Source organism: Pseudarthrobacter sp. 902506025 (assembly GCF_040702325.1).
Lineage (GTDB): Bacteria > Actinomycetota > Actinomycetes > Actinomycetales > Micrococcaceae > Arthrobacter.
On record NZ_JBFBKW010000001.1, the window covers coordinates 114,250 to 171,920 of the forward strand.

Below are 57,671 nucleotides of genomic sequence, written 5' to 3' on the forward strand. Positions count from 1 at the left end.
GCGTCTTGTTTTCTGATGAAGAGGCATTCACTGGCGGCTTGTCTCCGCAGGCAGAATTGGCGCGGCGTTTGAACCTTTTACTTGACGTTGTGGTTGCCGAGCGAGGTCAGCCCGTCACGTTCCGTGAGGTTCAGCAGAAGCTGCAGAGCAGGGGAATTAAGCTTTCCAGAGCCCGCTGGTTCTACATGAAGGACGGCACGGGGAGACTGGTCAGTGACCCGGCGTTGCTTGGAGCTCTGTGTGAAATCTTCAATGTCGACCCTGGATATCTGCAGGGTGGCGAGGTTGCTGACCTGCCCGAGCGCATTGATTCACAGCTTGAGTTTGTGAAGTCCCTGCGCGCCGCCCGTGTGAAGACCTTTGCGGCCAGAGCTCTTGGTGACGTGTCCCCGGAGACGCTTCGTGCGATCACAGAGTATTTGAACAGGGACATAAGCCGGTGGCCGGAAGGTGAGCAAGCGGCGGCGGGGTCGCCGTCAGACGCGGGTGAAGCGGCGGAGTAGGCCGAATAGGCGCTACCGCAGTCAAAACGTTGCCGCTACTTCTCGAGTAGGTAGCTTAGGTGCGCGTCGAGCAGTTCCCTTATTCGGACTGCGTTGGCAGAGTACCGGGGCGACCGTCCGTGTCGGCGCCCAGGTTCGACGTCGACAACTACCACGCCCGCCTCCTCCAAGGCCGCGAGGTGCTTTGCCACACTGGGTTCCCCGGCGCTGACTGCGGCGACAATGTCGCCCCGTGTCGCCGGTCCGTTGGCCGTTAGGAATCGGAGAATTTCGTTCCTGGACCGGTTACCGAATGTCGCGACGGCAGCCTCAACGTCGGCCGACCAGGCGGCGTCGTGTGGCTGAGTAATCCGCGGCATAGCCACATTCTTCCCGAAGGTTGCTGAAAAAGTAAGAACCGCACCCTTGACGATACTTTAAGTATCTTCGACAATAACTTCTATAGCTTTACTGATCGTTGTTGGATCTTCGAATCCACGTCCGCGAGTGGCTCTATCCGCGACTCTGCTAATTACTCGATCTGAACAAAGTGGTGAAGTCGTGGAAATCGGCGCCAAACCAGATAGACCAGTCAGGACCATCACTGTCGACGTCTCTTTGGTAAACCCTCCTCCGGCAGGGGAGTGCAATATCCCGATCGACCGCATCATGAGCGCGGTCAACAGTGTTCAGGGTTACGTCGTTTCCCGTCTGACGCGGATTGGGCGAACGTGCGATCTGGACGACCTCATGCAGGACATTCGGGTCGCTGTATGGGACGGGGTGACGAAAGGGCGCTACCGGGAGTTGCCGGGAATTCCATTCGAAGCCTGGGTCCAAGGCGTCTGCAACAAGATCTGCGCGGCACACGTTCGGCGCGAACTCAGTCATCAGACTTTGCCACTGCTCATGGATTTCACGACGTCGGATGCTTCACCTGAAGTGCTTGCTGTCGTCAGTGCTGGGTTGGGTTGGGACAGCACAGAGAAGTATGTCGATCACGCATGGGCGCAGGCCATGCTCGGCCTGGTGGAGAGAAACGTCAAGGAGGAGACGTGGCAACTCGCTGTCTCTAGTCTGGTGGGGCCCCGGCACTATGGACCGCCATCGCCAAGGGACAGGCGGCGCTGGCATGCCGTTACTGTCGTGCGGCAGACCGCTATGACGATCAATGCTGCGCTGAACTGCCACCCCGAGCCGGGGCTAAACATGGAGGGTCTTTGCCGGTGCGCTGCCGATTGCCTTCCCACCGCTGTACTGAGACGGGTCGCGGAGACCATAGTCCGCCCAGGGCTGCGCGGCCTACCCAGGTCTGTGCAGATGGCCGCCCTTGCGACCGAGCTTGGTGTCACTGAGCGGTATATTGCCGTGAATATCGGTTTCGCGCGGCAGTTGTATCGGACGGCTTGGCGGGTGCTCCAGCACGAAGCCAACAGGAAGCCTGCCTAAGTCGTGGCTCGTTGGGGGAGTGGCAGCCTTGGAGTGCCCATATTCCGCAGGGTGGTCCATCAACGCCTAATCCTTGCCGGACTCATCCTTGTGTTCCTGATTAGCGGCCTCGCTTTCCTGCTCTGGCCGGGTGATAGGCCGGGCGCGGCATCGGTGCCAAGCCCGGTACCGAGCTCGCCTCCAGCATCGGCACCTTCCAAGACGCCCTCAGCAACGGGCGTGCCCTCTGCTGTCCCTGGCGAAACCGACATGGCGGCACCCGCGTCACCTGTTGCTCTTTCTCCAACGCGCGACTTCCGCGCGCTCGCCGTAGAGGCAGCAAGGGGGATCTACACGTGGGACAGCCGTTCGTCGTCGTACTCGGATGTGTATGCACGGGTGCGTTCGTGGTGGGAGTTGCTTCCCGATGGATCCAACCCCTTGTCGGTCTTGGTCAAAGAGTTCGAGGCCACTGGCGTGACAGCCAGCTCCTTCACGAGCCTTGGACAACAGTCGGCACGCCAGAGCGCCACAGGGCAATCTGTTCGCTGCGACCTTGAGTTAGCCAAAGTTCAAGAATTCCCGCCTCCCTGGACCGGCCTTCATGTGTGCACTGTGATCGTGCAAGTGGTCAATCAGACCACCAGCGATCGAAACACCTTTTCCGCCCCCATAACGCTCATGCTGAACTGCCCGCCGGCAGTTACAGCTCCGGCTGACCGTTGCGCCATGGTTGCCTTCTATGCCACCGCAGACCGGATCGTCTACTAATGATCGGTCTTATGGCCGTGATGGGTCTGGTGAGGCGACGAGCACTTCTGAAGGTAATCACTGCAGCCGTGACCACCGGTGTGCTTTTGTCGCTGATGGCCTTCGTCGCGAGCGTGGCTCTAGTCGCGAGTATGAGAGGCGACTCAGCTGTGGCTTGTGTTCCAGCTGTTGCTGCATCTGTCAGCACCGGTACGGGTACTAGCCATGGCATGGAGGTGCGCGACGGCGCTCAGGTGCTGTACGCGCTGACGTCGCGACAGGAAAGCGTGGCCCGAGCTTATATTGCCGTCGGCAAAGAGCTCGGCGTACCTCGTTCGGGACAGATCATCGCCGTCATGATGGCAATGCAGGAGTCGAGTTTGCGTGTGCTGGCTAATCCCAGCGTGCCCGCTTCGTTGGATTTTCCGAATGACGGCGTTGGCAGCGATTATGACTCGATAGGATCGGCCCAACAGCGTCCTGCAGCTGGGTGGGGAAGTGTTGAGCAGCTTATGGACGCTTTCTACAACGCGCGCGCCTTCTATGGCGGCCCTCTAGGACCTAACCGAGGAAGTCCTCGAGGGCTGCTCGACATACCGGGGTGGCAGACAATGGATAAAGGCCTGGCTGCTCAGGCGGTCCAGCTATCTGCTTTTCCTGAGCTCTATGCGCGTTGGGAGCGGGCAGCGACAGCAGTCGTTGCTGCGCTAGAGACAGACACAAAGCCGGACTCTTGTTTATCTTCGGCGCCCGCCGCAAGATCTGCGGCGTCTTGGCAAAGTCTGCCTCAGCTCCGCCGGGACATTCTGCGGTTTACTCAGGAAGGCCTGGGCGGACGGTACGTGTGGGGCGGCACCGAATTCAAAGCGTGGGACTGCTCCGGTTACGTGCAATGGATCTACCGCCAGGCTGGTATCGAACTGCCCCGGGTAGAGCAGTGGCGTGTTGGGGTTCGGGTCGATGACCCTAAGCCTGGGGACTTGGTAGTCCAGAATCCGGAAGGACCGGACAACTGGGGGCACGTCGGCATTTACGCCGGCAACGGCATGATGTGGAGTGCTCTGAACCCTGCCGTCGGCACATTGCTACATCCCATTAGCTGGAACTCGGGTACCGCCTACTTTGACCTGCTTCCGCGCTGAGGGCTCACGTCGTTACCGGCGGGCGTCCGCGCCAGAGGCGGGGCAGCCGAGGAGGTCCTTGTGGGAGACCAACCTCCCAGCGGTGAGTGGGGTCATTTCACAACTGGTCGCATACCGTCCAAAAGGCGTGTTCGATGTTCCGGTCATGTCGCTGGCTTCCGCTCCATCCATGAATGTCTGAGCTCATCTGCTCACTCCTTGGAATAGGACGGACGGAGCACCCATGTTTCTCGCAGCTGTGGACCCGGGGATCACGCCAAACGCGAGTTTTCCCTTCCTTGAATCACTCAAACAGATAGGCGGCGGCATCCTCGTCGGTGCCTTCATCATCATCGCCATCGTGGCAATCATCGGCGCGGCGCTGCTGCTGGCCGGCAAGCTGAGTCAATCCTCGCGCCTGGCCTCCAGCGGCGGCGTGATTCTGCTCTGGACGGGACCCGTGGCCGCTATCCTCGGCGGCATCAATGGCTACATCCTCTGGTCGCAGACCGCGTTTCATCTCGGGTTCTAGGTCATGCCCGTTGAGTGCGATCTCAATGGATGGTGGCCACCCGGATGCGGCCTGGTGTCACAGGCCAACGACAACGCCCTCGGCGCGGTCACGTCACTGTTCGCAAACATCCTGCAGAACATGGCGTCGTGGCTGTGGGCCTTCATCACGGGTGCTTTCACTGTGTCGAACGTCGACGACTCGCAATGGCTGTCCATCGAAGGGCTGACGAGCTGGTGGGTGGTTGTGATGCTGACTCCGCTCGCCGTCGTGATGATTCTGCAACTGCTCTCCGGGCTGATTAGCCAGCAACCGAGACGCATTGGAAGGGCGATGGTAGGCGGCGCCCTCGCCATCCCACTGGTTGGGGCCGCCGTCTACCTCGTTCGTCAGCTGACCCGGGTGACAGACCAGGCATCCGCCGCCCTGCTCCAATCCATTGGTTCCGATCCCTACCTCGTCTTCATGCGGCTTTTCGGCTTTGAACGAGCGCCACAGGGAAGCGGCCGGGAATGGAACCTGGTCTCGCTGGCTCCCGGTAACACCGGCGGTCCAGCGGGCGCGGCCGTGGTGACCATGATGGCCGTCGTGGTCGTCTGGATACTCGCCTTCATCCTGATGTGCTCGATGATATTCCGATCGTTTGCCCTCGTTGTCCTCGCCGCCGTGGCTCCCGTGGCACTCATGCTGCTGCCCTGGGATAAGACAAAATCATGGGCTCGTCGCTGGTGTGAGGTCGTTGTCGCATTGGTAGTGGCGAAACCCTTGGCTGCAACCGTCTTGGCCGTCGCCGTAAAGCTCTTCGCCGACTCCAAGTCGTTCGCGGGCTTGGCAGCCGGAACCGTAGGCATGGCCCTCGCGTGTGGGGCACCCATGATGGCTTTGCGCCTCGTGAGCTTCGCTGGAGGGGAACTGGCTGCAGCTGCCCAAACGGCGGGCGGTGGCCACGTCCTGTCGCGAAGCACCAGTGTTGCGGCCCGACAAATTAGCCGGCAGGCAGGCGGCCGCCTGACCCTAGCGAACATGGTGACTCGTTCCGCTATGACTCGGCCCGTCAGTTCAAGCCGTAACGTCTTTCCGACACAGGTGTCAGCTCCTCCTGTGGCCGCCGGGTTGACCGCACCGGGCCGCGATGGAGAACAGAGGGCCTTGAAAACAGGATCCTCAGCCGGATCACCGGAAGCATCACAGTCCGCGGAACCGACCGGGTTCGTGAGCGCTGGTCTACGAGGACAGGGCAGCAACGCTCCAGCACCAGTCTGGCAGAGCGCACCTGCAGAACCGGGACCGCGAGCGCGGCCTTCCGCTAACACCCCCGGGCCGTCGAGCCCGCAACCTCCGAAACCCCAGCCACCAAGAATTGATCCTCCGAAGGGAGGCACCCCTCATGTCTGAAGACGGGCGCGCGTTGGAAGCCGTCAAATTCCCAAGGTACGAACGCCGGGGCTTCTTCCTCGGGCTCAAGTGGTACCAGTTGCTCATCGTCGCCGGGGGAGTTGCCGTCGCTATCGTTGCCTCGGCGAGCCACGGTCCGGTCGGATTATTCACTACTGGGCCTATGTGGCTCGCGCTGATACTGCTCGGAATCCTCCAGTACTCCCGCGTCCCATATCCAGTCTGGGCACAACAGATCGCGACGTTCTTCTACCGCGCAGCTGCGGGCCAGACGAGGTTCCTAGCAAAGCCTGAAGCACCACGCCTTGCCGGCCGACTTGCCCTTCCGGGTGGGTTGGGCAGTCTGGAGATTCGAACGACCCCCCGTGGGGAATGCTTCTTGGTCGATGGCCACGGCAAGGAGGCAATCGCGGTGCTGCGGTGCAGTACGCGGTCGTTCGCTCTCTTGGATGCTGACGATAAGGCGTGGGCAGTCCAGGCTTGGTCTCGCGTTCAGGCCGGCATGGCCCAACGGCAAAGCGTTGCCCGCATCGCCATCCAGGACTACACCGTGCCTTACCCGTCATCGTCCCTCTGGGACTTCTACAGGGAGAATGCCCTGCGAGACCGCAAGGAAGACGCTGGATGGGGCCAACGTGCATACGAGGACTTACTGGGGGCCGCCGGCTCAGCTATGAGCCATGAGCTGGTCGTCGCCGTTGTCGTGGACACGAGCAAGGCGCGACGGCGGATCAGGGAGTCGGGCGGGGGCATCACCGGCCTTGAACACGTCGTGGCGCTCGAAGTCGAGGCGATACGAACGTCACTGGGCACCCACAACGTCAAAGTCGAGGAATGGCTCGGCGAGCCGGGGCTGCTTGCCATCATCCGCGGTGCCTTCGATCCTGCCCTGTTGCCCCCTGGCAAATCGCAGGCCGCGGCAGTGCCGCCGTCGAACGCAGCAGCAGAGTCTACCGATTACCTCACGAGGCACGGACCCATGGGCGTCGAGGAGCACTGGACGTACTTGCGGACGGATTCCGGCTTCCATCAGACCTTCTGGATCGCTGAATGGCCGCGGCAAAAAGTCTTTCCGGGCTTCCTTCACCCTCTGATCTATGTGGGCGAATTCCGCCACACCTTTACCGAGGTTATTAGGGCGGTACCTACTTCTGAAGCACTTCGTGACATCCGCTCAGCCCAGGAAGCCCACGAGACCCGTCGCCGCATCAATGCACGCTTCGACAGGCCGCTCACTCGTGAGCAAAGGGCCGAGGAGGAAGAAGTGACACAACGGGAGGAAGAGATTGTCGCCGGCCACGGTGACGTCCGCCCGGCCGCATATATGACGGTCACAGCGACTTCATTGGAGGACTTGGCACGGCACCGCCAGGAGCTTGAGTCCGCAGCGGCGGGCGCTTTTGTTGAGCTGCGGCTTCTCTACGGACAGCAATGGGCGGCCTTTGTTGCCAGCGGCCTGCCACTGGGAAGGGGACTGCGATGAAGATGACCAAGGCCTCTTTGGAATATCTTCCGTCGGGCCAGAACCGGGATGAGTGGAAAGCACGACGCCAACCGGCACCCCAGGAGTCCGGGTGGGCGAGTGCTCCGCCGGAGCATGAACAGCCGGGACTTCAGAAATTTCGCGGGACGGGCTATTGGGGGAGTAAAGAACCGAACTCGCTCCGGGGCCCGCACCGGTTACGTCCAGCGCCGCACCGCGCCTCAACCATGACCTTCGCGGCCGCTTACCCGTTTCTTACGGAATCGGGGCTGGGGCACGAAGGCACGTACATCGGAACCGATGTCTTCGGGTCGGGAGCCTTCTCCTACGATCCCTGGATCCTTTACGACAAAGGGATCATCAGCGGCCCATCCATCGTCGTTATCGGAACCGTCGGCACAGGCAAATCGATGTGCGGCAAGTCGCTCGTGGCGCGGTCCATTACGTTGGGCAGGAAAGCAGCAGTCGCCTCTGATCCCAAGGGTGAGTGGGTCCCCGTCGCCAAAGCTGTCGGTGGCAAAGTCATCTCCGTCGGACCTGGCCGTCCGGCACGCGTAAATCCGCTAGACGCCGGGCCACGGTCGAGCGCTCTAACCGAGGCGCAGTGGCAGGCGGTCGTTCGGCAGCGGCGCCGCTATCTCCTGGTGGCACTGGTCTCGCTCATGCGTCAAGGCATGCCGCTCCGCCCTGTCGAGCACACGGCCTTGGATATCGCCCTCATGGAAACCATGGCGGAAAACTCCAACCCCACGCTGCCCATGGTGCTGGACCATCTGCTGAGACCGTCCAAGGAGATGGTGGCCCTCGTCGGGGTCGAGGGCGGAACCGCCGTCAGCCATTCCCTCCGGCGCACGGTGTCCGGCGATCTCGAGGGCATGTTCGATGCTCCGTCCACCGTAGCCTTCGACGCGGACGCCCCAATGATGGTGATGGATACCTCCGCCCTGATCGGAGCGTCAGAGCAGGCCCTTTCGCTAGCCGCCGCTTGCGGCGCCACCTGGCTCGAGGCGGCAATCACCAATCCCGACGGCGGCAAGCGCCTTGTGGTGTACGACGAAGGTTGGCGGATGCTCGCCGATCCCTACATGTTGGCGAAGATGAGCGAGCAGTGGCGCCTTGCCAGAACATACGGAATTGCCAACCTGCTGATCATGCATAAGGTCGCTGACCTCAATGAGATCGGTGACAGCACCAGCGGACATCGGCAGAAGGCCTTGGGTCTCCTCACGGAAGCAGATACCAGGATCATTTACCGCCAGAAGCACGATGCCATGCGACTTACAAAGGAAGCCTTGGGCCTCACGGAAGCTGAGTGCGAGCACGTAGAGAACCTTCCGAAGGGCGTCGGTCTCTGGAAAGTCGGGAACCGCTCCTTCATCGTTGCCAACCGTGTGACAACCGACGAGTTGGACGTTTTCGGGACAGACGAAAGGATGCTGTGAGACGGCCACCGAGTTCCCGGGCTGCCAGCGACAATCCGCTCGTCACCGCTGCTCTCGTTGGAGCGGCAGCTTACGTATGTCTCTGCGCGCTGGTGCAGGCCGCGGCGCAGCTCGCGACCTCTTTGCACTGCGGCGCCTTGCCGCCGTCGCCCTTCAACCCGGGTGCCGTCGTCGGACTTTTGGCCAACAGGATGGAGTGGATAGTCATCCGCCGCGGGGACTGCGCAATCGGCACGGACAGCATTTGGTGGATCCTGGCTCCGGCCCTGCTGCTGGCCGGAGCGCTCGCCGTGGCTGCGATGATTGCGTGGAGGCGGTGGAAGCAATCGGGGGCCTGGCTTCGGCAGGACATCCTGAACCGCGACGGAGTTGCCCGTCGCGCCGAAATCGTCCATGACTTTGGGGCGAGGGCGGTGCAGAAGCGGGGGAAGTTCACGCGCCCGGGACTGGTGAAGCCTTCGGTCCAGGACCTGTCTTGGACCCTGGGCCGTTCCCGCGGCGTCACGGTTCACGTCTCCACTGAAGAATCGATGGTGATCCAAGGTGCTCCACGGTCCGGCAAGGGCCTGTATGTAGTCATCAATGCCATCCTCGATGCGCCGGGCGCCGTCGTGACGACGTCCACTCGGGCAGACAACCTTGTCGTGACCATGAAGGCGAGGGCTTCCCACAACCGACCAGTGACGGTTTTCGATCCGCAGGGCATGTCAGGTTTGCCGTCGTCCCTCCGCTGGTCACCGGTCCGGGGATGCGAGGACCCGGACGTTGCCACCCGGCGAGCGCTGGTCATTACCGCGGACACGGAGATGAAGGGCGAAAACGCTGCGTGGCAGAAGCGCTCGCTGATCGTCCTCCAATGCCTGCTCCATGCTGCTGCGCTGTCCGGCGAGGGAGTGTCTGCATTCCGACGCTGGTCCTCCAGTCCCGTGTTGGCCCGGGAAGCACTGGAGGTGTTGGGCAGGCCTGGCGCGGCGCTTGGCTGGCAGTCAGACCTGATGGGAATCCTGGAAGACGACCCACGGAATACCTCGAACTCCTGGATCGGTGTCTCGGCAGCGGTTGCCCCGCTGTCTTCACCGAAGGTTTTGGCGGCACTGAACCCGCAGGACGATTCCGAGGAGTTTGATCCGAAGGCCTTCATTCGAGAACGGGGCACGCTCTATTTGATCGGCACGCGCGCGGGCGCGGCTGCTGCCGGTCCATATCTTTCCGCGCTGATCGACGACATCGACAGCGCGGCACGTGAAATGGCATTCGTTTCGCCAGGCGGCAGGCTTGAGCCGCCGCTGTCCCTGATACTCGATGAGATCGCCAACCTGGCCCCCTGGCCGGGCCTGCCCGTGGCGCTGGCTGATGGCGGCGGCATCGGCATCTCCACCTTGGTCGTCCTCCAATCCCTCTCCCAGGCACGTTCGGGCTGGTCCATCGATGAAGCGTCAACAATATGGGACTCCGCCATCATCAAGGTGATTTTCGGAGGTGGATCTGACGAACACGATCTCCGATCGCTTGCCGGTCTGCTCGGCGAGCGCAGCCTGACGCTCACCACGCGTTCCTGGTCGTCGCAGGGCCGGCAGGACGGTGAACAGCTTCGTGACCGTCCGGTGATCGCCTTGGACGAGATTCGACGCCTCCCTGCTGGCACCGCACTCATGCTGGGTCGGCGCACGCGGCCCATTTTGTTGGATCTCCTGGAATGGCACAAGCGCAAGGACGCGGGGGAACTGCGCCGCCTGAAGGCTGAGATGGAGCGCCTGTTGGCCGACGGGCACAAGCAACGTCAACAGAAGACCGAAGAGACTCCTGATGCACAGCCGTGACAACGTCGATGAGTTTGATGTTCCCTCCTCAGGTTCCTTTGGGGACGACGAGATCACTGCACAGCTTTTCAGGTCGGCATTTTCCGGGTCGGCTGGCCCCAAATCCGTAACCCGCCGCTGGCGGGAGATGACCACAGAGCAATCACAGGAGGCATGGCGATCGCTATTTGCCTGGGTGCGATGGCTCGTGGCCACCTACCAACTGACGACGTCGGTCGTCCCGGACTGCTGGTGGCGTCACCCTGAGATCGTGGCCGAGTTGTACGCGCTGCACCGCGCGGAGCTGGCCTCCTACACGACGGACGATCCCGGCTTCGGGCCGCTCGCCTTTCACGAAAGGCTTCCGCATGCCGTCGAACGCCTGAGGACGCACACCAGAGCGGCCGGATGCGTCGGGTTGCAGGCACACAAGGAGCCCGCACCGCGCATGCTTGCGAACGACGACCCCGCCTTCCTCGACTGGTGCAAGGCGGCCCATCAACTGGTTCCCGAATTCTGAGTCATGTCGCTCCAATGACCCGGTAACCATGAACCGGTGTCTGCGCAGTTTAGCTGCGGCCCATGAAGCAGAAGGGTGGCTGTCGTGGCCGCTGCACCCGAAGTTCCGTCAAACCCAACCGCCGGCCTGAACTCCGCGCTGGAGACCCGGCGAATGGCGCCGGAGGAGCGCGTTGCTGCATTGATGGACGGACTCCACTCGATTCTTGAAAAGGCTGTCGAATCGCCCTCACATTGGCAGGTTCTCCTTGACGCTTCCGCCAGCCTGTGGCGCTACTCCGGGGGGAACGTTGCCCTGCTGATGATGCAGATGGCACAGCGCGGTACCGACGAGCCCACGCTCGTGGCCGGCTACAAGGAATGGGAGCGGCACGGGCGGACTGTTCTTCGCGGTGAGCACGCTTTGTGGGTGATTGCGCCGAGGACGACCCGCGTTCAACAGGTGCTCTTGCCTGACGGCACGCATCACCGCATCCCTGTTGGCGACAAGGCTCCCAAGGGTGCCGTTGACGAGGGGAAGAAGACGCTCATCACTGGCTGGCGGGGCCAAGCAGTCTTCGACGTCTCCCAAACCGAGGGTACCCCGCTGCTGATTCCTCGATCAGTTGGACTCACTTCAGTCGAAGTGCCGCGGCTGTGGGAGTCGTTGGCCGGCGTTGCCCGCGCTCATGGCTTCTCAGTGCACGTCACAGACTCGCAGTTCGGGCTCACAAGCGGCTTCACAGACTTTGCCGAGCACCGCGTTCAGGTTGGAGGCTGGTTGAACTCAGAGGAACGCGCAGCGGTGCTCGCGCATGAGCTGGGGCACGTTCTGCTTCACGGGCCAAACGACAACGTGGGGAAGCTGTACGGGAGCAGCGTGGATCACCGTGGGCTGGCCGAAGTCGAGGCGGAGTCAGTGGCCTACACGGTGCTTAAGGCGCATGGAATCGATAGGGGGCCCCAATCAGCAAGCTATCTGTCCGGCTGGGCTGATGCAGTTATCGAAGCCGAGCAGTCAGCCGCTGGAGCTACGTCCCGAAAGCAGTCGGCCTCACGCGTGGATATTGCCAAATCAGTTCTTGGCCGGGTGACGGCCGCAAGTAAGGAAATTCTCGAAGTGACCGATCCGCCAGGACTGGGCGGGAAAGTTCCGGCTGCAGAAGCCTCCGCGCGCGTTGAAGGCCAGGAAACATATGCGGGGCCGACGCCGACAGAGGGACCGTCGCGTGGTCTCGAAATTTCTGGGCCGTGAGGCCAGCCGTAAAGCGTGGGATGGGAAACTCCCGTCCGCGAAGGAAGGATGCACGATATGAGCACCAAAATACCGATCAACATCGCCGGCAACCTCGTGGCAGATCCGGATCTGACGTACGGTGAGTCGGGGGTGGCCCACGCCAAACTGCGCGTTGCGGTGAACCAGCGCGTTCAGGCTCCAGATGGATCCTGGCGTGATGGTGAGCCTGTTTTTCACAATGTCTCCGCGTTCCGGGCGCTCGCCGAGAATGCCTCCAATTCGCTGAAGAAGGGCGACCCCGTCACCGTTTCGGGCGAACTCGAATTCCGTTCCTTCGAAAAGGATGGGGAGCGCCGTGAGGCTCGTCGGATAGTCGCAGAGACTATTGGTCCGGACCTTCGCTTCGGTACCGCTGCATACCAGCGTTCTGCGCGTGCCGCTGGGCCGGGCGCTTCAGCAGAGGCTGGCCTGCAGGCGGCGCCGGAGCCTTCCTACAACATCTCAACCAAGGGTCCGGTGTCGGTATCCCCTTTCGGCGAGCCGGCGCGGAATGAGGTAAGTCTCTGACCTTGCGCCCTAGGGTGGGCCTACTGAGCCTGCCCGCTAGCGAGACAGGGCACTGGCCTGGTCCTTCCGTTGAGGACCAGGCCAGTGTCTTGCTGTCTCGCTAATGGACCGCTGTGCCTGCTACAGCCGCGAACTGCCCTTCCATTCGTCCGGTTCCACCCGCTTGATGCTGGAGGAGTGAGCCCAACCCATGTGGTATTTGTCGGCGGAATCCAGCCACTCAATGAGACCGTACTTGTGGGTCCAGCCAACGGCCTTGCCGTAGATTCCGCCGACATACACTAACGGCCGGCCGTACTTCGGGAAGTCCCGAATAGGCGCCGGATCATCGATCGGACGGCTCGACTCAGCGTCCATCCGGGCCATCATGCGCTCGAGGTCTTCAGGAGAGCCGGACTTGATCACGCAATAACTATAGAACATATGTTCGAATGGGGACTGCCCGGGGACCGGTCAGCGCGAGGAGCTTCAGGTATTAGGTGCATTCACTGTGTATGGCGCTCCGGCACTCGTCGGGCGGCCCTGGGCAGGTGCCCAGGCCAAGCAATCGACCGCCTGAATGAAGTACGTGTCAGGCCATGGCGCGCCAGGCATCACTTGGGCAGGGTCCGGGGAGATGAGCAGGACTGATCCGGGCCAGATCGCTTCCGGCAGCGACTCCAGCCAGGCCCGCTGAGTGTGGTTAAAGCGGTTCCACCGGATTGTGACCCAAGAGCCTGCGGGTTGTACTGCGTCAACGCTGACCAGCGTTACCTCCGCTGTTGTGCGGGCGAGCGTTTTGGCATTGCTGAAGAATCTCCACTGTTCCGTCGCCTCTTCCAGCCACGCGCGCCGTTGCATGGTCCGTCGCCACCATTGCCATCCGGTAAGCAGTGCAACCGCGAACAGGGTGGCCTCGACCATTAATTTTGCAAAGAAGGGGACACCGGTGGATGGCAGGAGAACCAGAGAAAGGGCAGCCACTGATAGAACAGCCGCGGTGGCCAGTACCAACCCGGCTGTCGCAACTCTCGGTTTCACCGCTGGGTTCACGACCAATGTTTTGCCTCTACATCAGCTTAGATCTGCCAGCCGGAACTCGTAAGGACGACCTGCTGGGATCGATGCATATCAGATGGACGCATCTCTTCGTGAGGGACAGCTTGGCAGCTATCGGGCCTCTCAATTTCTTCCTGAATTCTTTCCCGTTGGCCTAGCTGTTCCCACTCGTAGTCCGCCGGGCGAGCTCCCAATGGCAGGTGAGAATCGTAGATTCCCCATCTGTCCCTGAACAGGGCAACTTCGCGAATTAGCCCGCCCAAGGATGCTGCCGCACCCACGGCCGCAGTCAGCTCATCCTTCCAGGGAGCGTCCTGCGTTAGGGCGGCCCAGGTGACAGATTCCATCCTTCGCCGGATGCGTTCGCGAACCTGGGCGATCATGTCTGCCAACCCGGGCCCCAGCACAGGGAACGATTCGCTCAAAGGGTCTATCGCCGTCGTCGGTGTTCCTTTTGCGTAGCGACGAAGCCGCGCGCTGAGGAGGGCTATCGGGTCATGCACTGAACGACTGTCCTGCATAGTTTGCTCCATGACATACTCAGCGCCGTGACGGCTGAGTGCTGATGCCTTACGCCAGACCGCAGCTGCGGCCCCCCACGATGGTGACGCGGTTAGTTCCTGCACTGTGCGCGGGGCGCGCTTTCCCAGACAGCGTCGGAGGTCCTCACCGGCAGCAATCTGGGCGAGGTAGTCGTACTCGGCATACAGCCGTTCAAGGCTGTCCGCCTTCGAACGCTCCGCCTCGCGTACCTCGTGTGCAGTCCGCTCAGCCCCCTCTGCAGCCAGTACCTCGCCGAGGATGCTGCGCCAAGACAGCTGCTGCGAAGGATCGACGGCCTGGTGGTCAGAGTCATTGCCTTGGCTGACGTACGCGTAGTTGCCGGACCGGCCGCGGGTCATGCTCACGTAGAGCAGCTCGCGGGTCAACCGACCCTGTGTGATCACCGTGTGCCCGGTTTCCACCGTGAGGCCTTGGGATCGGTGGGCCGTAGTCGCATAGCCCAGCTCAACGGACGTCTCAAGATAGGTCCGGGGGAGTACGACGGTTGCCCCAGTCTCCCGCCGCAGTGCGAGAACCGAGCCATCGGGCTTGTTGACGGCTCTGACGTCAAACAACGTGCCGTTCCGGACGAATTCGCCTTCGCTGTCGATGAGTCGGCGATTGTTTGCGCGGGCGATGATAGTGTCCCCGGAACCCGCCCGCAAGCCATCGGTGAGTTGAGCGGCAAGCTCTGCATCCACAACTCCCTGGGCCACCAGGTCTGCTCGGGCGCGCTCGTTGAGCATGTTGACGGTCTCGTTGTCTGCGGCGATCAGGATGGACGACTTACCAGCGCGCCTGTCGGCCTGCCACGCAAGATAGGCCTGGTCCAGCATGCTTAAGTAGGAACCGTGCCGGATCCGGCGATGCTGCTCGTAGTCCTCGATTGCCGAGTAGTCTCCCGCTCGCAGCTTGAGGGACGAGGCGCGCTCCCATTCGTCGTGGAATCGCCAAATAGTGCTGAGGCGGGTGGTCATTCCTTGGCGGTCCAGCCAGCCCAGGACGCCGCCGGCGTCGATAGCGTCCAACTGGCCTGGGTCTCCCACCAGGAGGATTTTCGCACCGGCTTCTTTTGCTTGTCGCACAAGTGCTGCAAGCTGAAAGGTAGACACCATGGACGCTTCGTCAATGATGACGAGATGATTCGGGTGAAAGCACCAGCGCTGTTGGGTTGCGGCGAGCCGGGCAGCTTCCTGAGCAAATGCAAGGCTCCGGCGTTCGCTGAACCTGGACGAACCCAGGAGTTCCTGAATGTGGAAGAAGCGATCAGCCCGTGTGGCCGCACCGTGTCCCGTCGACTCGTGCAGCCACTTGGTAACGTTCTCGGTGGCCATGCGAAGTTCCTGGCCCAGCACCTCTGCGCTCGCCGCAGCCGGGGCCAGCCCGATGACACTGCCTGCCCCGTACTCGGCCTCCCAAACTGCCTTCACCGCGCCCAGAGCGGTGGTTTTTCCCGTTCCCGCCGGTCCGACAAGGGCGTCCAGTCGATTTCCGCTAAGGACGACCTCGGCAACGGCCGCGCGCTGATCGGCCTGTAGCCTTGGCACTTGCAGCTGGCGGGCGCCGTCCAGCGAGTCCATGATGACTGCTGGGCGCACAGTTGGTCCGCCGTCGTCTTTTCTTGCTGTCATGATGGCGTCCTCGCAAGCGAGTGTTGAGGTGTCTGTGTAGAGGAGTGACCCCTGGAAGTCGAAAACGCTCCGATGGTTGAGTTGCAGGTCCGAGCCAGCGTTCGATGGAAGGCAATAGCGGTAGCCGTTGAGCGGCACTGATTGTTGTTCGGCAGCGGTGGCGACGGCATCGATTAGTGCGGCACGGTCAGATGAAGTGCTGCAGCGGATTTGGGCGCAGACTCTTTCCGCTTCTGCAATGAGGTTCCAGCGGTTCCAGGTTGAGCGTTTTCCGGCAACCCGTTCCCTGAGGATGGTCGCGACGGCGGAGGTCCAGTCAGGGGTAAAGTCCACAAAGGTAAAAGGAACGACGCGGGAGCGGTTGATTGTGTGGGCGAGGACGTCACCTGGCTGAAAACCTTTGGCAATTGCTCGAGCCTGCCACTCTTCAGAGAGTTGGTGAAGTGGTGAGGGCGTCTCGGCCTTCGGTAGGCGTGTTGTGAGAGTTGCCTGCTGGCGGAGCTTGATGGTTGTCGTGGCGGTAGGGGGATGGCCGTGTTCTGCAGTCCATGACGCCACGAGTCGATCAGTTTCCAAATCAATAAGCCGGGAGCGATTAGAAAATTCGCGGATGAGTTCTTCATCGATTCCGCTGAGCTGTTGGCTAGGGTTGCGCGTTGTGATGAGGGGAGTGCGGATCTCGGTGTCGCACCCGAGATTCCGTTGGAGGGCATCGAACAAGAGTCCGTTGTAGTGTTCGCTCGCCGCGACGGCTGCTTTGTAAAGAGCACGGGAGTCGAGAGTGACCCAGGATCCGTCGGTGACCCGTTGTGTGCGGTTGGCGATAACCAAATGCGTGTGGAGCTGCGGATCGCCAGAGCGTGATTCCCAGTGGTCGAAGGCGGCGGCAAGGGCTCCCCGTGTGCCGATGTGGGCGACACCGTTACGGCCGGCCCTCGTGTGAATTACATTCGTTTCCAGCCACGCAAGGGTCGCCTGGACCGCTTCGTGGTGCGTTCTCAGGATCTGCTGCTGCTTGCTGCGGGAACTCAAAGCCCAAAGTACTGATACCGACTTTGGCACGCTGAACGTGAGGTCGAAGCCGACGACCGCGTTCCGTTGCGCTGATTGTCCGGCCTTGTCCTCGACAGCGGCACGATGGGCGTGTGGCCGGCCCAGGGGAGTGCCGGTTCGCGGATGTATCGCCAAGTCGAAAACCGCCCTTGCTTCGGTTTCCGTGACGACTTCACCTGGCGTTTTGCTGATCCCATTTAGTCCGCCGCCTATCCATCGGCCCTGGGGTGTGGCCGCCTTCAAGTAGTACGTGGTGGAGTCCGGGGGAGAAATGGAAACGTCATCCATCATGGTCGTCTTGAACAGGTAGCGCAGACCCGACTGGGCAGACAGACGCGCGATAGACATGGTCACAGTCTCGGCGCCCCTGCCTGCTGTTTGCCTGGATCCCATCCCCGCCGTCGGAGGATGTCCAAGGTTCTGACGTCAAGAGCTACTCCCTTGGCGCGGGAGATCGAGACAAGCAAAGCCGCCGTGTGGGCCAGGTCCTGCACATTAGTCCGTTGAGCTCGTTTAAGGCGTGCGACCTCAGACTGGAGGAGGTTGATGCTTAGTCGCTGTTCCGAACTCTCGGCTTCGAGTCGGTCGATCTCTGCGGCTTGAGAGCGGAGCTTGGACTGAATCACTTGGCGTTGGCGCTCGCGGAATATCCTCTCGGACTCCAGACGACGCTTCGTGGCCTGCAACTGCGCTTTGAGGTGCGGCGAGCTCAGAGTTGTTGCCGGCACTGTGGAAGATCGGATGGTGTTCCGGTGGCGACGACTCCGGTGCCTGTTTGCGCAACGGATGGAGCAGAACCGCTGGCTCCTTCTCGTGGGTTCGAAAGCGGCATGGCACTCTTCGCACGTCTTCTGGTTCACGTTGATTCATCGGTGAGTCTCAGAGGGGCGACATGACTGGCCGTGATGGCACCTAACGCTGACGCCTTGGATGCCAGAGGTGTGAAGGCTGGATCCTATCGAGGTAGGTGCGTTGCCGAGCGGCTTTCGAGTAAGAGCTCGGCGCGTTCGACTACCCAAAGATGGTGTGCGTTGAGTCGCTCGCGGGCTTGAGGGCTGGCCATTTCGCAGTCTCGAATTTCAACGAGGCGCCTGTGAAGCTGGGTTTCAGCATGTCGACTGAAGAGTGCAGGCAATGCGGTGCGGCGGTCCTGCAGGACCAGTTCACGCTGACAGTTCGTCACATCGTTCCAGACTGGACTGATCTTCATGAGAAGCAGCCTTGCATGCAGAGCGAAGATCCCCTGTCTAAGGCGTCCCGCCAGACGGGGGAGAAGTAGGCCGAGACTGACCAGGAGCACAGCAGCCGTCTCTCCAATCCAGTAGAAGCTTGTCAGGGCGGCAGCTGTTTGACTGTGGGCGCCTTCGGCTGCAATCACAGCGCCGTAGATCAGCCGGTCCAGGAGGACAAGCGCGAACAGGAGGCATCCCCCTGCGATAAGAGTGAACGCCGACCGGAAGGCCGGTGCATGCATGAGCGGGACGTTGCTGCGGCAGACTCGGGCAATATCGAGGCAGACCCACATGATGAAAGCGGAGCCTGTCCAGAGGAAGATTGCCATCCCGGGCTGGTCGGCGTACGTCAAGGGCAAATTGGGATCAGTGTGATCGACGCGGCTGGCGAGAAACCCGGCGGTCACTGTGCTGCACACGGCGGCAGCAGCGAACCTGCCCAAGGCGAGTTGCCGCCGTCGTGCTTCTGTATCTGTAACCGCTGCCTGAAGAATCGCCGTGCGAAACTGCCAGAATCCCAGGAGCAAGGACAGGAGGGTAACCAGCCCGACGCGGTTATGTCCGCCCAGCAATGGATCGACGGTGTAGTAGATCGCCGGAACATAAAGGGTGCAGGCGATTGCGGCGAGGATAGTGGCGCGGAAGACGCTTCCCCGGTGTTTGTCGAGCGCTGTTGGAAGCCTGAGGATGGTCAGGACCCAGAGTGCGGCGGCAGGGACTGCCTCCATCAGCCGAATACTTGGCGAAATGCCAAGGGCTCGGGCATGGCATCGACGTCGCCGTTGATGATCCGAGTTGCAAGCTGGTCCGCCAAGGCTTCAGCCATAAGTTCTGCGCCATCCGTGTAGCTGCTGCGTCCGAGCACTCGGAGTACGTCCTCGTTTAGGTCAGGCAGGAAGGTCGCGGCGAGGTCCGCATTACTGTCCTGGAGATCATGACAGAGAATCATGTGGCTGAACTCGTGAAGGACGATCTGCTGCCGGTGCCAGGCCGACTTCACGGGGGCATGCAAGACGATGTCGCGGTCTGCGCAGATGAGCCAGAGGCCGCACAGTCCCGATCCCGATAAGCCGGGCAACTCGTCGACAATTATGGGCCGATTTCTTTGCCGTTCCAGCTCGTCCTGGATGAGCTGGAGCGTTGGGGCCTTGGGCAAGCCGAAGCCCTGCTCCGCCTTGCGGGCTACTTTTCGAGCTTCACGATAGTTCATTGCTTCGGAAGGTTGACGGGTCAGGAACCTTGACGGGGCCGATTTGATCCAGAGAGTAGCCGCCCGGGTACAAAGACGAGCCCGCCTTTCCAGGCGTGAAATGGGGCTTTCGGTCCAGAGGTCGCCGCCGGTGGAAGCTGTTGCGGACTGCCAACATGCTCCTTAGGGCAGCCCGAGAGATTTGGCCGGTGCGGGGGAGCCCGAGCGCGGCCACGAGCCGGTCATCAGCGAGCATCGCGCTGATCATCCTTGCAGCGAAGGGTCGTAAAGGAAGCGGCAGACGGCTCTGGAAGACTTGAACGGTCGCGTCCATCAGCTTTTGGCCTTCAGCCGATGGACCGACATGCGTTGCCTCGTATTGGTCAAAGAAGCGCTCCGCTTCGGCGTAGGTCCCGGGCATGCCGTGTATGTTCATTCGCGACCCCAGCTCAGCGAAGAAGCGGGATGCAGCGGCCAGCTCTGCTCGTGTGGGCTGGCGCCACGCATGGTGCTGGGCCCAGCGGATCGGGACGACCAGCAGGGTCAGGAGAACATATAGGTACTCGTCTCGGCTGCCGGGGACGTTGCGGTGAGCGCGATTGAGTAGAGCGATCATGTGCTGTCCCCGGTCGCTATCGAGGCCGCTTGCGATGAGCTCGTAAATGACAATGGCGGTGTCATAAGAGCGCTTCATGGGACGCTCCTGGATTTCGCCGTTCCCGTGGAGAGTGGCCGCGATGCTTGGAATAGCAAAATTCCTGTAGTAGGAGAGGAAGAAGCCAAGCTCCATGTCTGCCGCCAGGTCGTAAAGGACCATGGTGCGGAAGGTGGCTTCCCAGTCGTTCGGAGAAAAGCTTTCTTGGCGGCGGAGACTGTCAGCGAGGGTGGGATGAAGCTTCATCGTGGCCCCCGGTTCCTAGTGGCTGCTATTGCACGCTCGAACTGTGGGCTGCGAAGGCTCCCCAGCTCGGCTAACTTGCTTACATCGTAGAACTGTTGCTGCGGCATGACTAGGCAAATGTAGACGGGTCTACGCAGGTTTTCTTATCCTCTTGTTGGCCAGTGCTTGCTCTAAGCCCTTTTCCCCCTGCCGCATCATGAGGGCATGTGCCGCCTTGAAAGCCGGAGCGGCAACCGGTGTCAGCACATCCATCCAGCGCTGGGTAGGCCGCACACGCCACTCTATGTCCATGCGGGTCGTCTTGCCCTGTTCTTGGGGCACAAGGGTTACTCTGCCCATGCCCTGCAAGTCGCCACCGGCATCGAACTCTATTTCCTGAGGGGAGGTCACCTTTGTCGGGTGGATTGTGATGGTGAGCGTGTAACCCAGGAAGGCTTTGAAGTTCAGGTGGGCTGTGGTGGCCTTCAGAGTCTCCTCTGGAGCCTTGCTCGTCGTTTCGGTTCGCTCAAGCGGCGCAGCAAAGGTGCAGTGCGGCCACCACTGAGGCCAGCTCATATCGGTGTCTGCGATTACGGCCCACACCTCTTCGGGCGAGGCGGGGAGCTGCCAGGTAGAGCTGAAGTCGAAGAGGCGGGCCTTCATACAGTTATCTTGGCATCATCGCCGGCAAGGTCTGCTCTGCCCGCTCAATTAAGAAGGGTGAGGAACGAATATTTGACGTCTCCACTCTTGCTGGACTTGTCAATGCTGCGGGCGCTCATCCTCGCCTCCGGTCCCAGGCGATTGTCACGCACCCTTAGTTCCCACAGGCTTCGCCGTGCTGCAGCAACCAAGAAGTACAGGCCGAAGCTGGTAGAAGAGCAGGGGTAGTGTCAGGTTTGAATCTAGGACTGCCAGGTGGACATGTGTAGGAACTATATTTATGGGCCTGATCTGACAGTTTTGATACCCCCCTTCTGACGTTAGGTTGGGGTGTGGCCTAACTGGACAGAAGGTGCGGCGAGTCTGCTGTCAAAGCGATGTGGCGGTTTGTATCACTCATAAGGCCCTGCAACTCGTTGCCTTGTTCGAACGAGATTCAATTCTAAGGATGTTAGGAGTCGAACAGCTGCGGGGACGCCGTGATTTGAATCTGCACCCAAGGCGTCATTTAGTCGCCGCTCCAGAACGCTCTAAGGCGCGGCAAGTTTTTTCGGCGCACCGCCACAAGAACCGGACGAACCTCATACGCTGACCTCTTCTTCAAGTCAGCCTGCAGACAGTGAAAGCACTGGAAGCGCTTAAACTGCAGCGCGTCCAGCCACCGTACACGTCCCATCCGTTCAAGACAGGCGGCTTTTCACATATGCGAGGCAGCGGCGGGGCAGTGTCGTTGCGATTTTCGACGGCCCGGGTGGCCGCCATGCTGCCCCGCCGCAGTCAGGAGGCGGCCTGGTAAGTTCCGAGCGAAATTGCTGTACCGCTGGTCGAGGTCCTGTAGAGGAACCCAGGCCGGTCCTCGGAGGTCCAGGCTTCGTAGCGCGAGGCTTTGTCGTAGAGCCGTCTGTCGCCGGTGTGCTGCTGGACCCAAAGGATGTCCCCGTTCGGGGTGACAGCCTCAACAAGGCCCTGGCAGACGCTGTGTCCGTCTTGGCGGATCTCGACCGTTATTCCGGGCAAAGCACTCCAGTCCAGTACGCGGCGCATTAGGTCACTCCTACGAGGCGGCGGCGAGGTGCCGGGTGTGGAGTCCTGCAAGGAAGCCCGCGGCGAGGCCTTTGGTTTCCGCACCAGTTGCTGTCCCGTACACATGGAAATCAGGTCGGATCAGGACCGCGTCGACAGGGGCGGTCGGGGTGCCGAGGGAGTCAAGCCATTGGTGGTAGGTTCCGTCGATGTCATCGATGACCTCAACGTCGCTGTTGACGTCGCTGTCCTTCTTAAGGGTGGCCAGGCGGATTCCAATGAGTCCCAGGCGCTGCTGGTCTTCCGAGGAGATGTCCGCGAGCATGGAGGCGCGTTTTGCGAGAACGACGCCGGGGCCGCCCAGTAGGTCATCCAACAGCACGGTCGTCTGGCCGGGTCCGGCCACACGCCCCTGAATGGCGAGTTCTCCGCCGTGTGGGCCGGTGTGCAGGCCCTGGCCAAGCCCGGGCCGGGGCGGGGCCGGGGCTTTTCGTTTCGTTGCCCATTCAGCGATCATGCGCTTATCTCGTGTTGCTGCTTCTTCCGGCTCGGTCAGGCAAATCACTTGGCCAAGACTCACCGAGAACTTCACGAACGCGATGGCATGCTGGGAACGCTCCGGACCGTATGTGTCGAGCAGGGAGTCATCGGCGAGGCCGTCGATGATCGCGGCCAGTTTCCATGCCAGATTCATGGCATCGCGGACCCCGGCTCCGAGTCCCTGACCGGCGAACGGAGGCATCAAGTGGGCCGCATCGCCAGCAAGGAGAATCCTCCCCCGGCGCCACTCCGTGGCCCAGCAGGCCTGGAAGGTATACACGGAGTGCCGTTCGAGTTCCGCGTTTTCCGCCGTGACACCGTAAGGGGAAAGCAGCTCCCAGGCCTTCTCGGTGCGGTTCAGTTCTTCCCGGGTTTCCCCTGGCAGGCGCATGAACTCCCAGCGGCGCCGCCCAGGCCCGCCGGGGACCATTGTGGCCGGGCGGGAGGTGTCGCACAGCTGAGAGGCGACGTGGGGGAAGTCGAGGCCGGGTCCTGGTTTGACGTCAACGACGAGCCAGTCGTAGAAGAAGCCCTCGTCGTGCCATTCGAGTCCAGCTTGCTGGCGCACGGCACTGTTGGCTCCGTCGGCACCGATAAGCCACCCGGACACGGCGGTGACCTGTTCTCCATCGCTGGTCCGGTTCAGTTTGACGCTGATGCTGTCCTTGTCCTGGGATATGTCGCCGGCTTCCCAGCCGCGGAGGACCGTGACGGTAGGCAGTTCCTCGACCAGTGCATCGAGACGGTCCTCCAGCGCCGGCTGGTTGAAGAAGTAGGTGTTGTACCAGCCGGACTCCCCGCGCCCGCTCCAGTCGACCTCGACAAGCGTTTCACCTTGACCGTTCCGCCAGACATACATGTCGTCGTAAGGCTCGGTCACCTCGGGGATGCTGTCGGGGGAGAGTCCGACAGACTGCAGGATCCGCGCAAAGTCCGAGCAGTGCGTCACGGCGCGAGGAAGCGGATAGCCGGTTTCCTTGCGGTCGACGACGAGCACCCGGTGCCCGCGGCGTCCGAGCTGAAGCGCGAGGAGCTTTCCCACGGGCCCGAACCCGACGATGGTTACGTCTGCGCTGTGGAGGCTTGGTCCGCCGGTGGTCTTCATTGACATGCCTTTCGATTTCACGCCCCCACTTCGAGGCGTCACTGCATCAACCGTAGAGAACTGGACGTGATTCGCCTCACACGCCGTCCCAATTTCCGGGACAGCAATTATCGCGAAGGAGCAGTGTCCCGGGTTCCGGGACAGTTGTGTTGTTTAGATCACACCTTGTCCCCACTATTGCAATGGAGCGCCGCCCGAGGAGGTGTGGCCCAATTAGAGGAGCACGAATGTTGTCACCATCTGCTGCCGCTGCCGACACTCCAAAGACGGGGAAGTCGAGTGCGGCAATTATCGCGCTGTGCATGATCATTACCGTGATCGAGGGCTATAACCTGATCGTGTTCGGTCAGGTTGTCCCGCTCATCCTGAGGGATCAGTCGATGGGGATCACGGACCAGGCAATCGGCCTGATCGGGGGCGTTGTCTACATTGGAGCGATCGTGGGTGCGCTGATCGCCCCGCTGCTGGGGGAGCGGTTCGGCCGTAAGGCCGTTCTGGCAGGAGCGATCACCGTGTTCGCTGCGGCTGCGGCGCTGACCGGGCTTTCCCCGGACGGCCTCATCATGGGCCTGGCCCGCTTCCTGGCCGGCCTCGGCGTCGGTGCAGCACTGACAACGGCCATGACCGTGGCCCGTAACAATGCTCCGGCACGGCGCGGGTCCCTGGTCGTCACCATCACGATGGCCGGAATTCCGCTTGGCGGCGTCGTTGCGGCCCTGATCGCCGTTCCGGTACTGCCGACCTTCGGTTGGCGCCCGATGTTTTTCATCGGTACCGCCATTACCCTGGCGATTCTGGTTGCCGTCCTTCTGACAAAGTTCCCGGTCACCACCGAGTCCGAGGTGGCCGGCCGTTCCTGGACGGCACGACACAAGCTCGCGGCCGTTTTCGCAGGCCGCGGTGCGGTGGTGGCGCTGATCATTGCAGCGTGTGCCGTGGCGAACATGATCGCTTGGCAGGGCTTGAACGTCTGGGTGGTCGAAGCCATGATCGGCCTTGGCCTGAACTTGGAGGTGGCCCTGCTGTTCAGTTTCGTCCTGACCGGGGCAGCTGTGGTCGGTTCCTTCGCGACGGCTTCGATCGCAGACCGATGGGGTGCTTCCCTCGCCGCCGTTCTCACCGGAGCATGCACGCTGTTGGGGCTCGTGGGCATCCTGGCCCTGCCCTTCTCGGCGCCGGTGGCCGTAGCCTGCATCTCGCTCATGGGCATTGGGGGGCACTCCACAATGAACCTTGTGCACACCGCAACCTCCGATATCTACCCGCTTCCGGCCCGGGCAACAGCCCTGGGCTGGTCAAACGGCACCTCCTTCATCGGCGCCTTCCTCGGACCGACCCTGGGCGGGGCTGCGATCGCCGCCGGTGGATCCGCTAATGCCTTCAGCACTTTCGCGACTGCCGCGGCTGTGTGCCTGGCCGCGTTGGCGGCCCTGTACGTGGCTGACCGGAAGACTACTCACGCTTCGTTCCGTCACCCCCACGGCCGCCATGGCGAGCCGCTTGTCCCTTCGGAGGTCCCCGCATGACACTGTTACAGCACACCGCTACCGAACCGCGCACCGCCCTGGAGGATCGCTTGTTTGACTTCGACCGGCTGCTGGATCCGGCGCCGATGGCTATCGAAACCGGGTACCGCCGTCTTGACTCCGGCGTCCTGCACGTCGCGGCCAGGACCGATATGCACGGATGCACCGGCGAGATGTTCTCCTGGTGGTTCGGAAGCCGGCCCGGGCCGCGCGAGTACGGGTGGTGGCACCCCATCGATCATGGTGCCAGCTCCTGGACCGGAGGCACTGCCGGCGAGGCTGTCGGCTCGACCCACATCGTGACAGAGAAACTGACCGGACTTCCCGACCAGGACCTCCTGATCGAATTCCACGATCCGGCCGAGTTCTTTACCGCGTCCGCCTATTCGGCCGCTCGTGAAAGCGGCGCCGTTTCAACGGCGATCATCGGGCATGTGGGTTTTGGCCATGACGCCCCGCGGCGGGAAGACGGTTCGGTGCTGGGCGGCCGTCTGCTGCACATCGGGCGGGACACCGAATGGGGACTGGTGATGCGCAGCCACTTCCTGCTTGGCTACGACCTTCCTGAAGCTGGCCTGAGTCCGGACCAGGTCAATACCGAAGTCAATGAGGCGCTCGGGCCCAACCTCCTCCAGCACGCCTACGACGAGTTCACGTTCCTCTCACGGATCCTGCCGCCGCTCTACGTCGCAGAAAACCGCGGCAAACTGACAATCCCGCGTCCCTGGTAACACCCAAAACCGCCTCAAGAAGCGGGCTGGACTCAACCGAGTCCGGCCCGCTTCTTTAAGTCCAAGTATTTCAACGCATTCGGAAGGTCAATGGCTGGGTTCAGCTCCTTCAGGCCGTCCAAGGCCGCGGCGCTCTTGGCGCCGAAGCGGCTTGTCGGCATAACGACAGCAATGGCCTGCAGGGCGCCAGTGGGGCCGGTCATCGCTGTGGCGAGGGCGCAGATGCCCCGATCGTGCTCTTCAATGTCCACGGCCAGACCGATGCGCCGAATCAATTCCACCTCGGCCTGGAGCTCCACCTTGTCCGTGATGGTGGTGTCTGTGAACCGTTCGAGCTCCTGGGGGAGGAGGTCGTCGGCCCGGGCCGCGGGAAGCGCCGCCAGCAGGGCCTTGCCAATGCAGCTGGCATGCAGGGAAAAGCTTCTGCCGACTTTGGTGACACCCTTGAGCCGCTCAGGGGACGCCACCTGATCAACGATGACGACTTCACGGCCGCTGAAAATGGCCAGCTCCGCGTTCTCGTTCGTGGCCCGGGCCAGGGAGACCAGCTGTCCCCGGTTGGCGCTGAGCAGATGAAGATGGCCGGCCATGCCGAATTTCAGCACACCCGGGCCCAGGGCGTAACCGGGTCGACCTGGTGTGCGGACAACGTAAAGCTCTTCCTCCAGGTCTTGGATGGTCCGGTGCACGGAGGATCGGGGAAGGCCTGTGCGGGCAGCGAGTTCAGACAGGCTAAGACGCCCCCGGCTTTCGGCGAGGGCGTCCAGGACCAGGCTGACACGGGAAAGGGTCGTCACGGCTTCATCACCGGAACATCATTGCCTCTTAGGTTCCGGCGGTCCAGATGCGGCTGACGGTCAACTCCCGAAGGGACCAATCCCCGCTGTTCACCAGGAGCTCGTACTGGCCAAGGGTGGGCACGAACGGGGCACCGCCCGTCAGGAGCCAGCGGGTGTAATGGGCGGTGGCACGCCACTGGCCTTCCTCAGGTCCCGGGTAGACGATCAGGTTGCTGACGTCGTGCCGGTGCCCCTCGGGGCTGCTCCACAGCCGTGTGAAAAGTTGACGTGCCCCTGTCGGGTCCGTGGATGTGGCAGTGGGAAACTGCACCTGGCTGTTTCCCAGCATGTCAACCACGGCGTCGACGTCCTTGCGGTCTGCGATGGCTACGTATGTGTGCAGGAGATTTGCGATCTGGTGTCTGGCTTCGGCGGCGTGGATGCTCATTGGGCGAGCTCCGAATGTGCTGCCTGCCATTGGCGGACCCAGGACCGACCGTAGTCGTTGCCGTGCGGGGTCCGCAGGACAGTGTGGACATGGAACTGTTTGGGCATGCGATAGTCCAGGAACACGCCGCGATGATGGTCAAGTTCGGCAATGACAACGGGGGACTGGATCCGGTAGTAAAAGACATCGCCGGGCTCGTGCCCGCCGATCCAGGAGAACCAGGTTTCCTCCAGATGCTCCCGGACCTCGCGCATCCGTGCCGCACGGGGGCCTTCAGGCAAAGGAAGCACGAATTTTTCGACGATCGACAGGGCGATTTGTTGTGCGTCGGCGGGCATGTCCGCCACCCGGATCCCTTCAAAGGGGATGGCCCGGTTGTCCTGGAACGCGCCGGCAAGGTGCCTTTCGTCCCCCGGATGCACCCGCCCCTCCGGCATGGCCGGGTCGACCATCTGCTGGTAGACCGTAGCGGCGGCCTGCAGTTCGGCGGGCAGTGCGGCCATGAGGTCGGTGCCAAGCTGGATCCGGTCTCCAAACGCGGCAGTACCGGCGTGAGGGCCCTCATCAATCTCGTTGGGCTCGGCTCCAAAAAAGACCGGGCTCAGGGACATACGTCCTTCAACGACAAGGCAGTTCACTGCGCAGTGGTGCCCGTACAGCTGCCAGCCCCACGGTGCGCTCTGATGCGGCGTCCCGTACAGGGCGAAGTTGTAGCTGAACTCGTTGAGGACACTTTCAAGTCCTACGACCTCTCCCAAAAAACCGTTGATCAGCATCATGCCGTGCGCGAGCTCATAGCCTTCCAGGCTTAGAGATGCTTTCACGAGCGTGAGTGCCTTTTCGCGGACGTCCCGCGGCTGGAACTCAAGCCTGAGGCCGGTGTCGAACTGCATGAATTCGGGATTGGCCCATGTCTGCCACTCCACAGCGTCCACGGGGTAGGTGAGCTTGTTCCGGTCCTCATCGGAAACCGCAGCCAGCAGTGCCTCGGCTGCTTCGACCATGGCCGCGACCGGGGCCTCCTCACCTGGCAGCGCCGGCGCAAAAGGATAGAGGCCCTCCCGCAAAGTGCCGTCTTCGGTGACTCCTCGGAATTCGTTCAGGTAGAGAGGTGTCCAGCCCTTAACCAGTTCACCGGTGAAGGTTCCCTCTTTGCGGGCCTCCTGGCGGTAGGCGTAGGCATCAAGGCCCTTAACATCCTCGATGCGGGGATGTCCTTCCGGGAAGAGATACTGGCGGAATTCTGCAGTGCTCATGGGCGCACTCCTTCGTGCTCGGATAATCGGGTCAGTGATTGTGGTTAGTGATGGCCTGCCGGACAGCGGCGATGTCGCCACTGGCGATCGCTTCCACAAGTTCGGCATGAACCCGCAGACGGTCAGCCCTGTAGGCCGCCGCTGCCGCTGCATCCTCATCGAAGCGTGATAAAGCCGACGACGACAGATGCCCAAGCGTGCCGATATACACGGCACGGGCCATCACGTTCGGGCAGATAGCGGCGATCCTCTCGTGCAGCGCCCAGTTCGCCCGCATAAACCCGTCCCAGCCCGTCGAGGATTTCATATTGCCCACGAGAAGCCGCAGCTCCGCCAGATCCGCGTCAGTGCGGCACCGGGCAGCCCCAACGTCGATGAGCTCTTCGAGATGATCCCGCAGTTCAATGGCATCCATGACGGCCGAGGGCTGCTCCCCGACCGTTAGGAGCGTGTGGCGCAACCGGACGACAGGGCTGGATTCGGCGACGAACAGGCCCCCGGTGCGGCCGGGACGGATTTCCAGCACTCCCCGCTCCCGCAGAAGCCGTACCGCTTCGCTGACCGTCGCCCGGGCATAACCAGTCTCTTCACGCAGCGCATGCAGGGTCCCCACGAGGGCTCCCGGCTCAAGACCTTGGGCGCGGATTCGCTCCTCCAATGCCGCAGCCAGGTGTTCAGCCCGCGAACGCGGCGCAGCCAGATTCAATCCTGTAGGCGCAGCATTCGGAGGTGTCCCGGAGTCCTGAACGGGGGGCTGTACGGCTGCCGGGATCTGTGTCATGCTCCTATTGAAGCACAAAAGGTGCGAATGTTTTAGCTCTTTTCGACAATGGCTGTCGGAGCGTGAAGGGAAGACCCATGAAGATCGTTGGTATCCGCCGCAATCCTGGACCTGTGGAGGTCGCCGCACTTTCCGAGGACGGACAAAGCGTGTCCGTGTTGGCCGGCCTGGAAGAGTTCTGGGCCGCACCGGCGCAGCACCTCGGATCAGAGGCCTCGGGGGAGAAACTGCCCGTCAGCGCAGTGGAGTTCGTCCCGCCGGTTCTGCCCGCAGCCCGGGTGATCTGCATAGGCCTGAATTACCTCAAGCACGTCGCCGAGGGCTCCTTCAAGGACCAGCAACTTCCCGAATACCCGACCTTGTTTGCGCGGTGGACACAGTCCCTCACCGTGGACGGTGCGGCGGTTCCGGTTCCGTCCGGCGAGGATGGTCTGGATTGGGAAGGGGAGATCGTCGCCTGGGTCGGTGAGAGCCTCGTGGACGCTTCCCCGGAGGAAGCCCTCGACGCTGTTGTCGGCTATTCGGTCTTCAATGACCTCACGGCCCGCCGGGCCCAGAAACTCACTTCACAGTGGATCCTGGGCAAGAATGCTGACCTTTCCGGTCCGGTTGGACCCATGGTCCCTGCCGGTGAGGTCGGTGACCTGCGCGACGGCCTGCGGGTCCAGACCCGCGTGAACGGCGAGACGGTGCAGGACGGCAACACCACCGAGATGGTCTACACCGTAGGTGAAACGCTGGCGCACATCTCCAAGACCTTCACCCTTCGCCCCGGTGACCTGCTCGCCACCGGAACGCCCTCCGGCGTTGGTTACGCACGCACCCCGCAGTGGCTCCTTCAACCCGGAGACACCGTAGAAGTCGAGGTGGAGAAGATCGGCACGCTGCACAACACCATCGTTGGCAACGAAGCCCGCCACGCGACCGCCCGCAAGATTCAGGGAGCACTGCGGTGACGGTCCACCTCATCCTGTCGCCTGTGACCGTCCCTGCAGTATGCCGGCCCTATATCGGGCTCGTCGGTAAAGGCACTGCGGAATGAACAGAAGCGCTAACCCACAAGGCCCCCTGGCCGGACACCTCGTGGTCGACCTCAGCCGGGCACTGGCCGGACCGCACGCCGGCATGATGCTGGCGGACCTTGGCGCCCGCGTCATCAAGGTGGAGAGCCCCGGCACCGGGGATGACACCCGCGGCTGGGGCCCGCCGTTCGTCGGCCCCGAAGGCGACCTGCAGTCCACCTACTTCATGTCCTGCAACCGCAATAAGGAGTCCATCAGCCTGGACCTGAAGAGCGGCGACGGCCACGCGGTGCTCCGCGGCCTGCTGGAGCGGGCAGACGTGGTGATCGAGAACTTCCGGCCCGGCGTGATGGACAGGCTGGGCTTCTCCACGGCCGCCATGCACGCGCTCAACCCCCGGCTGGTGATCCTGTCCATCACCGGCTTCGGCCACGACGGACCCGAATCCCAGCGCAGCGGCTACGACCAGATCCTCCAGGGCGAAGCCGGCCTCATGTCCCTCACCGGCTCAGGGCCTGATGATCCACAGCGCGTGGGCGTCCCCATCGCCGACCTGCTCTCCGGCATGAACGGGGCGTTCGGCGTCCTGGCGGCCCTGGTCGAGCGGAACAGCACGGGCCGGGGCAAGGTGGTGCGCACCTCCCTGCTGGCATCGCTGATCGGGGTGCATGCCTTCCAGGGCACCAGGACCACGATCGCCGGCGAGGTGCCGCGCGCCCAGGGCAACCACCACCCGTCCATCGCCCCCTACGGCCTGTTCAACTGCAGGGACGGGAGCGTCCAGATCAGCGTCGGCAGCGAGAAGCTCTGGCACTCGTTCGCCTCCGCCTTCGGCCTGGACCCGGCCGCCCCGGGCTTTGCCAGCAACGCCGAAAGGGTGCGGAACCGCGCCGGCGTGGTTGCCGCCGTCGAACGCGTCTTTGCCGGCTACGGCGCGGCGGAGCTGCTGGACAAACTGAACGACGCCGGGATCCCCGCAGGCAAGGTCCGCTCCCTGGATGAGGTGTACGCCTTGGAGCAGGTGGCGTCCCAGGGCCTGGTGGTGGACGTGCAGCATCCACTCCTTGGCAAGGTGAGCCTGCCCGGGCCGCCGCTGCGGTTCTTCGCGCCGGGGGACACGGCCGAAACCACCCGCACCGAACACGACGCGCCGCCTTTGCTCGACGAGGACGGGCCGGCGATTCGGGAATGGCTGGGCCTGGCCTCTGCCGCAGCCGGGGCGAAGTAGGCATGGCGACGGCGGAAAAGGTACGGCACATGAACGCAGCCGAACTGCTGGGCGCGGTGGTGGACCCCGGCTCCTTCGTCTCCTGGGACACGGAACCGCAGCAGCCGGAGCTGTCCGCGGAGTACGCGCAGGACCTGGCCCGCGCCCGGGAGCGCAGCGGCGCCGACGAATCCGTGCTCACCGGCGCCGGCCTCATCCGCGGCCGCCGGGTGGCGCTGATCGTCAGCGAATTCTCCTTCCTGGCCGGGTCGATCGGCCACGCGGCGGCGGAAAGGATTGTTGCCGCCGTCGAACGTGCCACGGCTGAGGGGCTTCCCCTGCTGGCCGGCCCCGCCTCCGGCGGAACCCGCATGCAGGAAGGGACGCTCGCGTTCCTGTCCATGGTCAAAATCACCGGCGCTGTCCGTGCCCACCGCCAGGCCGGCCTTCCCTACCTTGTCTACCTCCGGCACCCCACCACCGGCGGCGTCATGGCGTCCTGGGGATCCCTGGGACACATTAACGTGGCCGAGCCCGGTGCCCTGCTGGGTTTCCTGGGCCCCAGGGTGTACGAGGCGCTGTACGGTGAGGCGTTCCCGGCGAACGTCCAGGTGGCGGAGAACCTCTTCCACAAGGGATTGATCGACGGGGTGGTGGAACCCGGTGAAGTTGCCGACCTGGTGGGCCGCGCGCTGGACATCCTGGCAGCGAACGGGGGCGCCGGCGGCGGAACCGTGCCGGCGGCGGTGCCCGCCCCGCCCGAAACCCTGGGCATCCGGCCGTCAACTGCTGATGCCTGGACCTCGATTGGGATTTCACGGCGGCAGCGGCGGCCGGACCTGCGCCAGCTGCTGAAGTTCGGCGCCACGGACGCGTTGCCCCTCAACGGCACGGGCCAGGGGGAGAAGGACCCCTGGGTTGCTGCTGGCACTGGCTCGTTTCGGCAGCCAGTCCTGCATCGTGCTGGGCCACGCCCGTCCGCTCCGGAGGGACGGGGCAGGGATGGGGCCCGGTTCCTTGCGCGAAGCCCGCCGCGGGATGAAGCTCGCGGAGGAACTGCGGCTTCCCCTGCTCACCGTCATCGACACTGCCGGAGCGGCGCTCTCCCAGGAAGCGGAGGAAGGCGGCCTTGCCGGGGAGATCGCCAGGTCACTGCACGAACTGATCGGGCTGCAATCGCCGTCGGTCTCGGTGCTGCTGGGCCAGGGTGCCGGGGGAGGTGCGCTGGCGCTGCTGCCGGCGGACCGGACCATCGCCGCCCAGCACAGCTGGCTTTCGCCCCTGCCGCCGGAGGGCGCCAGCGCCATCGTGCACCGGACCACGGCTTTCGCGCCGGCCATGGCACAGGCGCAGGGTGTCAACGTGGCCGCCCTGTTCGCCAACGGCCTGGTGGACCACATTGTGGATGAGCGGGACGATGCTTCGCTGGAGCCGCGCGAATTCTGCACCCGGATGGCCCGGGCGATCGAATATGAACTGGGCGCCGTGGCCTCCACTCCAGTGCCTGGGCTCGTGGCAGCACGGGCCCGCAAGTACCGGAACCTCGGCACTTAAAACCATGGCCCTCCGGCGGGCGCCGTCCTTCGCCGTGTCCGCTGTGGATGCTGCAGTCATCAGCGCTGCCGTCCCAGTGGCCGCTTGTCCCCACTTGCAGCTTGCGGGCACCGGCCGACGGAATCCAGGTATTCCGGCAAACCGCGGACGGCATCAGGTTTGCGTGTGCCCTCATAAGACGAATCCCAGGGTGGCGTCAGCTTTTTCGGATTTACAGAGTCCGGTAAGCATGAGTCCGCGTGCGGCCTCCTGCGCACTACTACCCGGTGGGGGCTGGGCCAGCCCATCATTTGTTAAGCCTTTTTCTTCTTTTCGGGCCAGGGGCCGAGCTTTTCCTTGTTGCTCACGAACTCTCCGGCGCGCGTGGAGTCGGCGAGGTCGCCTACCTTGTGCACCTTCAGGGAGTTCGTGGAGCCGGCCTTTCCGGGAGGCGAACCGGCAGCGGTGACCACCAGGTCACCGTCCTGCACCAGTCCCATTTCCTCCAGGCTGCGGTCAACCTGGGCGGTCATGGCGTCGGTGTGGTCCACCATCTGCACCAGCACGGGCTGGATGCCCCAGGTCAGCGCCATCTGGTTCCAGACCTGCTCCACCGGGGTGAAGGCGAAGACCGGCTTGATGGGGCGCAGGCGGGACAGGCGGCGGGCCGAGTCGCCGGACTGGGTGAACGCGCAGATGTACTTGACGTCCAGCTGGTCGGCGATTTCGACGGCGGCACGCGTGATGGCGCCGCCACGGGTCCTGGGCTTGGTGCCCAGCGGGGGGACGCGCTCCAGGCCGTGGACCTCGGTGGATTCGATGATCCGGGCCATGGTCTTGACGGTCTCGATCGGGTACTTGCCCACGCTGGTCTCACCGGAGAGCATGACGGCGTCGGCACCGTCGAGGACGGCGTTGGCGCAGTCGGACGCCTCTGCACGGGTGGGGCGCGGGTTGTCGATCATGGACTCGAGGACCTGGGTGGCCACGATGACCGGCTTCGCCCAGCGGCGTGCCAGTTCCACTGCACGCTTCTGCACGATCGGCACTTCCTCCAGCGGAAGCTCCACGCCAAGGTCGCCACGGGCCACCATGAGCGCGTCGAACGCGTCGATGATCTCGGGCAGCTGCTCAACGGCCTGCGGCTTTTCGATCTTGGCGATGACCGGCACGCGGCGGCCTTCCTCGTCCATGATCTCGTGCACCCGGGTGATGTCGGAGGCGTCGCGGACGAAGGACAGGGCCACCAGGTCAACGCCGCGGCGGATGGCCCAGCGGAGGTCGTCTTCATCCTTTTCGCTCAGCGCGGGGACGTTCACGGCTACGCCGGGGAGGTTGATGCCCTTGTTGTTGGACACCATGCCGCCGACGGTCACCTCGGCGACCACCTTGACGTCGTCCACCTCGATGGCCCGCAGGGCCACCTTGCCGTCGTCGATCAGCAGGGCGTCACCCACGCGGACGTCCTCGGTGAGGCTCTTCAGGGTGGTGGAGCAGATTTCCTGCGTACCGGGGACGTCCTCGGTGGTGATGGTGAAGATGTCACCCTCGGCGAGGGCGTGCGGGCCATCGACGAACCGGCCCAGGCGGATCTTCGGTCCCTGCAGGTCGGCCATGACGGCCACAGCCCTGGTCAGCTCGGCTGCTGCCTTCCGCACATTTTCGTAGGTGTTGTCATGCACGGTGTAGTCACCGTGGCTCATGTTCATGCGGGCGACGTCGACACCGGCTTCCAGCACAGCCAGGGTGCTTTCATAGCTGGCAATTGCCGGGCCAAACGTGGCCACAATTTTCGCGCGTCTCATATACCTACCCTTGTATTCTTTGCATCGGATTACGGGTGTTTCTGCTTCCCGCGCTGTGTAGAGTTCAGTTAAAGGAGGGTTGTTCCGATTTCTCTGCCGATCTGTTGTAGCAAGGTGGCGGAGAGTTCAGAGTCTTTGGAGGAGTCCAGATCGGTGTAGTCCGCCAAGGTGTAAACCCGGGTGAGGGCCATTTCAGACCATCGCTCCTTGGGAAGCAGTGAGCGTCCGGCGACAGCGATGATGGGACGGGCGCCTGACCGCCGCGCAACAGCGGCGGGCAGTTTCCCTGCCAAGGTCTGTTCGTCGATGCTCCCTTCGCCGGTGATCACCACGTCGCAGCTGTCCTTGCGGGTGTTGAAGTCCAGCAGGTCCAGGAAGTAGTCGGCACCCGAGACCTGCCGAGCCCCGAGCAGCAGGCAGGCGTAGCCGATGCCGCCGGCGCTTCCGGCGCCTTCATGTGTTGCCAGTGACTCCGCGCCGGCGAATCCGGCTTCTGCCATTTTGGTCACGAAGTGCCCCAGTCCGTCGTCGAGGAATGCGACGTCCTCCACTGTGGCACCCTTTTGCGGGGCGAAGATGGCCGGTGCGCCGTTGGGGCCGCGGAGGGGGTTGTGGACGTCGCTCGCGACGACAAGTTCGGTGTCCTGCAGTTCCGGGAGCGCGGTGCGGTGAACGGACTGGACCTGTCCCAGCGCTCCTCCGCTTCCGTAGAGCTGGCGCCCTTGGGAGTCGTGGAAGCTGTAGCCCAGGGCGGTGAGCATTCCCATTCCGCCGTCGGTGCTGGCGCTGCCGCCCAGCGCCATGACGATCCTTGCAGGGTTGAGGCTGAGCGCGTACAGGACTGCTTCGCCGAAGCCGCGGCTGGAGGAGTTCAATGCCTCCAGTTTGCCTTGGGGCAGCAGTCCGAGGCCGCAGGTGTTAGCGACCTCGACGACCGCGGTGGCGCCGTCGAACGCGATGCTGGCCTGGACAGGTTGGCCGGTGGGACCGGCAACGGTGTAGCTGTGGCGGGTGAAGCCGGAGGCTACGGCGGCGTCAACGCTGCCGTCACCTCCGTCCGCCAGGGGAAGCAGTTCGCACTGAACCGCCCCGGTTGTGCCGGGGAAGTCAGCGGCGGAGCGAAGCCCTGTTGCGAGAGCCTGCGCTACTTCGTGTGCTGTGAGGCTGCCCTTGAACTTGTCGGGGGCGATAAGGGTCCGCACGATTTTGGGGGCGGTGTTTGCACTCATGTCAGTCAGGCAGTCTCCGAGTGGATGGGGCGACGCCCCGTGGGGGCAAGCTCGGCCACCGGGCCTGCGTGCTTGGAAACAGCTTCTTTGGGCTCGTGGTGTCCGTACTCGGTGAGGGCGTCGTCGATGTCAGTGACCTCCTCGAGGTGGCTCGGATCCTCGGTGGGCATGGGCTCCACGATCTCGCCGGCGAAGACCCTGCGGGCCCGGTCTGTGTCCAGGGTGCGGTCCCACCAGGCGATGAACAGGGTGGCGACGGCGTTGCCGGTGAAGTTGACCAGGGCGCGGCATTCGGACATGAACTTGTCGATGCCGAAGATCAGCATGATCCCGGCGGCGGGGATGGTGCCGATGGTGGCCAGGGTCGCGGTCAGGGCGATGAAGCCGCCGCCGGCCACGCCTGCTGCACCCTTGGATGTCAGGAGCATGACAGCGATCAGGCCCAGCTGCTGGCCGATGCTCAGGTTCGTATTGGTGGCCTGGGCGATGTAGACGGCGGCCAAGGAAAGGTAGATTGCGGCGCCGTCGAGGTTGAAGCTGTAGCCGGTGGGGACCACCAGGCCGACGGTTTCTTTTTTGACGCCGGCGTGCTCGAGCTTGCGCATCAAGCCAGGCAGAGCGGGCTCGGCCGTGGAGGTGCCCAGGATGAGCATGTATTCCTCTTTGAGGTGCCGGATCATGGTGAAGATGTTCAGTTTCAGGAAGGCCATGACCGAGCCCAGGACCACCACCACGAACAGGATCGACGTGGCGTAAAACAGTGCGATCAGTCCGCCCATGCTGGTCAGGGAGGAGACGCCGTACTTGCCTACCGCGAAAGCCATCGCTCCGAACGCGCCCAGGGGGGCGGCCTTCATGATGAAGCCCAGGATCTTGAACATGACCCCGGTGAGCCGCTGCACGCCATCCAGGACGGGGGCGCCGACCTTGCCAATGGCGTTCAGGGCGATGCCGAAGACGACGGCGATGAAGATGATCTGCAGGATGTCCCCTGCAACAAAGGGCTGCACGACGCTGGTGGGGATGATGTGGGTGATGAATTCCCACCATTCCTGGTGCTGGCCGGCGTCGATCAGCTTCGCAGCCGCATCTGAGGTCTTGATGGCACCCGGGTCGGCGTTCACGCCTTCGCCCAGGCGGAAAACGTTGATGGCCACCAGCCCAAAGGCGAGGGCGCAGATGGTACCAATCTGGAAGTAGGTCAGCGCCTTCAGCCCGGTCATGCCGACCTTTTTCAGGTCCGCGACGCTGGCGATGCCCCCCACGATCGTGAGGAACACGATGGGGCCGATGAGCATCTTCATCGCATTCACGAAGGTAGTGCCGATGGGTTCCATGGCGATACCGGTGGCCGGGGCGAGCCAGCCGGCCAGGATGCCGATAACAATGGCTGTCAGTACCCAGAAATAGAGCTGGCGGTACCAGCGCGGTTTGGGGGCCGGTGTCGCGTGGCCGGCGGTGGGGATGTGGTCCATGATTCCTACCTCATTGTGGAATGTCGCTGGAGGATGTTCTGAAAAAAGATTGGCGCGGGGCGGGCGGTACGGCTCACCGCCCGCCCCGTGCTGCATCCGCTAACGGATGACGGCGCCGGAGAGTACTGCCTGCCTAGACGGCTGCCGGGGCGAGCGTCAGGGCCTTGATGATGGCTTCGGTGACGTCCTCGGTGGTGGCGTCGCCTCCGACGTCGCGGGTGAGGTGGCCGGAGCCGGTGGCGGTTTCGATGGCGGCCTCGACGCGGCGGGCTTCCTCGTGCAGGCCGAAGTGGTCCAGCATCAGGGCGGCGGAAGCGATGGCGCCGATGGGATTGCTGATGCCCTGGCCGGCGATGTCCGGAGCCGATCCGTGGACAGGTTCGAACATGGACGGGAAGCGGCGCTCCGGGTTCAGGTTGGCGCTGGCGGCCAGGCCCAGGCTTCCGGCGAGGGCGGAGCCGAGGTCGGAGAGGATGTCGGCGTTCAGGTTGGAGGCCACGACGACAGACAGGTCTTCGGGCTTGAGGATGAACTTGGCGCTCATGGCGTCCACCAGGACGCTTTCGGTCTGCACGTCCGGGTAGTCCTTTGCCACCCGGTTGAAGACTTCGTCCCAGAGGACCATGCCGTACTGCTGGGCGTTGGACTTGGTGACCGAGGAGACCTTCTTCACGGTCCGCGTGCGGGCCAGGTCGAACGCGAAGCGCATGATGCGTTCGCAGCCCTTGTCGGTGAACAGTGCGGTCTGCAGGGCCACCTCGTTGCCAGGGCCCCGGCCGCTGAGGTTGCGGCCACCCAGGCCGGCGTATTCACCCTCACTGTTTTCGCGGACCACAACCCAGTCGAGTTCGGTGTTGTCTGCCTTGCGCAGCGGGGACTGCACGCCGGGGAGGAACTTCACCGGGCGGATGTTGGCCCACTGGTCGAAGTTCTGCGTGATGTTCAGGCGCAGGCCCCAGAGGCTGATGTGGTCCGGAACGTTTTCCCAGCCAACCGCACCGAAGTAGATCGCGTCGAAGTCTTTCAGGGCATCAAGGCCCTTGGGGTCCATCATCTGACCGGTCTTCGCGTAGTACTCCGAGCCCCAAGGGAACTCGGTCCAGTCGAAGGCGAACTTGCCGCTGGAGTTTTCGGCCAGGGCGTCCAGGACGCGGCGGCCTGCGGCAACAACTTCCTTGCCCACGCCGTCTGCGGGAATGGATGCGATGCTGAATTTCTGGGTGGCGCTCATGCCAGCCTCCTCGTTGAGTTTTTGCAGTGAGCCTGTTAGCGGGGTCACACTGTTCTTCCTCTTCAAGTAGAGGTCACGACACTGGAGCGCGTCCAAGACCAAGATCCAATGCGGCAGATAGGAAGGGCCTATTGATCCTTGGGTGCTGGTGGGGTATCACCCGCAGCAACGTGCAGTTCCGCGACTTTAAGGAAGGCCCGGGCGGCCGGCGTCAGATCTTCCTTCCGGCTCAGTAGTGCCACGTCCAAGTGGGAAACCGGCTCAATCAGTAAAGTCCGCAGCCCGGACCTATGCGCCAGGGGTGCCCAGGATGAGGGCATGACCGCGTGGCCCACGCCCGCAAGCACGAGGGGGAGGATGGAGGTCCGGTGAGCGACTTCGGCAACGATTTCGGCGTTGACTCCATCAGCCAACGCGTCATCGACCAACCACCGCATCAGTGACCCGCGCTGGCTAGCGATCAGCCGGTGACCGCCAAGGTCTTCGCGTTGTATCGACGCTCCAGGGCGGAAGGTGTCGGCTTGGGGATTGACGATGAGAATCAGGGGCTGGCGTTCCAGCTCAAGGACCTGGACTCCCGGCACCTTGATGGTGGTGCGGGAACCAGACAAACCGATTTCAGTACTGCCGGACCGCACTGAATCGATCACTTCTTCGGGCGTAAAGGCAGCGCTGACATTCAGCCGAACGGAGGGATGCAACCGGGTGAATCCCGCGATCATGGACGTAAGCGGCTCGATGCCGGGGGAAGGCATCGAGATGATGTCCAATCGGCCGCTGCGTATCCCGCGAAGAGCCAGGACCGCCGACTGTGCGGCATCAAGATCACGCATCACCAGCCGTGCCGGACCGACGAGCTCTTTGCCCGCTTCGCTGAGGACGGCACGGCGTCCGATGCGGTGGAACAGCGGCACGCCCAGGTCCTTCTCCAAGCTTGCGATGGTCTGCGACAGCGAAGGCTGGGCGATCAACAAATGCTCGGCCGCACGGTTAAACCCATCATGGTCAACCACAGCTAAGAAATACTTCAGTTTCCGCGTATCCACACACCCTCGCTGACGGTTGACCACGTTTGGGCGGCAACCACCGCCCGTTCAAAGAACAAGAGCATAAACCAAGGCCCAGATAGCCTGCGCCTATCCGCCCTATTGCTTCTACGTCTTGGACCGAGTTTCGACACAGCGGCTGTATGGACAGAAGCCTCCAATCCAGCTGCAGCCAGCCTGCCGGAGGCCCACTTCCTGGTGCCCCCGATTGACGAGGCCCTCATCCACCTTCGGACATGGGGGCGTGAAAATTGCACCAGACTTGATTTCCAGAAGAGGCCATTAATGTACATATCGGATCCCCACACAACCCACCTAGTCCTTCCCAATTGTCTTCGCGTAGAAGTAGACAGCTGGCGTCAGTTATCCCCGGGCAATTCCGTTGTGCTACTGACCTCAGATCGGCGTAACCCCCGTTTTACAGGGCGGGTCGACGGGATTTCCGACGGCGGCCACTATTTGGCTGATCCAGGACAACGGCACCCGACGCCGCCTATTCCATGGGATACACGACATTCCTGGACACCGACGTCCACGCGTGTGGCTGTCTGCCTCGGTCCTTGGATGGTAGCTAACAGGACGATGCCTTCGTCCAGGCGGTCATCCAAAATCGTGCACAGCTCCGAGTCCAGGCCGGCGATGAGGCTGGCGAAGGCAGGAGCAGCCACGGAGTGACCGTCAAAACACGGCCGCGAGCTGCTGCCGGGTATGCTCCATTCCCGTTAACGCGCGCGAAAACAATCGAACACTACCGGCGCAAGAAAAAATCTTCGTTCGTCGACCTTGAGCATGGGGTTCCAGCCGCGCTGAGCCTGCGAGGAATGCGCCAGAGCATGACCACAGTCGTTCACGAGCGGGGAGACAAACACCGCGAAATCGACTTATGCAGGCACTCCCCGCCCTATTTAGAACGCCGATAATGGAGGTTCTGTAAAGCCACCTTCGGATTGTCGTACCTATGTGGAGTGCAGTTTGCCTTACTGACGGATTTGCCGTCTCAGCAGGTGCCGGCGGGGGACGCCGCGCTGCCTTGTATTTAGTTGTCGTCTGGGTCCGGCGACGCGTTCGGGCTTCGTGTGCCGCGGCCTTCGATATTCACCATCCAGGACACCCCGAATTTATCCATGCACATGCCGAAGGCATCGCCCCAGGGAGCTACGTCCAGCGGTATTGTCACGGTTCCGCCTTCGGACAGCTGCAGCCAGCAGCGCTGCAATTCATCCGCGTCGTCACCACTGAGGGAAAGGCTGAAGGTGTTGCCTGGCCGGTAATCAATCCGCTGTGGCGAATCTGATCCCATCACGGTGAGACCGGACGGCGTCACGAGGAGAGCATGCATGACCAGGTTGTCCTCGTCCGGGTTCTGGCTCGCCTCCATGTCCCCGAAGGTGGTGATGGCCAGGTCGCCACCAAATACTTCCTGGTAGAACGTCATCGCTTCACGGGCGTTGTCGCGGAAGTTCAGATATGGGTTGAGACGGATGGGCATGACAGTTCTCCCTTTTGATCCTCATGTATTGTCCGGTGGGTTATTTGGGAGGCACTGACGCGGGCCGCGCGTCATGGATGAACCATCCCGGGTAGCCGGCGAGGGCCAGAGTTTGGGCTTCCGCTTTGCTGGCGGCCATTCCGATCCATACTGCAGTGCGGCCAAGGCCGTTTGAAACGAGGATTCGCCACCGGTACTTCCTGGTCATCTTCAAGGATGGACACGCCCCGGCACCCAGGACAAGAGGCTCAACGGGTCTTTCCGCGTCAGCCGACGGTCACGGGGCGTGCGGACACGAGGACGCGCCGGACCAACCGGGTGTGAGTTCGGCAGGGTAGCCGGGAACGAGGATCCGCCGGGGGCTACGGTGTGGATAGGTTGCCGCAGTTCGATAAAAGAGGCCAGTGCCTGTGGGAAGGCCTGGCCTCTAGGGTAGGCGCTGGCCGGGGGAGGGAGGGTGTCATGTTCTGGGAAGTCCCCGTAGCCATCGTTCCACTGCCCTGTTCACGACAGCGGTGGCGTTAACGCCTTGCTGCCCAGTATCCGCCGTTGCGAAAGGCTTGTACAGTCGCACCTTCCGATAGTGGCTTATGAGTGGGACGAGCAACGGATGGCAAGGCCGTCCAGCGGAAGTAACGCACCCCGCTTCGACCGGTCATCGAGCATTTCATGTACTTGTGGAAGCCGGGTAGCAGAAGCAAGGATGGGTTATGGATGACCTGCGGCATACGGCGAGGGTCCTGTTGCGCCGCAACGACGTAGGGCTGATCGACTTGTGGGTTCTGTACTGGAACCACGGAGGCCGCTGCCCTCCGTTCGAGTTTGACGGCTTCATTTATGAAGTAGTCCCACCGTCCTGGTTCAACAAGGAAGCCTTTGAAGCTGCAGTACGCGACCTGGCACTGGAGTCCGTCGCGTAACCCGCCCCAGGCAACGAACGCGGAGATCGATACCGGAGGCGCCTGATGTGGGTCACCTTTGCGTCCGTTTTTCCCGTGATTTTCGTGGCCTCAATGATTCTGTGCGACCAATGGCTGACAGCCGACCAGCGGCACCAGTCCAAGCATTACAAGAAGACTCGATGGAGCAGCATGCGGATAGGATTCACGCTCAGCGCCCTCTTCCTTCTTCTATCAGTCATGGCCAACTGAAGACGGCGGCCCCGACGATCCCTCTGGGCCAGTCCCCACCCAAGCCCCACCACGCCGATAGCGGAGATTCCCTCAAGCTACAGCTTCGATAGGGGGAAGCCGCCCGGTCATACTAGGAGGGGCTGTGGCGGTTAGTCCTATTACTGGACAGCGGAAAAGTGCGCCGGTTCAGCCTGGGAAGCTGGGCGCCGGTGACGCTCGGGGCGGAATTGACGCTCTCTGGAGCAATTACTTTGCAGATGCCGGCAGCCGCGGACGGTGTCCCGGGCACTATTCGTCAGTAGTCGATGGTGATGTCGAAGTCGCCCGGCTCCCGGCCGGCAAGCGCAGCGGCGGCAGAGCGCACGGCCGCGGGAATGTCCTCCAGCTCCCGGGCCTGCGCAGTCAGTTCGGGCAGTTCGGCGGCCTTGAGCCGAAAACCCCGTCAGCGGCGCTGGCAATGTATACGTTCAGCTGCAACTGGCCCCTTCCTCGTGAACACAAGACTATCGCCCGTGAGCAGAAGCGTCCCGGTGTGCCGGTGACCTTCAGACGCGGGGAGAGGCGCAGTTTTCCCGCAGGATTGGATCAAGACCTGATCAACCTCAGCGCAGGACGTTTACGATCAGGCATGCGCCGCTTGGCGCACCTGGTCGGCAGCGAACCTTGCTGCCATGACGATTCTGGGGATCGATGGCCGTGTTGACATCAATAAGGACATACCTGACTGCCATCGCGGCAGGTGTGGGTCTGGCTTTGGCCATGACGGTGGTCCAGCCCGCGGCCGCACAGGCGGCCACCGCGCAGATTGCCCTGAGCCCGGCGACGGGTCCGGCCGGTTCCTCGATCACGGTGACCGGCAGCGGCTTCAAAGCTTCCACCACGGGAACACTGATCGTGGGGTCGGCTACGTTTGCTGTGAAGACGACGGCGTCCGGGGCGTTCAGCGCGCCGGCTACCATCCCCGCAACCGCTACCGGCAAGGTCACGGTGACGGCAAAAACCTCCTCCGTTCAGGCCACGACCGTCTTCACGGTCGCCGCTCCGGCGGCACCTGCGGTGCCTGGCGTCAGTACGGCCAGGCTGCGTTTCGGGGTAGCGACCGCCGGTGGCCCACTGGCCACTACTGAGTTGGATGATGTCGCCGTGCTGGCCGGAGAGGCCCCCTCGAGCGTGTTGTTCTATGAGGACTTCCTCCAGAGCGCGCCCATTACTGAGATGAACGCGGTCCGTGCCCGTGGAGCCGTTCCTCTGGTCACGTGGGAGCCCTGGGCTTGGGGCGGGGACGCCAATCAACCCGCGTACGCGCTGAACAGAATCACCGCGGGGGACTTCGATGCGCACATTATCCAATGGGGGCAGGCGCTGGCGTCCTGGGGTTACCCGGTGCAGTTGCGGTTCGCCCACGAAATGAACGGTGACTGGTACCCGTGGGCCGAAAGCGTTAACGGCAACCAGCCCGGAGACTATGTCAGGGCGTGGCGGCATGTTCACGACCTGGTAGCGGCGCAGGGCGCGACCAACGTGTCCTGGGTGTGGAGCCCCAACGTCCCGTATTACGGCTCGACGGACCTCGCCGGTCTCTATCCGGGTGCCGGTTATGTCGACGTCGTCGCTTTGGACGGCTACAACTGGGGAACTTCCGCTTCCTGGAGCGCATGGATCTCGCCGCAGGACCTCTTCGCACCGGGAATCGCCCAGCTTCGTTCCCTGGCACCGGGGGTTCCCATCCTCATCGCCGAGACCGCATCCAGTGAAGCTGGCGGGGACAAGGCGGCGTGGAACACGCAACTGATCTCCTACCTGGCCGCGCAACCTGATGTGATGGGCTTCGTCTGGTTCCATATACAGAAGGAAACTGACTGGCGGATCAACAGCAGCGCCGCCTCGGCCGCAGCGTTCAAGTCCGCGCTGCAGGCCCGGCGCACGTCCTGAGGAAAAATGCCGGCCGTGGCTAAAACCACCTGTTAGCCAGCGGGCCGCCCCCGCGTGCCGACCAGTGGAGGTTCAGTGAGGCAGTAGGACATGAGCCAGTTCAGGGTGTGTCTGCCGCAGTCACTGATCGGCCCGAGGAAAATGTCGGCCTCACAGGGCAGTGTCACCGCGGGGTCCGGGTGTGAGTGGTCGTTGATCCTGGTTTCAAGGTCCACGGCCAGGCCGGCCAGATGTGTCGCGCCAACCATTTGGCTGGAGGATTTAAGGCTGAGGACCGCGTCCACAGCATCGTCAAAGTTCCCCGTGACCAGCGCTGCCCGCAGGCGCTGGATCCGACGTGGAAGGTACAGGGCATAATCGGCGATGAACGCCGTGACCAAGCCCGTGTCATTGTCCAGATCCTCCCGCAACCGGTCCAATACGGAGTTGTCCACCAGGGGCCGGCCGGCATTCCCGCGCTGTTGCGGGACAGGAATCTCCGCGGGGACGGCAAGCCGGCATGGTGTGCTGCTGATGTCGTTCATGCTTCCCTTGAGGGTTTCGTGGCTGGGGTTGCGTGCAGCAGGTGCTTCGCGACAGGTCCTCCAGCATGCAGAATCAAAAACCTGCGGACTAACAACGGCAGCTGGCGGGCCCGTTGCAGCAGCGCCTCCCTGCTGCAACGCGCCCACGGGCCCATGGCGTCTGCCCCGGCTATGGGCGTACCTTGCCGCCGCGGCGGACCAGGGCAAGCAGTGCCACGCCGATCAGCATGATGCCCAGGGCGGTGAGCAGTCCGGCGCCGACGTTCAAGCCGGTGTAGGCCAGGGCGGCGCCACTGGCCGGGACTGCTGTGTTCATTCCGTACATGATCAGTTGATTTCCTCTGCTGTGTATTGGGCTTCCCAACGGTCAACACGCCGCCGGGTGACTTTGCTGGCGGCAACGGCCCACCAGGAGGCAAGGAACCACCCGGAGCGCAGCCACATAAAAAGTTCCTGCGGAAAGAAGGTCGCAGCGAGAGCTACGTCCTTCCAGTCGCGGTGCGGGATCCGCAGCGCGCGTTTAATGTCCAGGGCAACGAACAGGATCGGGACCAGCCACCAGAAGAGCACGACATGGAAGACCCCCAACGACAGCGCGCCGACGATCACGGCGAGCCACAACAGCTTCAGGAAAACCCCCAGCAGGCCCATCGCCTGCTGCCCCCAGTCACGCAGGGTCAACCGGTTCAACCCCAGATCCAGGAGATCCTCGACGGTGCCGACTTGCCACTTCATCCGCTGCCCCCACAAAGCCTTGAGTGTCTTCATCGAATCCGTGTAGGCGCGCACGTCCGGGGAGACCTGGCAGATGTAGCCCTGCTCCCGGATCCGGTAGGTCAGTTCAAAGTCCTCCACCTGCGAGGTGTAGACCCACGGTCCCTCGCGGTCGTCCCGGGACGCGATCTGCCGCAGGACGGTGTTGTTGATCGCGCAGCCGGTCCCGGCCAGGACGCTGGTGCGGCCCCGCCGCAGGGATGTGTCCGTCCACGTCGCGAACTCGGCTTTCTGCAGCCGGCTCAGCAACCCGGGGTCCTGCATGGTGAATTTCGACGACGACCCGCCCAGCCGGGCGCCGCGACGGCCCTGGAATTCACGCTCCCACGCGGCAAGGGCGTTCGGTGGAAGAACAGTATCCGCGTCCAGGCAGACCACCACGTCGGCGTCGTACGCGTATTCGCGCCACGCCCGGTTCAGTGCCTCGGACTTGCGGTGTTCCAGGCGGGGGAGTTCCATCACCGTGACCGGGAACTGCCGGGCCCGTTCCGCGGTCCCGTCGCTGCAGCCATTAGGGATGACCACGACCAGGTCCGCCGGACGGGACTGACCCATGACACCCTGAAGGGTCGCGCCAATGGAGCCTTCCTCGTTGTAGGCCGGAACCAGGACCACAATCCTCAACGCAGGCACGGCCGCGGGCGCCATGTCATCCTCCCAGAATCATCCACCGGCCCCGAATGGGAGCCGCGGATTCATCCTCAAAGGCGAACATCAAGGTGCACGGGGACAAACCATAAAGATTGGCTCAATATTCAGAAAAACCTCTTGAGCTGGGACGATACCTATGAGACCGGCCCTCTCCAGAGGCCAGTACGCACCCCTTCCTCAGTGCCGCATCGCCTGCAAGACATCACGCACGCCACGAGACGTCACCCGGTAACCCTGCTGAAGCCTCTGCCCAGCCTGCTGCCCAAAAGGGCGGTTAACTGTTCTGTTCCAGGGCTGTGGTTAAGATGGCGCGGAACTCGTCGTCTACTTGCTCTGGCGATGTCAAGCGTATTCTGAGGGTGAAGGGGTCGTCGGGGCGGGTCCGCACCCTCTCGACCCGTCCATCAGCCTCTGCCTGTAGGCGAAGAGTTACGTCCACAATGTTGTTCGTTGAGCGGGTTATCTGCGCGAACTTCCGCCGGGGGGAATGCAAGGAAACAAAGCCTTTTCGCATTTGAATATAGACCGTGGGCGTTACGCAGGCCCACGCAAGGACGGCGTCGGCAATCGGACGAAGGTGCGCGTAGGCCGCGTACTGACCGTCGAGGAGCTGGTCAGCCTCCTGGAGCATGAAGTCGGGGTAACCGAACATTTCCCAGGACACGGCGTATTGCGCGTAGCCGGTTACTCCGAACTTTTCCCGCATCCACTCGCGGAGTTCAGCGTCGGTGCTTATCCCTTCTTCCCGCGCGTGCGCGACCCAGTAGTCGGTATCCTGTCCGGTTTTTTTGATAAGCAATTCTTTGTTGCTGTCCACCATGTGCTGCCAGGTCCCGGGGCCTGTGGCGGCATTGGTTAGAGCCTTGCTGGATGAGAAGTCAGGGGTGAAAGTGGAATCGGCGTCGCGCATGGATTGATCGTAATGCAGCCCTTTCCGGCGCTCGTCCGGATGAGCAGGTGGTTGCTGTGACGCAATCGGGGGGATCAGAAGGAAGACCTGAGGCTCAGAAACGTGCGCCGAGGTCTCAGATGGCTTAGCCGTCACTGCAACCGTTCTTCATCCTCTGACTGGTCTGCAGTGAGATTCCAGCCGTAGCCAGGTGTGTAGTGTGCGAGAACCGCACCTCCCCAGAAACCCGGTTTCCCGTACGCGATGTGCCGCAGCGCTGCTCTAGTCATGCCATACCGTGCCACCGCCGGGTTGGTGATGACTACCAGCTTCCGGGGTGCAGGCCGCGCGATGTCGGAGAGGCGTTCGCGTTGCGTGTATTCCGGCCCTTCCCCCGTATAAGGTCCTGCCCTCCACTAGCGGGATGTTGTTTTCAACGGTAGGCCCGGTTCATAAAGAACGGCCCATGGTCGACACAGGCTTCGTTCAAGACTGGCCCTCTACGAATATGTCACAGTGGCGTTCCTGACAGATAGGACGACACCAGGTTGTGGGGGAGACCCCGCGTGACCGCCAACGCCGGAACCAGACCGACAAGCGGCGGCTCAGGCCAATTGCGTTAGCCGGAGGCAGGTCAGATGCAGGAGTAGTCGTAGTCGAAGCCGCCAGAGACGTATTGGGTGATAGTGACTTTCCCGCCTCCGGTGAGCGGCGCTGCGGCGCACATCCGCTTCGCTGAGGACAGGGAACTTGCTCCTGCCAACCAGCTGCTGGACCTGTAAAGCAGGCTGGATGTGGGAACGGTGCCGGCTATTTGCGACCATTGGCCAGTCGTGGAGTAGATTCCGGTGCCTGCGCTGATGCTCGTGAAGTAGGCCGTCATTCCTTCAAGATCGGCGATGTTCGCAGACTTGTCCGCGGACCAGCTGTTACCGGTTTCGACATCCAGCCACCACATGTAGGAGCCGGGATTGCTCACGCCCCGGATGTTGGCATCGTCGTATGCCTTTGCGTATCCGTAGATGTATGAGCAGGCAGCGCCGTAAGATCCGCTCGTGCACTGGCCGTAGGGGTTGGCCACGGTCGTTCCAGCATAGGTGTTGCTGGTCGGCCACCAGGATCCCGCGGCCCCAGGATTGGCGGTGTTCACATAGAGCGCGGCTTTGGGTTGGCCCGTCCCGCCTGTGGACGAACCAGCCCAGGACATCTCCGTAGCCAGGCACGGATTGGTGTTATTCGCCAGACCGTTGTTGACTCCGACAATCCCGAAGCTCTGGCCTTTCGGGAGGGTTTTGCCGCACTGTGGCCAGGAGACGTCATTGCCTGTGAGGTTTGTTGCAGCAAGGCCTTCCGCGGGGAAGGCATAGAGCGTCAAAAGTGCTGCAAAAACCGCCATCAGAAGATGACGGGACCGGAATGACCGTGACGTGCTGCAGGAGATGTTCATCCTGGGCTCCTCATACGAGCAATTTACGGACCAGCATGGCGGCGCCCGCCGAGAAGGTCAAGGTATCCATGCCATGGCGTGTGTTAACAGTGGGAGGGTCTTAGCTGTCTTTGGCGTCCCGCATGTGCGGACGAACGGCGAACGAGCCAAAGTCTTCCTCCCTTCCCGCCGCCCAATGATTAGTGCTCGTTCTTCAGGAAGACGGAATGACCTAGCCGCCAGTTCCCAATGCACCTGTCAGTAGCGATGCGCGAACAGACAGGTTGATGCCTGGCTTTTGACGACGCGCCGGGTTCCGGGCCTGGTCGGCTGCGTGCGCGCTGTGGCAAGGGAATGTGCGCAGGCGACCTGACGGGGCGCGGCGAACCGGGGGGACCGGGAGTTCGACCGTCCGTTACTGGTCCTGCTGCCGGTGCGCACGGGTTTGGGGTGCGTACCGGCAGCTCGGGCCTTTCGTGGATTTGGGTGTCTATTCGGCGAGTTTTGCTACGGACTGCGCCCAGAGGAAGAACTTGTTGGTGCCAAGGTCTTTGACGGTCTTGATGTTCAGGGCTTCCTTCAGCTTCTGGGCGTCTCCTTCGGAGAGGCCTTTGAGCGCCTCTACCGGCGCCTTGGCCAGCTCGTCGATTCCCTTGTCGAGGTATTCCTTGTCGAACTTCGCATTGATTCCAGCCATTGTGTCCTCCTGATGCTCGATGGTCCTGACCATGCCGTGACGGCACTGGCCACATTCAACCACGGAGCGTGGCGACGCGTCAGCGCCGGGCCGGGGGCCGGAAGTGCCGGCGGCCGGGTCAGCGGGAGGGAATTCGAACCAAACGGGGAAGCTTGCTGGGGGTGGGCCGGCGGAAGGGAGGAGTGGCATCCAGTCTCAGAGATGCCACTTGACCGCCGGCCCTGGCCCCATTGGTTGGCCCTGCCCCCAACAACGGGACCGTGGCATAACGGTAACGCCGGTACCGAAACGGAAACGCATGAACCACGCAAGGTTGGCTCAAGACTGGCAGCACCGTTGCTCCGGCCGCGTCTGCACGTGAAGGGGAGCGGCTCTACCACTCAGCGATAGGCTCCCTATGACGTTGGGGCACGCGGCGGAGCCGCTGGTGCACATTCAGGACTTCCGGACGGACTTTCAGGTGTCGAGCGCCGCGAGCATGTGCATCAGGGTGGACTAGCCGGATCCGCTCTTTCCGACGGTGGCTACAGAATCACCCCTGTGGATGCCCAGAGCGAACGTCGTCGAACCTGTCGCCCCGTATGAACTTCCAGGTCGGCGGTTTTCCACATTGTGAATCGACAGGGTCTCATCCATTGGTGCCAGAGTGAAAACGCCCCGGCCAAGGCTAACAAGAACGACGCCAGATACGGGATCCCAGGACCAGGTGCACCGCGTCAGCGGCCATCGTCCTGGATCCCCTCACGATGAGAACATCTCTCCAGTAGATATAAGGAACTGGGCAGGGTCGCTGTCGATATCTCTTGGCTCATCGAACCAGGAGGTTCTGCGATCATTTCGATGGCGCAGCGCCGTTGTCAGCATTTACGGAATTCCTTCCTCGCATCGGGCTTGTTCCCAGTATGTCGTGCGAGCATTTGGCCCTGCTGTTCCCGTTGGCCATACCGTTGAAGCGTCCAGAGAGAGTGCAGTTGATGAGTACCCGAGAGATGTCATCCCCGCCCTCCCCGAGGCGGACGTTGAGTAAAGTTCCCGAGATCACGATCTGGTTCTGGGTCATCAAGATCCTTTGCACCACCGTGGGTGAGAGTTTCGCGGATTTTATTAACGACGCGCTTGGTGTCGGCCTGGTTGCAACCGCGATGATTTTCACCGCTGTCTCCGCCGTCGTCCTTGCGGTTCAGATCCGTCAGCGGTCATATGTTCCGGCGCTGTACTGGCTCACCGTCGTCCTAATGAGCATCACCGGAACCCTTTACACGGACATTCTCACGGACCAGGCCGCTGTGCCTCTCGGGATAAGCTCCGCCGTGTTTTCCGCCATGCTCGCCGTGGTCTTCGGCATTTGGTTCACCCGAGAACGAACCCTTTCCATTCACAGCATCATTTCCTTGCCGCGGGAAGCGTTCTACTGGCTCGCGGTTCTGGTCACCTTCGCTCTGGGCACCGCTTTGGGTGATTGGACGCTCGAGCTCACCGGTTGGGGACCCGGCATCTCGATCCTGCTGCCCTTGGTGCTGATCGGCATCGTTTCCGCCCTCTGGCGGTTCGGCGCTAACCCTGTGCTGGCCTTTTGGACTGCCTACATCCTCACCCGTCCCCTCGGCGCGAACATCGGAGACTGGCTTGGGCTCGCACCCGACGAGGGCGGCGTGGGCCTTGGCACCCTCACGACAAGCATTATTTTCCTCGCTGCCATCCTCGCGACCGTCGTTTACCTCTCGATCAGTAAAGCCGACGTCGTCCCCGACGTACCTGAGCAGGCATCCCCGCCAGCCGCACCCGCACGCCGCCGCGCTGCCCTGGGGATGCTGGCAGCAGTAGCGGCCGCAACCATCGTGCTCCTTGCCTACACAAACAGCCTCCCGCACACCAGCGCCGCCGCAGAGAAGAGTACGACGCCCAGCTGCGGTCCGGGCACGACCGCGTTGACCCAGTCAGAGGCACAATCGGCAGCGCAGGCACACTTCGCCGCCTCGAACATCCAAGAATTCCGCACCATCACAACGGACACCCTCGCACTCGTTCAAAAAGGCAATCAGACCCAAGCTTCGACCCGGATAACCGACCTCGAAACCTCCTGGGACGAAAACCAACGCACGCTCAACGCTGCCGACTGCGCCGTATGGAACTACATCGACAAACAAATCGACGCCGTTCTATCCGCCGTCCGCTCACACAGCCCCAATCCAGCAACCGAACAAAAGGCCTTAAACACCCTCCTCACCACACTCGGCGGCGCCTGAGCCCAGACGCGAATATTCACAACCACGCCGCCGGGACTGTCCGATAAACGGTGTGTGTAGGTCCCGGCCGCTATTCAATCGATCAGCTGCCAGCCCTGGGCCGGCTTCCGGGCCGCCGACCTTTTTGTGGAGCTTGAGTCCGTGGCACGCCCGCTTGCGCCGGTGCCAGACGGCGGGGTCTATTGGGCGAGCAGGGATACAGCATCGGCGATGACGAGTGCCAGCAGCACGAAGCCGCCGAAGGCCTCCAGCCCCATGAGGGATTTAGCCCGTGCCGAAAGCGGCATAGTATCCGTGGGGCTGAAAGCCATGGAATTGGACAGCGAGAAGTACACGTAGTCGATGAACGAAGCAGTCCAGCCGGTCTTGGCCGACGACCTGGCGGCAACTTCCTTGACGGCATCGTGGTCCTCGTCCTGCGGGAAACGAAAGTCCGCGCGGGGTAGTTCGTGGCGCGGGCTGTGCCGTCGAAAGACAGGGCCGCCCCTGTCCAACTCCCAATAGACAAGAGCAAAGGCGATGACGTTCGTCACCCATACCTGAAGTGCTGCCAACAGAAGGGTAGGACCGTTACTGTTGGCCGAGTTTGTGAGCACAACGACTAACTGAACTAAGGCCGTCTCGTTTGCTACGACCAGCAACAACGCCTGGCCGACGGAAAGATACCTCGACCAGCGCGTTTCGCGGGTAAGGCGACGGGGATTCAGGGCCACGAGTGGGACCAGCAGGCCCAATCCGATGATGACGACAGCGAGGCGAACATTTGGCAGGAACGTCGTCGGCAACGTCGCATCAAGTCAAGGCACGATCTTGATGGTTATCCGGAAGTGTCGGGAGAGATAGATCGAATCAGAGCGGTGGCCGCCCGGTGTCCCGGCCCTGTGCCGCCGGGCCGTGCGGCCCCGTGAACCATATCCTTGGCTGGGTTGGTGAGCTCAGTTCATGTTGTACGTCACTTATGAGTGAGGGAAGCAAAGAGCGCACGGCGGGTTGAGCTGCGATCCGGGGACGCGTCACGGTTTTCCTGCTGCTTATGTCTTAGACCAGGACCATACCGGCAGCTGAGGGCCAGATGCGCGCACGATAGATGATTCCGGCCCCCGTCACCGACCTACTGGGGGGCCGGTCGGTGACGGGGACGCCATCAATTCTACGGCCGTAAGGCTTGATTTTCGCGGCCTCAACGCGGAGCCTGCCCGCGCGTGGAAATTCAAGACATTCGATTGCCGAGCAGCGTCCGTCAGCTCGGCCCCGCAGGCCGCGGAAGGCAACATTGAGGTGGTCCTGACTCAAACCGTCACCGGTCCTGAGTCAAACTGCCATAGTCACATGCGCCGGCTGACACTCGAATGAACATGGGAACGAGGAGAAAGACAGCCCGCAATGGCGGAAGGTCGGGTCACAAATTCGCTGCTGCGAGTCACGGCACAGATTCCGCTGTTCCAGACCCCGCCCGGCAATTTTTGGAGCGCCTCCTTATGCGTCCGGTAGGGGTGCTGCCACGTGCAACGGGCTGGCTTAGCTTCAGCTGCGCGCGGGCTCAACCGTGCCCAGGCCTTCACCACCCCTGCGGTCGCGAGAACTGGGAATACATCACAAGAAAGGTGGCGCACCCCGGATCGGCGGGGTGCGCCACCTTGGGTTGGATCACCAGTAGTGGGCTACGTCCACGATCAGGCGGGAACCTGCTCCCGGGCCTTCAAGTGTGAAGACCCTGAAGGGCAGCCGGGCGCGGACGCCCAGGCCAATGCTGGTGTAGCCTTCGAAGCTTCCGGCGTAGACCACTTGCCGGAAGGTCTGGTAGCCGGCCACGTTGGTCAGTTCTGCCTTGTCGGCCGGGTTATAGGTGATGCTGCCGGTGTGGTTTTCGGAGGGTGCGTTCACGGTGACCTGCAGGCGTGCGTTGCCCCGTGCAGGAATCGGAAGGCCCGAGCCGTCCTGGATGATGGTGGGGACGTACCCCACCGTGTAGCCCTCGACGGGGCCGTTGAGGTCAACCACCATCCTGTCGAAGCAGTACTGCTGCCCTGTACGGACGTTGGTGACTGAGGCGGTGCTCATCCCAGGCACGGTTTTAGCCTGGGATCCCCATTCGAGACCGCAATACGGGGTGGCGGCGGAGGCGGGCCCCGGCGCCAGTAGGCCCAGCCCGACGGCCGCGAGGAGCGTCGTGAGCCAGAGGAGGAGTTTCTTCATTGTGGGTGCCATCCATAAGAGTGGTGCTGTTGGATACCACAAGATTAGGTGTCGCGGCCGCGTGAAAGGGCGCTTGTGGCCGATTCGGGGCGGAACCGTGAGGAACTCTCCGGTAGCATCACGGTCCAATACATCGACGCCGTTGTTACCGTAACCGTTGCCCGGTTATCCGGCGGTTCTGGACCCCGCCGTTATTGATCGATAACGGCGCGCAGACAGGCGGAGCGACGGGAAGGTGAGCTCCGAAAGCTCTTTTCGAGGCTGTGAAGCGCTTTCCCTCAATCTGTCCCAACACGGGGATGAGTGGACCCCGGCGGGCGCGCGTCCTGCCCCGTCGTGGGGGTCGGCTTGTCGTTCGGGGGAGACGGTCTGCCCCGGGTTTCATGCGCCGGGTGGTCTTTCCGTCATGGCCCACCCCGTGGACGGGTCGAAGTGCGCCACGGTGCTGCTGCCGGTTGCAGGGTCACCAAAGCTGGTTGCATGCCGTAACGCCGCTGTAGTGCACTCGATACCCGCAGGGCCTCCATCGCGTGGGCCAGTGCTTCCAAGTTGCTGCTGCCGGCAACGCTGAAACGCCCATGTACTGGACCCTCTCCGTCGTATTCCACAAAGAACGGCATTCCCACACCATGGCACGGGCAGCTTTCGTCGGAGTAGGGCGAACGTCCCGATGTGGCGGCTCTTTGCCGGGCACAGCTACGATCACGCCGTGAAGACGACGTGAACATCGGGGCCACGCATGAGCCGAAACCCGAGGATGCGCGGCGGATCGGGGTAATCGTGACCATGGGAGGTGCCGTGCGTGCTGCGGGGTTCCGGGAGATGTGGGATATTTTGCGGATGACGTCATCGCTGGACACCTACCTGTTTCCCCTGCTGGCCGATGGTGTGTGCCCGGCGGGAACCCTCGACTATGACCTGGCCTCCGGGTCGATGACCTGGTCTGAGGGCGTGTATGGGATTCACGGTTTCAGGCCCGGACAGATCGTCCCCACGCTCGAGGTACTTATGGCGCACCAGCACGCGGACGACCGAGGACCGTTCACACACCTCCTGAAAAACCTTGCGGACAATGGCGGGCAGATCGCCCTGCTGCACCGGGTGGTCGACAGCCGCGGCCGGCAACGCCAGGTTTTTACCTCCCTGCACGCAACCAACGACGGGCGCGGAACGGCGGCCCGGGCTACAGGGTTCATGGTCGACCTGACCAGAACCATCCGTGAGGAGACGCGTCTGACGGCCGAAGCAGCTGTCCAGGGCGCACTGGCCCACACAGCAGCGATCGAGCAGGCGAAAGGAGTCATCCGTGCACTCCTGGGTGTCAGCGCTGATACTGCGTTCAGCATCCTCGCCGCCCACAGCCAACACACGAACACGAAGGTACACGTTGTGGCCGCCACCATCCTCAACGCCGTCGACGAAGGCACTGCCGCCCGACTGCTGAAGGACTGCGGCACCCTGCGGCGCCGACGCGACCCCGAATGACCAGCCCCTAAACGGGCCCGGACACGCTGATCCTCCCCGGCCGGGCCCCACGGCGTAAACCCCCTGCGAGGCTCAAGATCACCCCATCTTTGTCTCATGTCTGGATAAAGTCTCTTCCCGTTGATCCGGGACCCTGCTTACAGTATTTGCGGAAACGAATGATGCCTCCCTCAGGGGAGGGCAGGGGGATGAGTTGGGGACGTGGCAGTACAAGTAGACCAGTTAGACGCGCTGGGATTTAGGCACACGGTGAGAATTGAAGGTTCTTTCGGCATCCTGCAGTACCCGGTCCTGGCGGTGAGCGCCGTCGCCGGTGACTTGCACGGGCCGATCCATGGCGGGCCCTATCCCTGGCTGGAGGAAGACCTGCTGGCCCGGGGGTTTCGCTCCGTCCTTAGCGGCAATCTGGAGGACATCGTTCTCAAAGCCCGGCCAGGCGACGGCAGTATCCGCTGCCGGGCGTCGACGGACGACGGGCTGGTGTGTTTACTGGTGGACAACCGTACCGTCTGGTCAGTCCAACTCGATACCGGGGACCCGGAAAACCTCCAATGGCTCAAATCCTCAGCGAGCAGGGACGTGACCATCGCCACCGGCGTCCTCACCCGCCCGGGGCTAGACGGCACCCTCACCGGCCTGGGGCCCAACACTGACCCCGGGGACCACTGGAAACCCCTCGTGGCTGCCCGGGTTCCTACGACGGTCGGGCCGTAGCGACGAGGGTCCGCCGGCGGTTCCTCCGTCGTTATGCCACTGGCCAAACGGGAAAACGCGGCCAGAACCCGGTCCTGCCGGCCCGCCCGAACCCCACCGGACCTCGGCCAGGAATGAGCCTCGTCTCCAGCCGTTGATTACCTGGTCCGAGCCTTGTTGATGCGGGCGTGGAACGACCGGCAAGCGGGTTCCGGTCCAGATGGTGTGGCACGACGACGGACTGCCCCCGCTCATGGGCCGCTTATTGGCCGAGGAGGGAGACGGCGTGGGCGATGACGAGTGCCAGCAGCACGAACCCACCGAAGGCTTCCAGCCCCATGAGGCCTTTCGCCCGCGCTGAAAGCGGCATGGTGTCCGTGGGGCTGAACGCCATGGAGTTGGACAACGAGAAGTAGAGGTAGTCGATGAACGCCGCTGTCCAGCCGGTCTTTACCGAAGATCTGGCGGCAACTTCCTTGACGGCGTCGTGGTCTTCGTCCTGGGGAAAACGGAAGTCTGCTCTAGGCAGGTGGGGCCGGGGGAGGTGTCGGCGGGATACGGGGCCGCCACGGTCCAGTTCCCAGTACACCAGGGCAAAGGCGATCACGTTCGTCACCCATACCTGAAGTGCGGCGAGCAAAAGGGTTGGCCCGTTACTGTTATCTGCCCTTGTGAGGGCAACAACCAGCTGTATGAGTGCAACCTCATTGGCTGCGACCAGCAGGAGTGCCTGGCCAACGGAAAGAATCCTGGACCAGCGTGTTTGGCGGGTGAGGCGGCGGGGGTTCAAGGCCACGAGCGGAATCAACAGGCCCAGCCCGACCACGACCACGGCGTAGCGGACTCCCGGCAGGAATGTCGTCGGCAACGTCCCGTACAGGCCCAGCGCGGTAAGGAGGCCAATGACGGCCGGCCAGCGATGCTCCGCTGCGTCCTGCGTCTTATTGTCGGGGGTCACGCATAGGAGTTTAGACCCACTGTTCTGCCGGGCCGGGACCGCCACGGCAACTTATCGCGCACCGTGCCGGCCCCGCAGCAGCACGCATCCTTGAAGCAAATAAGCGGCAAAACGCTGCTCCGACAACTCTTCGACCGTGCAGACTGATACCGCATTGGTGTGCTCTGAATAATCAGGCCTCCGGGTGCACCCGCCGGGGGTCACGGCGTAGCCTCCACGCGCTTCTCTCCGTGGCAGGCACGATAGGGGACGGGGCTGCAGCACTTGCCCGGAGCATAGTGCAGATCAACAACGAGGCCGCGTGGACGTCGCTGCCTGATGTGACAGGCGACTTCCGGTATGCCCCGGCGGAGATGCGTCCAGGACGGGCTCCAAGAGCGGGCACGCCAGTATCGCGCCACGGGCGTCCAATTGTGAGGCAGGGCTAAGCGTTCGGGCGCGGCGTTCCGGCCGCTGGATCGCGTGTATACAGTCCGGGGTAATCGATGACGAACCCGTCAGCATCCACCGTGATCTGACGGCTGAAGTCGCTGTCCAGTGACTCGTACAGGTAGAGATTTGCTGCCGTTCTCGTATACGCCTGCGGATCGGGCGTCACTTGCAAGGAGGGGACGGCAACATAGGCCGTGATGATTTCCGTACGAACCCCTAGGGGCAGGTCAAGCCGCCGGACCGGCAGGGTATTCGTGAAGGGGCTGAGCGCTAAATCGACGTCAACGGCGCCCTGCAAGTCCGGGCGGAGTACCTGATTGACGTTCCACGTACCGTCGCGGTGCCGGCGGATCTCGAGCTGCCCGTCGTCATGCCGATGGAGCCTGAGTTCACGGAAGATCCAGCGGCGGTCAAGAGTCACCTCGTAGTCGTAGTGTCCGTTCTCATTCACCCACGTGGAAAGAGCC

The 57,671-nt window shown here is 62.7% G+C and carries 50 protein-coding genes and 1 pseudogene (1 of these 51 running past the window's edge); 22 read left to right on the forward strand and 29 right to left on the reverse strand.

The window, feature by feature from the left end; genetic code table 11:
• The first annotated feature begins 5 nt into the window (after window positions 1-5).
• Window positions 6-503 carry a hypothetical protein gene (locus AB0280_RS00525; protein ID WP_366365990.1) on the forward strand — a complete coding sequence of 166 codons (498 nt, stop codon included), beginning with the start codon at window positions 6-8 and terminating at the stop codon, window positions 501-503.
• Window positions 504-538: 35 nt separating this feature from the next.
• Here the strand turns inward: AB0280_RS00525 and AB0280_RS00530 are convergent, their stop codons facing one another.
• Window positions 539-862: an ArsR/SmtB family transcription factor gene (locus tag AB0280_RS00530; RefSeq protein ID WP_366365991.1), complete on the reverse strand. Its 324-nt coding sequence runs from the start codon at window positions 860-862 to the stop codon at window positions 539-541.
• Window positions 863-1,043: 181 nt separating this feature from the next.
• Between AB0280_RS00530 and AB0280_RS00535 the strand changes: the two genes are divergently transcribed.
• From AB0280_RS00535 to AB0280_RS00585, 11 genes are all read left to right on the forward strand, one after another.
• The gene (locus AB0280_RS00535; protein WP_366365992.1) at window positions 1,044-1,931 is read left to right on the forward strand and encodes a hypothetical protein; all 888 of its coding nucleotides are present in this window, start codon (window positions 1,044-1,046) and stop codon (window positions 1,929-1,931) included.
• A gap of 219 nt (window positions 1,932-2,150) precedes the next feature.
• Window positions 2,151-2,681 carry a hypothetical protein gene (locus AB0280_RS00540; protein ID WP_366365993.1) on the forward strand — a complete coding sequence of 177 codons (531 nt, stop codon included), beginning with the start codon at window positions 2,151-2,153 and terminating at the stop codon, window positions 2,679-2,681.
• Complete coding sequence (locus tag AB0280_RS00545; protein WP_366365994.1) at window positions 2,681-3,802, forward strand: C40 family peptidase; 1,122 nt, start codon at window positions 2,681-2,683, stop codon at window positions 3,800-3,802. Before AB0280_RS00540 ends, AB0280_RS00545 begins: the two co-directional genes overlap by 1 nt.
• 223 nt (window positions 3,803-4,025) lie before the next feature.
• On the forward strand, window positions 4,026-4,313 hold the full coding sequence (locus AB0280_RS00550; RefSeq protein ID WP_366307823.1) for a hypothetical protein: 288 nt from the start codon (window positions 4,026-4,028) through the stop codon (window positions 4,311-4,313).
• 54 nt (window positions 4,314-4,367) lie between these two features.
• Entirely contained in the window at window positions 4,368-5,687 is a 1,320-nt protein-coding gene (locus AB0280_RS00555) for a type IV secretion system protein (RefSeq protein WP_366365995.1), read from the forward strand.
• Window positions 5,680-7,170 carry an SCO6880 family protein gene (locus tag AB0280_RS00560; protein ID WP_366365996.1) on the forward strand — a complete coding sequence of 497 codons (1,491 nt, stop codon included), beginning with the start codon at window positions 5,680-5,682 and terminating at the stop codon, window positions 7,168-7,170. The genes AB0280_RS00555 and AB0280_RS00560 overlap by 8 nt, the downstream gene beginning before the upstream one ends.
• Window positions 7,167-8,612, forward strand: a complete 1,446-nt coding sequence (locus AB0280_RS00565; RefSeq protein WP_366365997.1) for an ATP-binding protein — start codon at window positions 7,167-7,169, stop codon at window positions 8,610-8,612. Before AB0280_RS00560 ends, AB0280_RS00565 begins: the two co-directional genes overlap by 4 nt.
• Complete coding sequence (locus AB0280_RS00570; RefSeq protein WP_366365998.1) at window positions 8,609-10,432, forward strand: type IV secretory system conjugative DNA transfer family protein; 1,824 nt, start codon at window positions 8,609-8,611, stop codon at window positions 10,430-10,432. The genes AB0280_RS00565 and AB0280_RS00570 overlap by 4 nt, the downstream gene beginning before the upstream one ends.
• A complete protein-coding gene (locus AB0280_RS00575; RefSeq protein WP_366365999.1) occupies window positions 10,419-10,931 on the forward strand; it encodes a hypothetical protein in 513 nt (170 codons plus the stop codon). The genes AB0280_RS00570 and AB0280_RS00575 overlap by 14 nt, the downstream gene beginning before the upstream one ends.
• A gap of 84 nt (window positions 10,932-11,015) precedes the next feature.
• Window positions 11,016-12,164, forward strand: a complete 1,149-nt coding sequence (locus AB0280_RS00580; protein ID WP_366366000.1) for an ArdC-like ssDNA-binding domain-containing protein — start codon at window positions 11,016-11,018, stop codon at window positions 12,162-12,164.
• A gap of 57 nt (window positions 12,165-12,221) precedes the next feature.
• The gene (locus AB0280_RS00585; RefSeq protein WP_366366001.1) at window positions 12,222-12,713 is read left to right on the forward strand and encodes a single-stranded DNA-binding protein; all 492 of its coding nucleotides are present in this window, start codon (window positions 12,222-12,224) and stop codon (window positions 12,711-12,713) included.
• Between the two features lie 120 nt (window positions 12,714-12,833).
• Here AB0280_RS00585 and AB0280_RS00590 read toward each other — a convergent pair whose 3' ends face one another.
• From AB0280_RS00590 to AB0280_RS00625, 8 genes are all read right to left on the reverse strand, one after another.
• Complete coding sequence (locus AB0280_RS00590; protein WP_366307807.1) at window positions 12,834-13,118, reverse strand: hypothetical protein; 285 nt, start codon at window positions 13,116-13,118, stop codon at window positions 12,834-12,836.
• 653 nt (window positions 13,119-13,771) lie between these two features.
• Window positions 13,772-17,326, reverse strand: coding sequence for a MobF family relaxase (gene mobF, locus AB0280_RS00595; protein WP_366366002.1), 3,555 nt, complete (start codon window positions 17,324-17,326; stop codon window positions 13,772-13,774).
• 607 nt (window positions 17,327-17,933) lie between these two features.
• A complete protein-coding gene (locus AB0280_RS00600) occupies window positions 17,934-18,938 on the reverse strand; it encodes a DUF6545 domain-containing protein (RefSeq protein WP_366366003.1) in 1,005 nt (334 codons plus the stop codon).
• Complete coding sequence (locus tag AB0280_RS00605; RefSeq protein WP_366366004.1) at window positions 18,938-19,420, reverse strand: hypothetical protein; 483 nt, start codon at window positions 19,418-19,420, stop codon at window positions 18,938-18,940. Before AB0280_RS00605 ends, AB0280_RS00600 begins: the two co-directional genes overlap by 1 nt.
• Entirely contained in the window at window positions 19,407-20,300 is an 894-nt protein-coding gene (locus tag AB0280_RS00610) for an oxygenase MpaB family protein (protein WP_366366005.1), read from the reverse strand. Before AB0280_RS00610 ends, AB0280_RS00605 begins: the two co-directional genes overlap by 14 nt.
• Window positions 20,301-20,429: 129 nt before the next feature.
• A complete protein-coding gene (locus AB0280_RS00615) occupies window positions 20,430-20,942 on the reverse strand; it encodes an SRPBCC family protein (RefSeq protein WP_366366006.1) in 513 nt (170 codons plus the stop codon).
• Window positions 20,943-21,719: 777 nt separating this feature from the next.
• Complete coding sequence (locus AB0280_RS00620) at window positions 21,720-21,986, reverse strand: hypothetical protein (protein ID WP_366366007.1); 267 nt, start codon at window positions 21,984-21,986, stop codon at window positions 21,720-21,722.
• Window positions 21,987-21,996: 10 nt separating this feature from the next.
• Window positions 21,997-23,610: a bifunctional 3-(3-hydroxy-phenyl)propionate/3-hydroxycinnamic acid hydroxylase gene (locus AB0280_RS00625; protein ID WP_366366008.1), complete on the reverse strand. Its 1,614-nt coding sequence runs from the start codon at window positions 23,608-23,610 to the stop codon at window positions 21,997-21,999.
• A gap of 227 nt (window positions 23,611-23,837) precedes the next feature.
• On the opposite strand from AB0280_RS00625, the gene AB0280_RS00630 reads away from it, so the two are divergent.
• Window positions 23,838-25,136 carry an MFS transporter gene (locus AB0280_RS00630; protein WP_366366009.1) on the forward strand — a complete coding sequence of 433 codons (1,299 nt, stop codon included), beginning with the start codon at window positions 23,838-23,840 and terminating at the stop codon, window positions 25,134-25,136.
• A complete protein-coding gene (locus AB0280_RS00635; protein WP_366366010.1) occupies window positions 25,133-25,867 on the forward strand; it encodes a DAPG hydrolase family protein in 735 nt (244 codons plus the stop codon). Before AB0280_RS00630 ends, AB0280_RS00635 begins: the two co-directional genes overlap by 4 nt.
• 32 nt (window positions 25,868-25,899) lie before the next feature.
• Here AB0280_RS00635 and AB0280_RS00640 read toward each other — a convergent pair whose 3' ends face one another.
• Genes AB0280_RS00640 through AB0280_RS00655 form a run of 4 tightly spaced genes read right to left on the reverse strand, consistent with a single transcriptional unit; the run spans window position 25,900 to window position 29,131 of the window.
• Window positions 25,900-26,664 (reverse strand): IclR family transcriptional regulator, encoded by a 765-nt coding sequence (locus AB0280_RS00640; protein ID WP_366366012.1) that lies wholly within the window; start codon window positions 26,662-26,664, stop codon window positions 25,900-25,902.
• 28 nt (window positions 26,665-26,692) lie between these two features.
• A complete protein-coding gene (locus AB0280_RS00645) occupies window positions 26,693-27,094 on the reverse strand; it encodes a nuclear transport factor 2 family protein (RefSeq protein WP_366366013.1) in 402 nt (133 codons plus the stop codon).
• A complete protein-coding gene (locus AB0280_RS00650) occupies window positions 27,091-28,350 on the reverse strand; it encodes a DUF3500 domain-containing protein (RefSeq protein ID WP_366366014.1) in 1,260 nt (419 codons plus the stop codon). The genes AB0280_RS00645 and AB0280_RS00650 overlap by 4 nt, the downstream gene beginning before the upstream one ends.
• 31 nt (window positions 28,351-28,381) lie before the next feature.
• Window positions 28,382-29,131: a FadR/GntR family transcriptional regulator gene (locus AB0280_RS00655; RefSeq protein WP_366366015.1), complete on the reverse strand. Its 750-nt coding sequence runs from the start codon at window positions 29,129-29,131 to the stop codon at window positions 28,382-28,384.
• Between the two features lie 77 nt (window positions 29,132-29,208).
• On the opposite strand from AB0280_RS00655, the gene AB0280_RS00660 reads away from it, so the two are divergent.
• From AB0280_RS00660 to AB0280_RS00670, 3 genes and pseudogenes are all read left to right on the forward strand, one after another.
• Window positions 29,209-30,087: a fumarylacetoacetate hydrolase family protein gene (locus AB0280_RS00660; protein WP_366366016.1), complete on the forward strand. Its 879-nt coding sequence runs from the start codon at window positions 29,209-29,211 to the stop codon at window positions 30,085-30,087.
• A gap of 82 nt (window positions 30,088-30,169) precedes the next feature.
• Entirely contained in the window at window positions 30,170-31,381 is a 1,212-nt protein-coding gene (locus AB0280_RS00665) for a CaiB/BaiF CoA transferase family protein (protein WP_366366017.1), read from the forward strand.
• A 2-nt stretch (window positions 31,382-31,383) separates the two neighbouring features.
• A pseudogene (locus tag AB0280_RS00670) lies at window positions 31,384-32,914 on the forward strand (carboxyl transferase domain-containing protein).
• Window positions 32,915-33,207: 293 nt separating this feature from the next.
• Here the strand turns inward: AB0280_RS00670 and pyk are convergent.
• The 6 genes from pyk to AB0280_RS00700 form a co-directional block, all read right to left on the reverse strand.
• Entirely contained in the window at window positions 33,208-34,698 is a 1,491-nt protein-coding gene (gene pyk, locus AB0280_RS00675; RefSeq protein WP_307489456.1) for a pyruvate kinase, read from the reverse strand.
• 68 nt (window positions 34,699-34,766) lie between these two features.
• On the reverse strand, window positions 34,767-35,927 hold the full coding sequence (locus tag AB0280_RS00680) for a glycerate kinase (protein WP_307489454.1): 1,161 nt from the start codon (window positions 35,925-35,927) through the stop codon (window positions 34,767-34,769).
• 5 nt (window positions 35,928-35,932) lie between these two features.
• The gene (gene dctA / locus AB0280_RS00685) at window positions 35,933-37,402 is read right to left on the reverse strand and encodes a C4-dicarboxylate transporter DctA (RefSeq protein WP_366366018.1); all 1,470 of its coding nucleotides are present in this window, start codon (window positions 37,400-37,402) and stop codon (window positions 35,933-35,935) included.
• Window positions 37,403-37,535: 133 nt separating this feature from the next.
• Complete coding sequence (locus AB0280_RS00690; RefSeq protein WP_307489451.1) at window positions 37,536-38,633, reverse strand: tartrate dehydrogenase; 1,098 nt, start codon at window positions 38,631-38,633, stop codon at window positions 37,536-37,538.
• A 128-nt stretch (window positions 38,634-38,761) separates the two neighbouring features.
• Window positions 38,762-39,679, reverse strand: a complete 918-nt coding sequence (locus AB0280_RS00695; RefSeq protein ID WP_307489449.1) for a LysR family transcriptional regulator — start codon at window positions 39,677-39,679, stop codon at window positions 38,762-38,764.
• 1,036 nt (window positions 39,680-40,715) lie between these two features.
• The gene (locus tag AB0280_RS00700) at window positions 40,716-41,168 is read right to left on the reverse strand and encodes a VOC family protein (RefSeq protein ID WP_307489447.1); all 453 of its coding nucleotides are present in this window, start codon (window positions 41,166-41,168) and stop codon (window positions 40,716-40,718) included.
• A gap of 710 nt (window positions 41,169-41,878) precedes the next feature.
• On the opposite strand from AB0280_RS00700, the gene AB0280_RS00705 reads away from it, so the two are divergent.
• Window positions 41,879-42,088 (forward strand): hypothetical protein, encoded by a 210-nt coding sequence (locus tag AB0280_RS00705; protein WP_307489445.1) that lies wholly within the window; start codon window positions 41,879-41,881, stop codon window positions 42,086-42,088.
• 903 nt (window positions 42,089-42,991) lie between these two features.
• Window positions 42,992-44,233, forward strand: a complete 1,242-nt coding sequence (locus AB0280_RS00710; RefSeq protein WP_366366019.1) for a glycosyl hydrolase — start codon at window positions 42,992-42,994, stop codon at window positions 44,231-44,233.
• Window positions 44,234-44,265: 32 nt separating this feature from the next.
• Here AB0280_RS00710 and AB0280_RS00715 read toward each other — a convergent pair whose 3' ends face one another.
• The 6 genes from AB0280_RS00715 to AB0280_RS00740 form a co-directional block, all read right to left on the reverse strand.
• Entirely contained in the window at window positions 44,266-44,757 is a 492-nt protein-coding gene (locus tag AB0280_RS00715; RefSeq protein ID WP_307489441.1) for an Hpt domain-containing protein, read from the reverse strand.
• Window positions 44,758-44,926: 169 nt separating this feature from the next.
• Window positions 44,927-45,073 (reverse strand): hypothetical protein, encoded by a 147-nt coding sequence (locus AB0280_RS00720; protein WP_285244071.1) that lies wholly within the window; start codon window positions 45,071-45,073, stop codon window positions 44,927-44,929.
• Window positions 45,074-45,084: 11 nt separating this feature from the next.
• Complete coding sequence (locus AB0280_RS00725; protein WP_307489438.1) at window positions 45,085-46,179, reverse strand: glycosyltransferase; 1,095 nt, start codon at window positions 46,177-46,179, stop codon at window positions 45,085-45,087.
• Window positions 46,180-46,456: 277 nt separating this feature from the next.
• Window positions 46,457-47,092, reverse strand: a complete 636-nt coding sequence (locus AB0280_RS00730; protein ID WP_307489436.1) for a hypothetical protein — start codon at window positions 47,090-47,092, stop codon at window positions 46,457-46,459.
• A 613-nt stretch (window positions 47,093-47,705) separates the two neighbouring features.
• Complete coding sequence (locus tag AB0280_RS00735) at window positions 47,706-48,518, reverse strand: hypothetical protein (protein WP_307489434.1); 813 nt, start codon at window positions 48,516-48,518, stop codon at window positions 47,706-47,708.
• A gap of 469 nt (window positions 48,519-48,987) precedes the next feature.
• Window positions 48,988-49,194 (reverse strand): hypothetical protein, encoded by a 207-nt coding sequence (locus AB0280_RS00740; RefSeq protein WP_141181371.1) that lies wholly within the window; start codon window positions 49,192-49,194, stop codon window positions 48,988-48,990.
• Window positions 49,195-50,213: 1,019 nt separating this feature from the next.
• Here AB0280_RS00740 and AB0280_RS00745 point away from each other — a divergent pair.
• Complete coding sequence (locus AB0280_RS00745; RefSeq protein ID WP_307489432.1) at window positions 50,214-51,440, forward strand: hypothetical protein; 1,227 nt, start codon at window positions 50,214-50,216, stop codon at window positions 51,438-51,440.
• Window positions 51,441-51,619: 179 nt separating this feature from the next.
• Here AB0280_RS00745 and AB0280_RS00750 read toward each other — a convergent pair whose 3' ends face one another.
• Window positions 51,620-51,994: a hypothetical protein gene (locus AB0280_RS00750; protein ID WP_366366020.1), complete on the reverse strand. Its 375-nt coding sequence runs from the start codon at window positions 51,992-51,994 to the stop codon at window positions 51,620-51,622.
• A 1,093-nt stretch (window positions 51,995-53,087) separates the two neighbouring features.
• Window positions 53,088-53,636 carry an AMIN-like domain-containing (lipo)protein gene (locus AB0280_RS00755; protein WP_307489428.1) on the reverse strand — a complete coding sequence of 183 codons (549 nt, stop codon included), beginning with the start codon at window positions 53,634-53,636 and terminating at the stop codon, window positions 53,088-53,090.
• A gap of 720 nt (window positions 53,637-54,356) precedes the next feature.
• Here AB0280_RS00755 and AB0280_RS00760 point away from each other — a divergent pair.
• Window positions 54,357-55,121 carry a PAS and ANTAR domain-containing protein gene (locus AB0280_RS00760; protein ID WP_366366021.1) on the forward strand — a complete coding sequence of 255 codons (765 nt, stop codon included), beginning with the start codon at window positions 54,357-54,359 and terminating at the stop codon, window positions 55,119-55,121.
• 249 nt (window positions 55,122-55,370) lie between these two features.
• Complete coding sequence (locus AB0280_RS00765) at window positions 55,371-55,835, forward strand: hypothetical protein (protein WP_366366022.1); 465 nt, start codon at window positions 55,371-55,373, stop codon at window positions 55,833-55,835.
• Between the two features lie 241 nt (window positions 55,836-56,076).
• On the opposite strand, the gene AB0280_RS00770 is transcribed toward AB0280_RS00765, so the two are convergent.
• Both AB0280_RS00770 and AB0280_RS00775 read right to left on the reverse strand, forming a co-directional pair.
• Window positions 56,077-56,772, reverse strand: coding sequence for a hypothetical protein (locus AB0280_RS00770; RefSeq protein ID WP_307489421.1), 696 nt, complete (start codon window positions 56,770-56,772; stop codon window positions 56,077-56,079).
• A 424-nt stretch (window positions 56,773-57,196) separates the two neighbouring features.
• Window positions 57,197-57,671, reverse strand: the 3' portion of a protein-coding gene (locus AB0280_RS00775; protein WP_307489419.1) for a putative glycolipid-binding domain-containing protein. Its footprint extends 77 nt past the window's final position; only the last 475 of its 552 coding nucleotides appear in the window; its start codon lies off the right edge, out of view — the gene reads right to left on this strand; the stop codon is at window positions 57,197-57,199.

Bases quoted from the DNA above. Each gene is read 5' to 3' on its own strand.
- AB0280_RS00575 (WP_366365999.1), top strand. From the start codon at position 10,419: ATGCACAGCCGTGACAACGTCGATGAGTTTGATGTTCCCTCCTCAGGT.
- AB0280_RS00725 (WP_307489438.1), bottom strand. From the start codon at position 46,179: ATGGCGCCCGCGGCCGTGCCTGCGTTGAGGATTGTGGTCCTGGTTCCG.
- AB0280_RS00690 (WP_307489451.1), bottom strand. From the start codon at position 38,633: ATGAGCGCCACCCAGAAATTCAGCATCGCATCCATTCCCGCAGACGGC.
- AB0280_RS00655 (WP_366366015.1), bottom strand. From the start codon at position 29,131: ATGACACAGATCCCGGCAGCCGTACAGCCCCCCGTTCAGGACTCCGGG.
- mobF (WP_366366002.1), bottom strand. From the start codon at position 17,326: ATGTCTATCGCGCGTCTGTCTGCCCAGTCGGGTCTGCGCTACCTGTTC.
- AB0280_RS00755 (WP_307489428.1), bottom strand. From the start codon at position 53,636: ATGAAGAAACTCCTCCTCTGGCTCACGACGCTCCTCGCGGCCGTCGGG.
- AB0280_RS00705 (WP_307489445.1), top strand. From the start codon at position 41,879: ATGGATGACCTGCGGCATACGGCGAGGGTCCTGTTGCGCCGCAACGAC.
- AB0280_RS00585 (WP_366366001.1), top strand. From the start codon at position 12,222: ATGAGCACCAAAATACCGATCAACATCGCCGGCAACCTCGTGGCAGAT.
- AB0280_RS00715 (WP_307489441.1), bottom strand. From the start codon at position 44,757: ATGAACGACATCAGCAGCACACCATGCCGGCTTGCCGTCCCCGCGGAG.
- AB0280_RS00610 (WP_366366005.1), bottom strand. From the start codon at position 20,300: ATGAAGCTTCATCCCACCCTCGCTGACAGTCTCCGCCGCCAAGAAAGC.
- pyk (WP_307489456.1), bottom strand. From the start codon at position 34,698: ATGAGACGCGCGAAAATTGTGGCCACGTTTGGCCCGGCAATTGCCAGC.
- AB0280_RS00720 (WP_285244071.1), bottom strand. From the start codon at position 45,073: ATGAACACAGCAGTCCCGGCCAGTGGCGCCGCCCTGGCCTACACCGGC.
- AB0280_RS00700 (WP_307489447.1), bottom strand. From the start codon at position 41,168: ATGCCCATCCGTCTCAACCCATATCTGAACTTCCGCGACAACGCCCGT.
- AB0280_RS00600 (WP_366366003.1), bottom strand. From the start codon at position 18,938: ATGGAGGCAGTCCCTGCCGCCGCACTCTGGGTCCTGACCATCCTCAGG.
- AB0280_RS00565 (WP_366365997.1), top strand. From the start codon at position 7,167: ATGAAGATGACCAAGGCCTCTTTGGAATATCTTCCGTCGGGCCAGAAC.
- AB0280_RS00735 (WP_307489434.1), bottom strand. From the start codon at position 48,518: ATGAACATCTCCTGCAGCACGTCACGGTCATTCCGGTCCCGTCATCTT.
- AB0280_RS00550 (WP_366307823.1), top strand. From the start codon at position 4,026: ATGTTTCTCGCAGCTGTGGACCCGGGGATCACGCCAAACGCGAGTTTT.
- AB0280_RS00680 (WP_307489454.1), bottom strand. From the start codon at position 35,927: ATGAGTGCAAACACCGCCCCCAAAATCGTGCGGACCCTTATCGCCCCC.
- dctA (WP_366366018.1), bottom strand. From the start codon at position 37,402: ATGGACCACATCCCCACCGCCGGCCACGCGACACCGGCCCCCAAACCG.
- AB0280_RS00740 (WP_141181371.1), bottom strand. From the start codon at position 49,194: ATGGCTGGAATCAATGCGAAGTTCGACAAGGAATACCTCGACAAGGGA.
- AB0280_RS00635 (WP_366366010.1), top strand. From the start codon at position 25,133: ATGACACTGTTACAGCACACCGCTACCGAACCGCGCACCGCCCTGGAG.
- AB0280_RS00645 (WP_366366013.1), bottom strand. From the start codon at position 27,094: ATGAGCATCCACGCCGCCGAAGCCAGACACCAGATCGCAAATCTCCTG.
- AB0280_RS00620 (WP_366366007.1), bottom strand. From the start codon at position 21,986: ATGCGCCGCGTACTGGACTGGAGTGCTTTGCCCGGAATAACGGTCGAG.
- AB0280_RS00630 (WP_366366009.1), top strand. From the start codon at position 23,838: ATGTTGTCACCATCTGCTGCCGCTGCCGACACTCCAAAGACGGGGAAG.
- AB0280_RS00530 (WP_366365991.1), bottom strand. From the start codon at position 862: ATGCCGCGGATTACTCAGCCACACGACGCCGCCTGGTCGGCCGACGTT.
- AB0280_RS00560 (WP_366365996.1), top strand. From the start codon at position 5,680: ATGTCTGAAGACGGGCGCGCGTTGGAAGCCGTCAAATTCCCAAGGTAC.
- AB0280_RS00660 (WP_366366016.1), top strand. From the start codon at position 29,209: ATGAAGATCGTTGGTATCCGCCGCAATCCTGGACCTGTGGAGGTCGCC.
- AB0280_RS00730 (WP_307489436.1), bottom strand. From the start codon at position 47,092: ATGCGCGACGCCGATTCCACTTTCACCCCTGACTTCTCATCCAGCAAG.
- AB0280_RS00605 (WP_366366004.1), bottom strand. From the start codon at position 19,420: ATGAACTATCGTGAAGCTCGAAAAGTAGCCCGCAAGGCGGAGCAGGGC.
- AB0280_RS00650 (WP_366366014.1), bottom strand. From the start codon at position 28,350: ATGAGCACTGCAGAATTCCGCCAGTATCTCTTCCCGGAAGGACATCCC.
- AB0280_RS00615 (WP_366366006.1), bottom strand. From the start codon at position 20,942: ATGAAGGCCCGCCTCTTCGACTTCAGCTCTACCTGGCAGCTCCCCGCC.
- AB0280_RS00665 (WP_366366017.1), top strand. From the start codon at position 30,170: ATGAACAGAAGCGCTAACCCACAAGGCCCCCTGGCCGGACACCTCGTG.
- AB0280_RS00710 (WP_366366019.1), top strand. From the start codon at position 42,992: ATGGCCGTGTTGACATCAATAAGGACATACCTGACTGCCATCGCGGCA.
- AB0280_RS00625 (WP_366366008.1), bottom strand. From the start codon at position 23,610: ATGAAGACCACCGGCGGACCAAGCCTCCACAGCGCAGACGTAACCATC.
- AB0280_RS00545 (WP_366365994.1), top strand. From the start codon at position 2,681: ATGATCGGTCTTATGGCCGTGATGGGTCTGGTGAGGCGACGAGCACTT.